Source organism: Haloarcula sp. JP-Z28 (assembly GCF_011440255.1).
Classification (GTDB): Archaea; Halobacteriota; Halobacteria; order Halobacteriales; family Haloarculaceae; genus Haloarcula; species Haloarcula marismortui.
In genome coordinates this window covers 1-55,386 of record NZ_JAAOHT010000012.1, presented here as the reverse complement: position 1 = coordinate 55,386, position 55,386 = coordinate 1, and the positions used below count along the sequence as shown (strand labels likewise).

Annotated in this window: 58 protein-coding genes, 1 tRNA gene and 2 pseudogenes (1 of these 61 only partly in view); 23 read left to right on the top strand and 38 right to left on the bottom strand. The window is 62.1% G+C overall.

What is annotated here, in order from left to right:
• Window positions 1–251: the 5' portion of a hypothetical protein gene (locus G9463_RS07340; RefSeq protein ID WP_004957510.1), read on the bottom strand. 1 nt of this gene lie to the left of the window's left edge; only the first 251 of its 252 coding nucleotides appear in the window; it begins with the start codon at window positions 249–251; the stop codon is cut by the window's left edge — 2 of its three bases fall inside, at window positions 1–2.
• Between the two features lie 93 nt (window positions 252–344).
• Between G9463_RS07340 and G9463_RS07335 the strand changes: the two genes are divergently transcribed.
• Complete coding sequence (locus G9463_RS07335) at window positions 345–581, top strand: hypothetical protein (protein WP_004957514.1); 237 nt, start codon at window positions 345–347, stop codon at window positions 579–581.
• Window positions 582–629: 48 nt separating this feature from the next.
• The gene (locus G9463_RS07330; RefSeq protein WP_007187665.1) at window positions 630–1,280 is read left to right on the top strand and encodes a hypothetical protein; all 651 of its coding nucleotides are present in this window, start codon (window positions 630–632) and stop codon (window positions 1,278–1,280) included.
• A 30-nt stretch (window positions 1,281–1,310) separates the two neighbouring features.
• Here the strand turns inward: G9463_RS07330 and G9463_RS07325 are convergent, their stop codons facing one another.
• The 5 genes from G9463_RS07325 to G9463_RS07305 all read right to left on the bottom strand — a co-directional run bounded on the left by G9463_RS07325 (window position 1,311) and on the right by G9463_RS07305 (window position 8,353).
• Window positions 1,311–2,414, bottom strand: coding sequence for a site-2 protease family protein (locus tag G9463_RS07325; RefSeq protein WP_004957520.1), 1,104 nt, complete (start codon window positions 2,412–2,414; stop codon window positions 1,311–1,313).
• Between the two features lie 79 nt (window positions 2,415–2,493).
• A complete protein-coding gene (locus G9463_RS07320; protein WP_165896356.1) occupies window positions 2,494–3,588 on the bottom strand; it encodes a segregation/condensation protein A in 1,095 nt (364 codons plus the stop codon).
• Window positions 3,581–7,168, bottom strand: a complete 3,588-nt coding sequence (smc, locus tag G9463_RS07315; protein ID WP_165896355.1) for a chromosome segregation protein SMC — start codon at window positions 7,166–7,168, stop codon at window positions 3,581–3,583. Before smc ends, G9463_RS07320 begins: the two co-directional genes overlap by 8 nt.
• A 21-nt stretch (window positions 7,169–7,189) precedes the next feature.
• On the bottom strand, window positions 7,190–7,492 hold the full coding sequence (locus G9463_RS07310) for a hypothetical protein (RefSeq protein ID WP_004957526.1): 303 nt from the start codon (window positions 7,490–7,492) through the stop codon (window positions 7,190–7,192).
• Window positions 7,493–7,603: 111 nt separating this feature from the next.
• Entirely contained in the window at window positions 7,604–8,353 is a 750-nt protein-coding gene (locus G9463_RS07305; protein ID WP_370457896.1) for a DICT sensory domain-containing protein, read from the bottom strand.
• A 129-nt stretch (window positions 8,354–8,482) separates the two neighbouring features.
• Between G9463_RS07305 and gatB the strand changes: the two genes are divergently transcribed.
• A complete protein-coding gene (gene gatB, locus G9463_RS07300) occupies window positions 8,483–10,000 on the top strand; it encodes an Asp-tRNA(Asn)/Glu-tRNA(Gln) amidotransferase subunit GatB (protein WP_165896353.1) in 1,518 nt (505 codons plus the stop codon).
• A gap of 52 nt (window positions 10,001–10,052) precedes the next feature.
• Here gatB and G9463_RS07295 read toward each other — a convergent pair whose 3' ends face one another.
• Together G9463_RS07295 and G9463_RS07290 are read right to left on the bottom strand one after the other, a co-directional pair.
• Window positions 10,053–10,349, bottom strand: coding sequence for a hypothetical protein (locus G9463_RS07295; RefSeq protein ID WP_004957532.1), 297 nt, complete (start codon window positions 10,347–10,349; stop codon window positions 10,053–10,055).
• Window positions 10,350–10,519: 170 nt separating this feature from the next.
• Complete coding sequence (locus G9463_RS07290) at window positions 10,520–11,065, bottom strand: hypothetical protein (protein ID WP_165896352.1); 546 nt, start codon at window positions 11,063–11,065, stop codon at window positions 10,520–10,522.
• 226 nt (window positions 11,066–11,291) lie between these two features.
• On the opposite strand from G9463_RS07290, the gene G9463_RS07285 reads away from it, so the two are divergent.
• On the top strand, window positions 11,292–15,386 hold the full coding sequence (locus G9463_RS07285; protein WP_165896351.1) for a DNA topoisomerase I: 4,095 nt from the start codon (window positions 11,292–11,294) through the stop codon (window positions 15,384–15,386).
• Window positions 15,387–15,398: 12 nt separating this feature from the next.
• Here the strand turns inward: G9463_RS07285 and G9463_RS07280 are convergent, their stop codons facing one another.
• The 3 genes from G9463_RS07280 to G9463_RS07270 are packed head-to-tail and all read right to left on the bottom strand — an operon-like array spanning window position 15,399 to window position 16,523.
• A complete protein-coding gene (locus G9463_RS07280; protein ID WP_121303464.1) occupies window positions 15,399–15,590 on the bottom strand; it encodes a hypothetical protein in 192 nt (63 codons plus the stop codon).
• Complete coding sequence (locus G9463_RS07275; RefSeq protein WP_127014406.1) at window positions 15,587–15,988, bottom strand: Rieske 2Fe-2S domain-containing protein; 402 nt, start codon at window positions 15,986–15,988, stop codon at window positions 15,587–15,589. Before G9463_RS07275 ends, G9463_RS07280 begins: the two co-directional genes overlap by 4 nt.
• A gap of 58 nt (window positions 15,989–16,046) precedes the next feature.
• Window positions 16,047–16,523, bottom strand: coding sequence for a hypothetical protein (locus G9463_RS07270; protein WP_004957546.1), 477 nt, complete (start codon window positions 16,521–16,523; stop codon window positions 16,047–16,049).
• A gap of 145 nt (window positions 16,524–16,668) precedes the next feature.
• Between G9463_RS07270 and G9463_RS07265 the strand changes: the two genes are divergently transcribed.
• Window positions 16,669–17,382 (top strand): phosphoglycerol geranylgeranyltransferase, encoded by a 714-nt coding sequence (locus G9463_RS07265; protein ID WP_007187676.1) that lies wholly within the window; start codon window positions 16,669–16,671, stop codon window positions 17,380–17,382.
• Here G9463_RS07265 and G9463_RS07260 read toward each other — a convergent pair whose 3' ends face one another.
• From G9463_RS07260 to G9463_RS07235, 6 genes are all read right to left on the bottom strand, one after another.
• The gene (locus G9463_RS07260; protein WP_165896350.1) at window positions 17,383–19,587 is read right to left on the bottom strand and encodes an amino acid permease; all 2,205 of its coding nucleotides are present in this window, start codon (window positions 19,585–19,587) and stop codon (window positions 17,383–17,385) included.
• A gap of 2 nt (window positions 19,588–19,589) precedes the next feature.
• On the bottom strand, window positions 19,590–20,024 hold the full coding sequence (locus tag G9463_RS07255; protein WP_232508572.1) for an NAD-binding protein: 435 nt from the start codon (window positions 20,022–20,024) through the stop codon (window positions 19,590–19,592).
• 157 nt (window positions 20,025–20,181) lie between these two features.
• Window positions 20,182–20,673 (bottom strand): Lrp/AsnC family transcriptional regulator, encoded by a 492-nt coding sequence (locus G9463_RS07250; RefSeq protein ID WP_004957559.1) that lies wholly within the window; start codon window positions 20,671–20,673, stop codon window positions 20,182–20,184.
• 149 nt (window positions 20,674–20,822) lie between these two features.
• Window positions 20,823–21,395, bottom strand: coding sequence for a hypothetical protein (locus G9463_RS07245; protein ID WP_127014404.1), 573 nt, complete (start codon window positions 21,393–21,395; stop codon window positions 20,823–20,825).
• Entirely contained in the window at window positions 21,392–22,141 is a 750-nt protein-coding gene (locus G9463_RS07240) for an ABC transporter ATP-binding protein (protein ID WP_165896349.1), read from the bottom strand. Before G9463_RS07240 ends, G9463_RS07245 begins: the two co-directional genes overlap by 4 nt.
• The gene (locus tag G9463_RS07235; protein WP_165896348.1) at window positions 22,138–23,037 is read right to left on the bottom strand and encodes an ABC transporter permease; all 900 of its coding nucleotides are present in this window, start codon (window positions 23,035–23,037) and stop codon (window positions 22,138–22,140) included. The genes G9463_RS07240 and G9463_RS07235 overlap by 4 nt, the downstream gene beginning before the upstream one ends.
• Window positions 23,038–23,229: 192 nt before the next feature.
• Between G9463_RS07235 and aspS the strand changes: the two genes are divergently transcribed.
• Window positions 23,230–24,534, top strand: coding sequence for an aspartate--tRNA(Asn) ligase (gene aspS / locus G9463_RS07230; RefSeq protein ID WP_165896347.1), 1,305 nt, complete (start codon window positions 23,230–23,232; stop codon window positions 24,532–24,534).
• Between the two features lie 328 nt (window positions 24,535–24,862).
• Here aspS and G9463_RS07225 read toward each other — a convergent pair whose 3' ends face one another.
• From G9463_RS07225 to G9463_RS07195, 7 genes are all read right to left on the bottom strand, one after another.
• Entirely contained in the window at window positions 24,863–25,045 is a 183-nt protein-coding gene (locus G9463_RS07225; RefSeq protein WP_004957574.1) for a hypothetical protein, read from the bottom strand.
• Window positions 25,046–25,177: 132 nt separating this feature from the next.
• Window positions 25,178–26,008, bottom strand: coding sequence for a halorhodopsin (gene hop, locus G9463_RS07220; protein WP_121303471.1), 831 nt, complete (start codon window positions 26,006–26,008; stop codon window positions 25,178–25,180).
• Between the two features lie 168 nt (window positions 26,009–26,176).
• On the bottom strand, window positions 26,177–26,938 hold the full coding sequence (locus G9463_RS07215) for an aldo/keto reductase (RefSeq protein ID WP_004957578.1): 762 nt from the start codon (window positions 26,936–26,938) through the stop codon (window positions 26,177–26,179).
• Between the two features lie 79 nt (window positions 26,939–27,017).
• Window positions 27,018–27,377, bottom strand: a complete 360-nt coding sequence (locus tag G9463_RS07210) for a helix-turn-helix transcriptional regulator (RefSeq protein ID WP_165896365.1) — start codon at window positions 27,375–27,377, stop codon at window positions 27,018–27,020.
• A 158-nt stretch (window positions 27,378–27,535) separates the two neighbouring features.
• Window positions 27,536–30,298, bottom strand: a complete 2,763-nt coding sequence (locus tag G9463_RS07205; RefSeq protein ID WP_165896346.1) for a PAS domain S-box protein — start codon at window positions 30,296–30,298, stop codon at window positions 27,536–27,538.
• 173 nt (window positions 30,299–30,471) lie between these two features.
• The gene (locus tag G9463_RS07200) at window positions 30,472–31,077 is read right to left on the bottom strand and encodes a hypothetical protein (protein WP_007187684.1); all 606 of its coding nucleotides are present in this window, start codon (window positions 31,075–31,077) and stop codon (window positions 30,472–30,474) included.
• A gap of 17 nt (window positions 31,078–31,094) precedes the next feature.
• Complete coding sequence (locus G9463_RS07195; protein WP_007187685.1) at window positions 31,095–31,736, bottom strand: hypothetical protein; 642 nt, start codon at window positions 31,734–31,736, stop codon at window positions 31,095–31,097.
• Window positions 31,737–31,811: 75 nt separating this feature from the next.
• Here G9463_RS07195 and G9463_RS07190 point away from each other — a divergent pair, with 75 nt between their 5' ends.
• A complete protein-coding gene (locus tag G9463_RS07190; protein WP_165896345.1) occupies window positions 31,812–32,414 on the top strand; it encodes a metal-dependent hydrolase in 603 nt (200 codons plus the stop codon).
• Between the two features lie 44 nt (window positions 32,415–32,458).
• Here G9463_RS07190 and G9463_RS07185 read toward each other — a convergent pair whose 3' ends face one another.
• The 3 genes from G9463_RS07185 to G9463_RS07175 all read right to left on the bottom strand — a co-directional run bounded on the left by G9463_RS07185 (window position 32,459) and on the right by G9463_RS07175 (window position 33,287).
• The gene (locus G9463_RS07185; protein ID WP_165896344.1) at window positions 32,459–32,710 is read right to left on the bottom strand and encodes a KEOPS complex subunit Pcc1; all 252 of its coding nucleotides are present in this window, start codon (window positions 32,708–32,710) and stop codon (window positions 32,459–32,461) included.
• 107 nt (window positions 32,711–32,817) lie between these two features.
• Window positions 32,818–32,952 (bottom strand): DNA-directed RNA polymerase subunit P, encoded by a 135-nt coding sequence (locus tag G9463_RS07180; RefSeq protein WP_004517024.1) that lies wholly within the window; start codon window positions 32,950–32,952, stop codon window positions 32,818–32,820.
• Window positions 32,953–32,978: 26 nt separating this feature from the next.
• Window positions 32,979–33,287, bottom strand: a complete 309-nt coding sequence (locus G9463_RS07175) for a 50S ribosomal protein L37ae (RefSeq protein WP_004591489.1) — start codon at window positions 33,285–33,287, stop codon at window positions 32,979–32,981.
• A gap of 75 nt (window positions 33,288–33,362) precedes the next feature.
• Between G9463_RS07175 and G9463_RS07170 the strand changes: the two genes are divergently transcribed.
• Window positions 33,363–34,007, top strand: coding sequence for a hypothetical protein (locus G9463_RS07170; RefSeq protein WP_165896343.1), 645 nt, complete (start codon window positions 33,363–33,365; stop codon window positions 34,005–34,007).
• Between the two features lie 15 nt (window positions 34,008–34,022).
• Here the strand turns inward: G9463_RS07170 and G9463_RS07165 are convergent, their stop codons facing one another.
• On the bottom strand, window positions 34,023–34,751 hold the full coding sequence (locus G9463_RS07165; RefSeq protein WP_011223779.1) for a DUF2103 domain-containing protein: 729 nt from the start codon (window positions 34,749–34,751) through the stop codon (window positions 34,023–34,025).
• 61 nt (window positions 34,752–34,812) lie between these two features.
• Complete coding sequence (locus G9463_RS07160) at window positions 34,813–35,649, bottom strand: pantoate kinase (RefSeq protein WP_165896342.1); 837 nt, start codon at window positions 35,647–35,649, stop codon at window positions 34,813–34,815.
• A gap of 158 nt (window positions 35,650–35,807) precedes the next feature.
• Between G9463_RS07160 and G9463_RS07155 the strand changes: the two genes are divergently transcribed.
• Together G9463_RS07155 and G9463_RS07150 are read left to right on the top strand one after the other, a co-directional pair.
• Window positions 35,808–36,110 carry a UPF0175 family protein gene (locus tag G9463_RS07155; protein ID WP_004957605.1) on the top strand — a complete coding sequence of 101 codons (303 nt, stop codon included), beginning with the start codon at window positions 35,808–35,810 and terminating at the stop codon, window positions 36,108–36,110.
• A complete protein-coding gene (locus G9463_RS07150; protein WP_007187690.1) occupies window positions 36,107–36,616 on the top strand; it encodes a hypothetical protein in 510 nt (169 codons plus the stop codon). The genes G9463_RS07155 and G9463_RS07150 overlap by 4 nt, the downstream gene beginning before the upstream one ends.
• Window positions 36,617–36,663: 47 nt before the next feature.
• On the opposite strand, the pseudogene G9463_RS07145 reads toward G9463_RS07150, so the two are convergent.
• Window positions 36,664–38,064: pseudogene (locus tag G9463_RS07145) on the bottom strand (RNA-guided endonuclease InsQ/TnpB family protein).
• Window positions 38,065–38,450: 386 nt separating this feature from the next.
• Here G9463_RS07145 and G9463_RS07140 point away from each other — a divergent pair.
• The gene (locus G9463_RS07140) at window positions 38,451–38,819 is read left to right on the top strand and encodes a hypothetical protein (protein WP_007187691.1); all 369 of its coding nucleotides are present in this window, start codon (window positions 38,451–38,453) and stop codon (window positions 38,817–38,819) included.
• Window positions 38,820–38,832: 13 nt separating this feature from the next.
• Here the strand turns inward: G9463_RS07140 and G9463_RS07135 are convergent, their stop codons facing one another.
• The gene (locus G9463_RS07135) at window positions 38,833–39,135 is read right to left on the bottom strand and encodes a hypothetical protein (protein WP_004957619.1); all 303 of its coding nucleotides are present in this window, start codon (window positions 39,133–39,135) and stop codon (window positions 38,833–38,835) included.
• A gap of 205 nt (window positions 39,136–39,340) precedes the next feature.
• On the opposite strand from G9463_RS07135, the gene G9463_RS07130 reads away from it, so the two are divergent.
• Window positions 39,341–39,730 carry a prefoldin subunit beta gene (locus tag G9463_RS07130; protein ID WP_004591484.1) on the top strand — a complete coding sequence of 130 codons (390 nt, stop codon included), beginning with the start codon at window positions 39,341–39,343 and terminating at the stop codon, window positions 39,728–39,730.
• Window positions 39,731–39,734: 4 nt separating this feature from the next.
• Window positions 39,735–39,971, top strand: a complete 237-nt coding sequence (locus G9463_RS07125) for a hypothetical protein (RefSeq protein ID WP_004957622.1) — start codon at window positions 39,735–39,737, stop codon at window positions 39,969–39,971.
• A gap of 53 nt (window positions 39,972–40,024) precedes the next feature.
• Here G9463_RS07125 and G9463_RS07120 read toward each other — a convergent pair whose 3' ends face one another.
• The gene (locus tag G9463_RS07120) at window positions 40,025–40,351 is read right to left on the bottom strand and encodes a hypothetical protein (RefSeq protein ID WP_049944509.1); all 327 of its coding nucleotides are present in this window, start codon (window positions 40,349–40,351) and stop codon (window positions 40,025–40,027) included.
• Between the two features lie 78 nt (window positions 40,352–40,429).
• Window positions 40,430–40,993 (bottom strand): hypothetical protein, encoded by a 564-nt coding sequence (locus G9463_RS07115; protein WP_165896341.1) that lies wholly within the window; start codon window positions 40,991–40,993, stop codon window positions 40,430–40,432.
• A 317-nt stretch (window positions 40,994–41,310) separates the two neighbouring features.
• Between G9463_RS07115 and G9463_RS07110 the strand changes: the two genes are divergently transcribed.
• The 5 genes from G9463_RS07110 (at window position 41,311) to G9463_RS07090 (ending at window position 46,829) form a co-directional block, all read left to right on the top strand.
• Window positions 41,311–41,772 (top strand): bifunctional nuclease family protein, encoded by a 462-nt coding sequence (locus G9463_RS07110; RefSeq protein ID WP_007187694.1) that lies wholly within the window; start codon window positions 41,311–41,313, stop codon window positions 41,770–41,772.
• A 43-nt stretch (window positions 41,773–41,815) separates the two neighbouring features.
• On the top strand, window positions 41,816–42,490 hold the full coding sequence (locus G9463_RS07105; RefSeq protein WP_007187695.1) for an HAD family hydrolase: 675 nt from the start codon (window positions 41,816–41,818) through the stop codon (window positions 42,488–42,490).
• Between the two features lie 90 nt (window positions 42,491–42,580).
• Window positions 42,581–45,034: a PAS domain S-box protein gene (locus G9463_RS07100; protein ID WP_165896340.1), complete on the top strand. Its 2,454-nt coding sequence runs from the start codon at window positions 42,581–42,583 to the stop codon at window positions 45,032–45,034.
• A gap of 99 nt (window positions 45,035–45,133) precedes the next feature.
• The gene (locus tag G9463_RS07095) at window positions 45,134–45,433 is read left to right on the top strand and encodes a HalOD1 output domain-containing protein (RefSeq protein WP_165896339.1); all 300 of its coding nucleotides are present in this window, start codon (window positions 45,134–45,136) and stop codon (window positions 45,431–45,433) included.
• A gap of 427 nt (window positions 45,434–45,860) precedes the next feature.
• Window positions 45,861–46,829 (top strand): hypothetical protein, encoded by a 969-nt coding sequence (locus G9463_RS07090; RefSeq protein WP_011223789.1) that lies wholly within the window; start codon window positions 45,861–45,863, stop codon window positions 46,827–46,829.
• A gap of 72 nt (window positions 46,830–46,901) precedes the next feature.
• Here the strand turns inward: G9463_RS07090 and G9463_RS07085 are convergent, their stop codons facing one another.
• Together G9463_RS07085 and G9463_RS07080 are read right to left on the bottom strand one after the other, a co-directional pair.
• On the bottom strand, window positions 46,902–48,410 hold the full coding sequence (locus G9463_RS07085) for a (R)-citramalate synthase (protein WP_165896364.1): 1,509 nt from the start codon (window positions 48,408–48,410) through the stop codon (window positions 46,902–46,904).
• A gap of 193 nt (window positions 48,411–48,603) precedes the next feature.
• A complete protein-coding gene (locus G9463_RS07080) occupies window positions 48,604–48,951 on the bottom strand; it encodes a DUF192 domain-containing protein (RefSeq protein WP_007187698.1) in 348 nt (115 codons plus the stop codon).
• A gap of 82 nt (window positions 48,952–49,033) precedes the next feature.
• Between G9463_RS07080 and G9463_RS07075 the strand changes: the two genes are divergently transcribed.
• From G9463_RS07075 to G9463_RS07060, 4 genes are all read left to right on the top strand, one after another.
• On the top strand, window positions 49,034–49,579 hold the full coding sequence (locus tag G9463_RS07075; RefSeq protein ID WP_004957648.1) for a hypothetical protein: 546 nt from the start codon (window positions 49,034–49,036) through the stop codon (window positions 49,577–49,579).
• Between the two features lie 67 nt (window positions 49,580–49,646).
• Window positions 49,647–50,744 carry an ATP-binding protein gene (locus G9463_RS07070; protein WP_049938910.1) on the top strand — a complete coding sequence of 366 codons (1,098 nt, stop codon included), beginning with the start codon at window positions 49,647–49,649 and terminating at the stop codon, window positions 50,742–50,744.
• Between the two features lie 69 nt (window positions 50,745–50,813).
• Entirely contained in the window at window positions 50,814–51,383 is a 570-nt protein-coding gene (locus G9463_RS07065; RefSeq protein WP_004957654.1) for a GMP synthase subunit A, read from the top strand.
• Between the two features lie 55 nt (window positions 51,384–51,438).
• Window positions 51,439–53,295: a DUF2070 family protein gene (locus tag G9463_RS07060; protein WP_165896338.1), complete on the top strand. Its 1,857-nt coding sequence runs from the start codon at window positions 51,439–51,441 to the stop codon at window positions 53,293–53,295.
• Window positions 53,296–53,365: 70 nt separating this feature from the next.
• On the opposite strand, the gene G9463_RS07055 is transcribed toward G9463_RS07060, so the two are convergent.
• Window positions 53,366–53,450, bottom strand: a tRNA-Ser gene (locus G9463_RS07055).
• Between the two features lie 85 nt (window positions 53,451–53,535).
• Between G9463_RS07055 and G9463_RS07050 the strand changes: the two genes are divergently transcribed.
• Window positions 53,536–54,483, top strand: coding sequence for a MoxR family ATPase (locus G9463_RS07050; RefSeq protein WP_004957659.1), 948 nt, complete (start codon window positions 53,536–53,538; stop codon window positions 54,481–54,483).
• Here G9463_RS07050 and G9463_RS07045 read toward each other — a convergent pair.
• Complete coding sequence (locus tag G9463_RS07045) at window positions 54,480–54,890, bottom strand: GtrA family protein (RefSeq protein WP_007187702.1); 411 nt, start codon at window positions 54,888–54,890, stop codon at window positions 54,480–54,482. The genes G9463_RS07050 and G9463_RS07045 overlap by 4 nt on opposite strands.
• A gap of 6 nt (window positions 54,891–54,896) precedes the next feature.
• Window positions 54,897–55,386, bottom strand: a pseudogene (locus G9463_RS07040) (sulfatase); the annotation flags it as partial.

The window sequence follows — 55,386 nt, the reverse complement described above, 5'->3', positions numbered from 1 at the left end:
TATTCTTCGAGGAGGTCGACCCACTCTCTGAGCGGCCCACGAACACCGTCGGCTGATATCGTCACGTCGCCGTCGAACCGCCACGTCGCCTGTTGGGAGTCCGAACCGAACCGCATCGGAATGGCAATCGACAGATCGTCGGCCGTCACATGGAGTGCCTCGTCGCGATCGACCGTCTCGTCGAGTAACCGTTCGACGGCCAGGCGGAGCTGTTCAGGGTCCGGGTCCGGGAGATCCGTGGATTGACTCATACCTGTTGCTTGGAGCCGGAGCTACCTCCGTGTTGTGTCGACCGAGGCGGTTTGCCCCGTCATTTAGGGGTGTGTAGTCCCCAGGCTGTGCCGATGGAGCTGGAAACGCCGTACGCCCTCGGAGGGACCTACTACGTCGAGACCGTGTCAGTCGGGAAACGGACGGACGACGAGACGGTGCGCGATTGCGTGGTCTGTGGCGGCCACGTGTACGCCGACGACTGGCATCTCGTCGTCGGAGTTCTGGATACAGGTAGCGGACGACAGCGCCACCACCACTGTAGCGACGACTGCCTGACCGAGTGGCTCAAACTCATGACGGCTGCCTGAGCGCCGGTGAGTCCGCGGAGTCTTGACGATGGAGCGCATCGGGAAAGTATGGACGAGCGCACGGGCGTGTTCAGGGTCTACCGGGTCGTCGATGCGGTCCCGCACATCAATCTGTTCGACACCGATGCAACGCGGCTCTACACCGTGTACCAGTCCGGCTACGGCGAACGACAGCCGGCAGTTGACGACCTCCGAACAGGTGATCTCGTCGAGGCCACACTCGGCGGCGATCCCGACGACTCGGAGGAAGCCTGGTCGCTGCTTTCGTTCGACCGTCGTGACCGCGTCGCGATGGATTTCGTCGTTGACGCCGAAGTCCCCGAAGTCGCGGCTGACCTCTGGGAGCCGGGGCTGGAACGCCCGGCGAGCGCCGTACTCGAAGAAGACGGCAAGCCGGTCGCGGAGTGTTTCGTGCAGCCGCGCGCGCCGCTGCCCGGCGGCACGTTCGTCCCGAGCGTGCTCACCGGGCTCGTGCCGATGGAATCACTGCTGACCGAACTCCCCGGTATCGGCGACCCGCCGACAGACGCTATTTTCATCGACCCTGACCCGCCCGATGCTGACTCGTACTCCCGGCCGTATGGCGTCGCTGTGTTGTTCACTGCTGGCGCTGATGACCTACTCACGGAGTTCCGGGAGCGATATGACCTCTCTGCCGACGCGGACAACAGACCCGAATACGACCCGTACGGGCTATGAGTCGTCTGCGGCGAGAACGAGCGGCGGGCGCTACATCGTGATGACGAGCGGCACCGGGACGAAACAGAGCATCCCCAGAACGAAGGTAAGCAGGCCGACAGCCCAGCGGCCCGGTCCCAGCGGCGTCTCGTCCAGCGGCGTTGCCGACCCGAGCCGGCCGAACACCAGCGCCAGAATCCCCCAGAACGCCCACAGCCCGGCCGCTCGGCCCCCCTCGAAGGCGACAAGGTAGCCAGCGAGTCCAAACAGGGCGACGGGGACGGCGAGCTGGACCAGGGACAGTCGGTCGCCAAACAGCGACCGGGCGACGTGTGAACCGTCGAGTTGGCCGACTGGCAGGAGGTTCAGGAAGGTCACGAACGCTCCCACCCAGCCGCCGATGACGACCGGGTTCGGGAGGAGCTGCGGGTTCGCGTACTCAAGCTGTTCACCCATGACTGCGGCGATACCCTGCAACAACAGCGGGTAACCAAGTTCGATGTTCGTGACGATGCCGCGAGTTACCTCCACTGGTGGGAGCGTCACACCGATGGCAGTCACGACGACTGTCGCAACGAGACCCGCCAGCGGGCCGGCGACGCCGATGTCGAACAGCGCCTTCCGGTCGGGGATGTGGTCGTTCATGCTGATGACCGCACCCAGCGTCCCGAGCACGTTCGGAAACGGCAGGAAGTACGGCAGGCTCGCCTCAACCTCGTGGTACCGGCTCATGACGTAGTGGCCGAACTCGTGAATTGCGAGGATACCCAGTGCGGCCGCGGCGAAGGGCCACGCCGCGAGCATGGCTGTCGGGTCTTCGAGCACGGACAGCCCGTACCAGCGGGTCCCGGCGTACAGCGTCGACAACAGCGTCAGGACGGCGAGCCCGACGTTCAACCACGGGATGCCGTCGACGCCGAGCGACCGCTCGTGGGCAATCAGCACCCATTCGCCCATCTCCCGCTTGAGCGCGACGCGGTACCCGCGCTGACGGAACGCCGGCGCGATGCGGTGGATGACCTGTTCGGACTCGGTCAGTGGCTCGCCGTAATACCGGACGCCGTCCTCGGCGGTCCTGTCGATCTCGTACACGTGGAACGTGTCTGCGAGCGCTTCCGGGTCAGGTAACTTCGGCGGCGAGGACTGAGTCGCCATTACCAACGTTTAGGGTTCGACCCGTTTGAACCTGTTTGCTGGCCCCACTGGACACAGTAGAGCCGCCCAACTGGCTCGCTCAGTCTGCGATGGCTTCGTCCGACCCGGTCGCGGCGCTGGGGTCCTGAATCCAGAGGTCCCCAAAGAGGTCATCCTGCTGGAGGCGGACCTGACCGCGGTGAGCTAAAAAGAGCAATCCGAGGAACGTCTCAACGCGAGACCCACCGGCCGTGTCGACCTCGCGGTACAGCACCTCTTCGCGGCCCTGGTCGTACTGCTCGCGGACGGTGTCGTGCACGTCGGCGATGATGTCATCGATGTTCTCGGCGTGGGCTGTTCCAGTCACATCGGCGGCCGACGGTTCCTCGTCCAGTCGCATGTCGTCGGCCCCGCGGTAGTCCAGTTCCTGCGTCCCGCGGTCGTACCCGCTCGGCGAGTCGCTGGTGTCGTACTCGCGGGACTCCTTCCACCACGATTCCCGTTCGGCGTCGCGGAGATCCCGGACGAGTTCATCGAGCGTCTGTGGCATCCCGCGGGCGCGGCGGCGTTCGAGCCGTCGGTCCATCTCCGACTCCAGCGCAGCGAAGGGGTCCGGGTCCTCGATGGGGGCGTCCTCGTGCATTGCCTGCTCCCACGGCTCGGCCGGCTCCTCTTCCGTCTCGCCCTCGCCGAGCATCGCGTCGCTTTTCATCCGAATCAAGACGCTCGCGTAGAACAGCGCCCGCCCCGACGTGCGCAGGTCCGCGTCGTCGATACGCTGGAGGAACTTGTCGGTGACCCGCACCACGTCGATATCCCACGGGTCGATTTCGCCGTCGTCCGCGAGCTGGACCAGCACTTCGACCGGTTCGACGTCTTCGTCCTCGTCCTCGTCCTCGTCGGTCGTCCGGTCGCTTTCGGGGCTGTCCTGTGCAGTTGTCTCGTCGTCTGGGTCGGGGGAGTCGCCCAGCAGCGCCGCCGCGTCGTCCGAGCCACCTGGCGGCTCGCGGTCCTCGTGCCCGGTGATGTTGAGTGGGATGTCATCGGCATCGTCTCGCGGGTCACTGCGCTCGCGGGTCACATTCGCTCCCCGCTCGCTACCCCGAGGCGCTTCCTCCGGGCGCGCCTCGCCCTCCCCGCTCGACTGTGCCGAGGAGTCTCCGTTGCGCTGCTCCGTCGGCTCCTCGCTAGTCATCAGCCGGAACCTCCTCATCACCGTCGCCCTCACCGCTGAGGTCGATCCCGGTCACGGCGCTCACGTTGTCGCCCTGCATCATCACGCCGATAGCGCGCTCGGACCGCTCCAGCATGGCTGAGCGGTGTGAGACGACGACGAACTGGGCGTCGCCGGCGAGTTCGTCCACCAGTTCACCGACGAGGTCGGCGTTAGCCGCGTCGAGGAAAGCGTCGACCTCGTCCAGCGCGTAGAACGGCGCGGGGTTGTGTCGCTGGATGGCGAAAATAAACGCCAGCGCTGTCAGGGACTTCTCGCCGCCCGACATCGCGTTCAGCCGCTGAATCGGCTTGTCGCCGGGCTGGGCCTTCATCGTCAGCCCGCCCTCGAAGGGGTCGTCCTCGTCTTCGAGGTGGAGATGGCCGGTGCCGTTCGAGAGCCGCTCAAAGATGTTCTGGAACTGGTCGTTGATCTCCGTGAACGACTCCATGAACGTCTCCTTCTTGCGGGCCTCATAGGTATCGATGCGGTCGCGGATGCCGTCGGCCTCTTCGACCAGCGTCGCTTTCTTGTCTTCGAGTTCCTGCAGGTCGTCGTTGACCCGGTCGTACTCCTCGATAGCCCGCATATTGACCGGCTCCAGTTTCTCCATCTCCGTTTCCAGCCGGTCAATCTCCTGTTCGACCGTCTCGTGGTCGGGCACGTCCTCGGGGTCGTAGTCGCCGACCTGCGCTTCGAGTTCATCGATTTCCCACTCCAGACGCTCCTGAGTTTCCTGCTCAGATTCGAGGTCGCGCTCAATTTCGGAGACCGCGGCCTGTTGCTCGTCGCGGGCTTCCTTGGCTTCCTGCAGGTCGGCTTTCAGGTCTTCGCGCTCGGACTTGAGTTCGGCCAGTTCCTCTTCGAGGTCGGCGACGGCCTGTTCCTTCTCGCCTTTCAGCTCCTGCTTCTCCGCGACCGTCGCTTCGAGGTCGTCGATGCGTTCCTCGTGGTCGGCCTTGCGGTTCTGGGCCGCCTCAATGTCGTCGTGGAGGTCCTCAATGGCCTCCTCGGCGTACTGCTTCTCTAACTGGTACTCGTTGAGTTCGGCGTCGAGTTCGCCCTGACGGTCTTCGAGCGCATCGATGTCGTCCTTGATCGACTCGCGCTGGTCGGTCAGGTCCGGTAGTTCCGAATCCTCGACCTCGGCTTCTAGCTCGTCGATATCGCGCTGGAGCGCGTCGATCTCTTCGGTCTTTGCTTCGATGTCGGCCTCCAGTTCGTCCATCTGGTCGGCCACGTCCTCGCGCTCGTCAGCGATTTCTTCGAGGTCCGCTTCCAGTTGCTCGATTCGCTCGCGGGTGTCTTCGAGCGCGGTCTGCTTGCGCTCGATGCTCGTCTCGATATCCCGGACCTGTTCGGTCGCATCGGACTCGCGGTCGCGGGCGTCGTCAAGGCGCTCCTCGACATCACGGAGGTCATCGCGCACGTCGGCGCGCTCGTCTTCGAGTTCGTTGATGCGCGTGGCGACCCGTTCGAGCTTGCCAGCGCCACCCGAGAAGGAGTAGCGCGTGCCCGAGGAGGAGCCGCCGGTCATTGCGCCGGACTTCTCGACGAGGTCGCCCTCAAGCGTGACCATCCGGTAGTCGCCCATCAGCTCGCGGGCGGTGTCCATACTGTCGACGACGACGGTGTCGCCCAGCACGTACGAGAAGATACCCGCGTACTCGCGGTCGAAATCCACGAGGTTGTACGCGAAGTCGATGACGCCGTCGGCGCTGGGCAGCGACCCCAGCGAGCGGTTCTGCATCTGCGTAATCGGGAGGAACGTCGCCCGCCCGGCGCTGCGGGATTTGAGGTACTCGATACAGCGCTGGCCGACGCTATCGTCATCGACGACCACGTGGGCGAGCCGCCCGCCAGCCGCCGTCTCACAGGCCGTGGCGTACTCGGGGTCGACGCCGCCGAGTTGGCCGACGGTGCCGTGGACGCCGTCTTGGCCGGCGTTGAGAATCGCCGTCACCGCCCGGCCGTACGAGGAGTCGCCGTCTTCGCCGGCCTTCGCCTCTAGCTGGGCGTACTCCTGCTGTTTCGCGCTGATCTCGTCTTCGAGGTCGTCCAGATCAGACTGGAGCTCCCGCTTCTCGGCCCGGAGGTCGTCGACGACTTCGCCGATAGTCGCCTTGTTCTGTTTCGCTTTCTCCAGTTCCGTCTGCAGGTCCTCGATGTCGGCTTCGAGGTCGGGGATCTCGGCTTCGGCTTCCTCAATAGCCGCTCGCTTCTCGTCCTCGGCGTTCGAGCGCCGGCGGGCCTCGTCGAGCAGACGGTCCTGCTCGCGCTGGAGGTCGTTCTTCTCGCTTTTGAGCGTCTCAAGCCGCGAGCGCTTCTCCTCCAGTTCGTCTTTGACCTCTTGGAACTCCTCGCCGACCTCGTCGATTCGTTGCTGGACCTCCGCGAGTTCGGATTCCTTCTCCGCGATGTCGGCCTTGACGTTGGATTTGGCGACTTTCGTCTCGCGGATGTCGCTTTCAAGATCGTCGATGGTCTCCTGCTTACGGTCGATCTGGACGAACGCCTGCCGGCGCTCGTTCTCGGCGGCCTCGACGGTCTCCTCGGCTGACTCGATCTTGTCCTCCAGCCGGGAGATGTCGCCTTTGATTTCCTCGATCTCGCGCTTGATGGCGAGCTGTTCGTCCTCGCCTTTGCGCTCGATCTCCTGATTGAGTTCGTGGAGTTCGTCTTCCAGCCGGATGACTGCGCCCTGACGCTCGTCGAGCTCCGTCTGGAGCTCCGTGAGTTCGGTTTCGAGCTCGTCGATGGTTTCCTCGACGGCCGCCAGTTCCTCGCGCTTGTCTTCCAGTTCCGCGGCCTTGCGGTAGCCCTCGTACTCCTCTTTCTCGTCGCGGAGGTCCTGATACTTGAGCGCCGTCTCGCGCTCGTCTTCGAGCTGGTCGAGGCGGTCCTGTTTCTCTTCGATGCGGAGTTCAGCCTCGTCGATGCGCTCTTGCACGACCTCCAGTTCGTCGAAGGCGTCGGCCTTCTTTGCGTCGAACTGGGCGACGCCGGCGATCTCGTCGATGATCTCCCGGCGGGAGCCGGCGGTCATGTTGATGATCTCGGTCACGTCGCCCTGCATGACGACGTTGTAGCCTTCAGGCGTGACGCCGGCCTGAGCGAGCAGGTCCTGAATGTCCGAAAGGTTGACCGAGCGACCGTTGATGTAGTAGTAGGAGTAGTAGTTGTCCTCGGTCTCCTTGACCCGGCGTTTGATGGCGATCTCGTCCACGTCACCCACATCTTCAGTGCCGGCGGCGTTGACGACCTGTGAACGGGACAGCGTCCGGTCGTCGTTGGCCAGAATTACCTCGACGCTGGCCTGCCGTTCGCCGTCGTACTCGGCATCTTCGTCGGCGTGGCCGGGGTTGTAGATGAGGTCGGTGAGTTTCTCGGCGCGGATACCCGAGGTGCGAGCGAGTCCAAGTGCAAACAGAATCGCGTCGATGATGTTGGACTTGCCCGAGCCGTTCGGGCCGCTGATAGTGGTAAAATCTTCGTAGAACGGGATTCGGGTCTTCCGTCCGAAGCTCTTGAAATTGTCGAGGACGAGCTCTTTAATATGCATGCGGTGATGTAGCCGACAGCCCTACGCGACGATGATGTCGGACTCCGAGTCCTCTTCGGTCTCGGTCTCCGACGCGGCCTCGGCCTCCTCCCTGTTATCAATCTCGTTGGTATCCTCAGTGTTAGGTGTGTCGGCCTCCGTCGAGGTGGCGGCCGATTCCTCCGAGTCGGGCTCGTCAGCGCTGAATCCGTTGTCCTCATCGACGCTGGCTTCGAGTTCCCGGATACGGACCTTACATTCGACGAGTTCGTCGGTCAGTCCCTCGACCGACGCTTCCAGTTCTCTGACGCGCGTTTCGAGTTCCTCGACTCGGTTGCCGCACATATCCGTAACCCAGCCATTGTGGACACTTATACCTACGTCAGACATTGGCAGTCCGAGTGATACATTATGCAGAGTTGACGGGAGACGCAGGGCACGGACAGTACGCCTGTGTCACGGTGAGTAGCGCTTCCGGAGGTACGCCGAAATTTCGTCGACGTGGTCGGCGCCGAACGACCAGTAGCCGCGCCACTGGCTCGGTCCGGTCCGTTCAGCGAGGAGGACTCCCTTCATATCGGCGGTACAGTCAGTGTTGACGACGAACCAAGACTCCCGGAGCTCGTCACGCGGTTCAGTATGGATAGTAGGGTCCTCGGATAGTTCGGGGACACGGTCCGGAAGGCCGTACAGGTGCAGGTCGGTATCGCTGTCGGCCAGTCGGTCATACACGCGTCGGGTCCCGCGCTCGTCGTCGATCCGGGAGAGGTACTGAAACCCCGCGTGGAGCGTGTTATCGTCGGATTGCCACCCAAGCGACTCGATGTACCGCGAGAGTTCGATGAGCAGCATCTTCCGCTTGCCCGTGACAGTAAAGGGGACCTCGTCGAGGTGCAACAGCGCCGCCGGCGTGTCGACCTCGTCCAGAGACCGCGTTCCCGTGACATACAGGTCGGAGTTGACGAGCAATACGCACGCGCCGACCGCACTGATCGACGAGACGGCCAGCTCCGTGCCGTCGGCGTCCCTGACGACGACGGCGTTTTCGGGGGATTCTGGCGACATCTCGCCAGCCTGAACCTCGACGGCCGGCGAGTCAACCATCCGCCTGAGCATCCGCACTAGCGGCTCGGGTTCATCGTCGTTAAACACCGTGAGCGTCCGCCGAGCTAACGGAACCGTATCGATGAACGCCGATATCGTCACACTGCCACACATTTGATTCTCCGTATTGAAAGTGGCGGGGCCGTTATCGAGAGTGAATACAGGTCTGGCTGGGGAGTTGCTGCGGATGGGGTCGTTAGCCTTTAGCCACGCGCCACCGAATCCCGGACAATGACTGCGCAAGCGTCCGAAGCCCGCGAACTCGCGGCCGTCATCGGGCTGGAGGTCCACGTCCAGCTTGAGACGGAGACGAAGATATTCTGTGGCTGTTCGACCGACGTGGCCGATGCCGAACCCAACACCCACACCTGCCCGGTGTGTCTGGGCCTTCCCGGCGCGCTCCCGGTGGTCAACGAGGGAGCGGTTGAGGCCGCCGTGAAGGTCGGCAAGGCTATCGATGCCGACATCCCGGCGGAGACCACCTTCCACCGGAAGAACTACTACTACCCCGACCTCCCGAAAAACTTCCAGATAACGCAGTACGACTCGCCGATCTGTCAGAACGGGGAACTCGAATTCTCCGTCGAGAGCGAGCGCCGCAGCGTCGACATCCGCCGGGCACACCTCGAAGAGGACCCCGGCTCGATCAAACACGTCCGTGAGGGCTCGGGCCCGCTGGAATCCCGCACCTGCTCCATTGAACGCGCGGATTACACGCTCATCGACTACAACCGCGCCGGAACGCCGCTGATGGAGATCGTCACGGAACCGGACTTCCGTGCGCCGGGCGAGGTCCGGTCGTTCCTCGAAAAACTCGAAGAAGTGCTTGAGTATCTGGGCGTGTTCGATGCGACGCGGGATGGCAGTCTCCGCATCGACGCGAACCTCTCAATGGTCGACGCCAGCGAAGTTGGCGAAGACGGCGACATCGACAAGTCCGTCCTCGAAGACGCCAACCGCACCGAGGTCAAGAACATCTCAAGCCACAAGGGCGCGGAACAGGCGCTCTCCTTCGAAGCGTCGCGCCAGCGAAAACTCATCCAGTCAGGGCGCGCCGTCGAACAGGAGACCCGTCACTTCAACGAAACGCACGGCAACACGGTGTCGATGCGCTCGAAGGAGGAGGAGAAGGACTACCGCTACTTCCGGGAGGCCGACCTGCCGCCGCTTCGAGTTAGCCACTGGAAAGACGAGGTGCCGATTCCGGAACTCCCCGACGCCCGCCGCGAGCGGTTCGTCGAGGAGTACGGGCTCAGCGAGGAAGCCGCCTCGAAGCTCACGAGCACGAAACAGGTCGCGGATTTCTTCGAGGACGTGGCCGAGCGCTTCGACGCCAACCTGGCCGCGACGTGGGTCGCCGACAACCTGCTTGGCGAACTGAACTACCGCGACATGGCCATCACCGACATTGACGACCGCTTCGATGAGGTGACCCAGCTCGTGGCACTCGTCGCCGAGGACGAAATCACGGCCAAAAACGCCCATGAGACTGTGCTCCGAGAGATGCTCGATACGGGCGACGACCCCGACACCGTCGTTGACCGCGAGGGACTGGGCAAGACCTCCGGCGACGAGGTCCAACAGGCTGTCGTGGAAGCTATCGACGAGAATCCCGACGCCGTTGAAGACTACCACAGCGGCGAGGGCGGCGCAATCAACTTCCTCGTCGGACAGGTCATGGAAAAAACCGGCGGGAGCGCTGACCCCGGTGACGTGAATGGGTTGCTGCGCGAGGAACTGGAGAGCTAAGATAGCGTCCTACTCGGCCTGATGGTGCAGTGGCGAGCCTGAATTGCTGCAGTCATCGCTGTGGCCAGTTGTCCGGCAGTTCATCGGCGTGGTTCTCAAGCAGTTCGAGCATCGGTTCTATTTCGTCGAATCGCTGGCCTCGTGATACCTCATCGGCCGCTCGGTCCCAGTTGATGTACGCTAAACTGGCCAGACGGGGTAAGTCATCGTGACGGAGTTCAGTTTCAGTACTCTGAGCGCCGACACTTCTTGGCAGAAAGTCGACAATCTGCCGTGGACTATCCTGCTTCAGCATGAACAGAATCATTCGACGACGGCGGGTAAACAATGCCTCAAACACCCGGTCCATCCCTGTGTCCCATATCACGTCCGGGATAGAAGTTTCCATCCAATAACAAGAGACACACTACTGATAATAAATGTCAGGGTACCGCCGTTCCCTTGCCGAGTCGGTCCTAAACTCTATAGGCGTGGTTACCGTATAAGGCTATCCTACTGTCCAGTACGCTGAGCTGCGCGCTACGATTCGCTCGACGTGCTTGACTCGACGCTGTCACGTCGCTCGCCCGGCATAATCGCAGGGTCTTTCCACAGCAGTGTGACGAGTATCGCAGCGGCGAGCGCTTCGAGGGTTTTGACCGCGGACTCGGTCGGCTCGGTGTTGAAATGGTCCAGTATCAGCAGGGCAGTGCTCCCGCCGTGGTGGCCGCCGCTCCCGGACGACGGCGCGGAGAACCCATCCACGAGGAAGGCACCGTGGCCGGTGGCGTGCCAGAACACCCACGCGGCAATGGATGCGACCATGAGGAGCGTCCCGGCGATATAGGCGTTCCGCAGGCCGATGACGCCCCGTGTAACGAGATACGGGCCGGCGAGCAACACCGCGGCGAAGGCGACGAACAGGAACGGGCGAGGGTCCGGCGGGAGCCCCCGGCCGAACAGTCCCTCTATTGCTTGCGCGTAGATGATGCTTCGCGGGAGTCCCCACCAGAGGTGAAACGCCGCCGTCGCAAAGACGAGTGCGGCGGCGGTTACGCGGAGGAGTTTGGTCGTCCGGCGATCCATACCGGCAGTCGGGGAGGCAGTGGCAAGAGTGCGTCGAAGTGATGAGTGGTGCCACAGCTGCCCACTTGCGTTGGACCGCTGCCGAATTGATAATGGGGCTACCTCCGCGCGAGCGCGAGCGGCCCCGCAAGCGCCCGCACACCCGCGCTGTCGCCTGATTTTCCCGAAAGCCTTTAGAACAACTGACTCCGTACCGACGGGTAATGACAGAGACAGGTGGTGTCCGATGAGGCTGATTATCACCGAGAAGGACAACGCCGCTCGCCGCATCGCGGAGATCCTCTCAGAAGGGGGCGCGTCCGCGAATCGGCGAAACGGCGTCAACGTCTATCGGTGGGGAAACACCCGCGTCGTTGGTCTCTCCGGGCACGTTGTCGGCGTCGACTTCCCCGAGGAGTACAACGACTGGCGCGACGTAGAGCCAGTCGAACTCATCGACGCCGACGTGACGAAAGAACCCACGCAAGAGAACATCGTCACCACGCTGAAGCAACTGGCACGCGAGGCCGACGAGGCCACCATTGCGACTGACTACGACCGCGAGGGGGAACTCATCGGCAAGGAGGCCTACGAGCTCATCCGTGAGGAAACCGACGCGCCCGTCGACCGCGTGCGCTTCTCTTCGATCACCGAGCGAGAGGTCCGCGACGCCTTCGCAAACCCCGACGACATCGACTTCGACCTGGCGGCTGCAGGCGAGGCGCGTCAGATTATCGACCTCGTGTGGGGCGCAGCACTCACTCGTTTTCTCTCGCTGTCGGCCCGGCAACTGGGCGACGACTTCATCTCTGTGGGCCGAGTCCAGTCGCCGACGCTGAAACTCATTGTCGACCGCGAGCGCGAGATTCAGGCTTTCGACCCAGAGGACTACTGGGAGATCTTCGCCGACCTCCAGAAGAACGGCTCGGGGTTCGAGGCCCAGTACTTCTACGATGACGACGGGAAAGAGGCAGAACGGGTCTGGGTCGAGGACGACGCCGACGACGCCTACGCCGACCTGACGAACGTCGACGCGGCGACGGTGACGAGCGTCCGCCGCCGGACCCGCACCGACAGCCCGCCGACGCCGTTCAACACCACCGCCTTCATCTCCGCTGCGAGTTCACTGGGCTACTCCGCCCAGCAGGCGATGTCAATCGCCGAGGAGCTGTACACCACCGGTTACATCACCTACCCCCGAACGGACAACACGGTCTACCCGGACGACCTCGAAGAAGATGCCCTGCTCGATGAGTTCGTCGGGGCCGGACACTTCGGCGAGGACGCCGAGAAGCTGCTGGAGCAAGACGACATCACCGCCACAGAGGGCGACGAGGAGACCACCGACCACCCACCCATCCACCCAACCGGCGAGATTCCGCCGAAGGCCGACCTCTCGGACGACGAGTGGGAAATCTACGAACTGGTCGTCCGGCGCTTCTTCGCGACGGTCGCCGAGGCCGCCACGTGGGAGCACCTCCGTGTCGTCGCCGACGCCGGCGGCCGCTCGCTGAAAGCCAACGGCAAGCGCCTCGTCGAGCCGGGCTACCACGAGGTGTACCCCTACTCCAGCGCCAGCGAGAACCACGTCCCTGACGTGGAGGAAGGCGAAGAACTGGCCATCTCCGAGGTGCGGATGGAGGCCAAGCAGACCCAGCCGCCGCGTCGCTACGGCCAGTCGCGGCTCATCCAGACGATGGAGGACAAAGGGCTTGGGACGAAATGCCTCACAGCGGACAGTGACGTACTTGTCAGGTCTGAAAACGGAGATATCGAGCGACAGACAGTCGACTCGCTCTTTAGCGACGGACAGGTCGTCCTCGCTGACGGAGACACAGATATTGCGGTCAGTAAGGAGACACCGACGGTCCTTTCGCTTGACGAAGCGACTGAACGTGTCTCCGAACAGGAATCAACGCTCGTCAGTGAGCGGCCGTTGAGAGACGATGAGAGCGTTCGAACAATCGAAACCAGTCGCGGAGCGGTTACAGTTACCGACGACCACCCGATGTACATCCGGCAGGACGGCGAAGTCACAGTCCGTCCAGCGTCGGATATCGAGGCGGGAACCGACCTCGTCGCGGCTCGTAGACCGCCGGACACGATGGTCGAACCATCCGACGAAACGGTGCTTTCGTGGGAAACGTTCGCTGCGGACTGCGACAAGCACTCGAAGCTCTACGGCGTCGATTGCGGAACAGAACTCGCGGCACAACGAGCGGCGCGTGACGAGAGCCAGACTGCGTTTGCCGAGCGATACGGTTCCTACGGCTCTGCGGTTGGCAAATACGAACGCGGTGAAAAGGATGTCCCCGTCTGGTTGCTTGGCGAGTTGGATATCAGGCCGGACAGAATTCACGGGCTGAATTACGAGACGAGCTTCGAGAATCCATTCCCCTTGGAGTGGTCACCGGAACTGGCGCAGGTCATTGGCTGCCTCTTGGGTGACGGCTCGATACACCGCAACGACGATGAGAACGTCGTTGACGTGCGGTATCACAACACAGATGAGGCATTGATAGAGCGATTCGCTCGGGATATTGAACGACTATTCGATATCGAGCCGACCGTCACCGACCGTCCGGGACGAGAGTCACATCACAAGCGAAAGTGTCAGGTCGATGTTCAATCAGCGGTCGGGCGTGTCCTCGTGTGCGTGTTGGAGGCCGTAACTGAGAACGGAACGCCGGTGCTTCCGGACGCAGTTCGGCCAGCGTTCGTTGGTGCACTGTTCGACGATGAGGGTCACATTTCCCGAGAAGGGAAGGCCTTTATTTCAAACACGGACCACACGCTTCTGACAGGCGTTGGAGAAATGCTCGCGGAGATGGGTATTGAAACGAAACTGGCCCCCGACCAGCACAAACTCCACATTCGGGGGCGGCGGAACCTCGAGCAGTTCCTCGATAGAATACCCATTGCGTCTGACGAGAAGTTCTATCGAGGACTCGACGCGCTCGACGCGTACGACGTAACTACGAGGAAAGCGGAGCTACTGGAAGCGATTCGGCAGGAGCCGAAGACGAGTGCCGCGCTCGCCCAGACTCTCGGCGTCACCCGGGGCAGCGTAAACAAGTATCTCCGCGAACTGCGCGAGAGCGGTCACATCGAAAAACAAATTGAGGGGAGCAATCGAAGTCTAGACGAGAACAGAACTGTTCAGTATGTTGCAGCCGATTTCGAAGGGTCCGTATACGCGACACTCCGCGGCGAACCGTCGTCGGTCACCGTTGAAGATGTCGAGCGCCGCGAGTACGACGGTCCGGTGTACGACCTCACTGTCAGCGAGAACGCGCCAAACTTCGCCGTCAATGGCGGTGCAGTAGTTCACAACTCAACCCGTCACAACTCCATCGAGAAACTGTACGACCGCGGCTACATCGAGGGCGACCCGCCCCGGCCGACGACGCTGGCGATGGCCGTCGTCGAAGCCGCCGAGGAGTTCGCCGACCACGTCGTCAGCGACGAGATGACCGCCCAGCTAGAGGCTGACATGACCGCCATCGCCAACGGCGAGGCCACGCTCGACGACGTGGCCGATGAGTCCCGCGAGATGCTCAAGCGGGTGTTCGATGAGCTTCGCGATTCCCGCGAGGAAATCGGCGAGCACCTCCAGGAATCGCTGAAAGCCGACAAGACGCTCGGTCCCTGTCCGAAATGCGGCGAGGACATGCTGGTCCGGCGCTCGCGCCAGGGGTCGTACTTCGTCGGCTGTGACGGCTTCCCCGAGTGCCGTAACACGCTCCCGCTCCCGTCGACGGGCGAGCCGCAGGTGCTCGAAGACCACTGCGAGGAACACGACATGCACCACGTCAAGATGCTCGCCGGCCGGGACACGTTTGTCCACGGCTGTCCCCGCTGTGAGGCCGAGAAGGCCGACGAGAGCGAGGACGAGGTCATCGGGCCATGCCCGGAGTGTGGCTCGGAACACGACGGCGACCTCGCAATCAAACACCTCCGCTCGGGCTCCCGGCTGGTCGGCTGTACGCGCTACCCCGACTGTGACTACTCGCTGCCGCTGCCACGCAACGGCGACATCTCGGTGACCGAGGCGTTCTGCGAGGAACACGACCTGCCGGAGCTGGTCATCGACGCCGACAGTGACGACCCCTGGGAGCTTGGCTGTCCCATCTGTAACTACGAGGAGTATCAGGCCCGCACCGCCATCGAAGATCTGGAAGACCTGAACGGTATCGGCTCGGCGACCGCCGAAAAGCTCGGCGACGCCGGCGTCGACTCGCTGGCGGCGCTGCGGGAGGCCGACCCCGACATCGTCGCGACCGAGGTACAGGGCGTCAGCGCCACACAGGTCCGGGACTGGCAGGACGAACTGGAAGCCTGAGAGGGCCGCCGGTCAGTCAGCGACGAACGTCACGCCGTCACAGACCGGACACTCGACGGCGTCCGCGTTATCGGCTGTGACTGTGTCGACAGCACCGTAGACGACTGCGTGCGTTAGCGGCTCGGGTATCTGGCGCTCACAGAGCGGGCACTCAACGACGCCGGCTCGCAGTCGGTCTCGTTCGATGCTGTGGCCAGGAGTCATAACTGAAGGTGGGACGTGGAACTCGGGCCGTCGTCGTCATCAATACCGCCCTCGTGGGCGAACGTATAGTCGTCGTCCGTGAGGAACACGTCACCGTGGGTTTCCGAGACTTCGATACCTGGGAGCGTCGTCCCTGCGGCGTCGCCGTTGTCGCAGCCGCCGTCACAGGCGTCGAACAGTGAGCCGTGTCGGGGACAGATGAGCTGGTCGTCCCGCATCGGGACGCCCCGCCCGGTGTCGAACCGCTGTGCCTCGTGCGTACATCGGTTCACCCACGCCTCGACGCCGTCCTCGCAGGGAACGAGAACGACTTCTTCGAGGTCGCCGTAGGGGTCTTCGGCGGTGAACAGCCACGACCCGTCCTCGTGGACCGTCTCGACTGTCGTTAATCGCTGCACGACTGGCGCGTTAGGTTGCCGCCAGTATCAGCGTTACCGTGGGAGTAGAGCTATGAGTTCACTCGCCGGTCTCCGCGGCGATGAGACGCACCAGCGCAGTGACGAATACCTCGAACAGTCGCCAGACCAGCACACAGCTGACGACGAGCACGGCAAGGACGATGGCGACCAGCCAGAGGAGAAGGCCGTACTGCAACGCAGTGAGCAGTCCCGCCACCAGTCCGGCGACGAACCCGCCGACGAAGAGGCCGCCGGAAGCCTGAAGACAGCGGCGTTGCCAGCGGTCAAACGCCAGCGCGTCATCAGCCCCCAACAGCGATGGTAAGGCGAGACCGAGCCCGGCACCGCCCAGCGCGAGGATGAAGAAGACGCTGCCGAACAGATACGAGAGTCCGCGGACGAAGCCGTCGTCGGACGCCGACGCTGTCGGCATCGTCGAAAACGAGTACAGCACTGCCACCGTCACGACAGCACCCGTAAGAACGAGCACACCCCGGATGGCAGTGACGACGTACCGGCGTTTGTCCGCGGTCATTGTCTGACGATTGTAACATAGCCATCATAAATCTTCGGAGACGTATATATCCGGAGCCAATACCGGCCGGGCAGGACTGTCAGCGCGACCCACTGTGATGGGTGTATCCGAAGCGGTTATACGGCCACGCGCAAGTCTGGCTGGTATGAGCGACTGGGCGGACTGGGACCACATCGTGAAGATAGACCCCGACAAGACGCTGGTCGATGGAGAGACGTTCGAAGACGTCGCGGCGACGGGGACTGACGCCATCGAAGTCGGCGGGACCACCGGGATGACAGAGGAGAAGATGAAGCGGGTCGTCGACGCCTGCGGGAAACACGACATTCCCGTGTATATCGAGCCGTCCAACCCCGCGTCTGTCGTCCACAGCGACCGTCACGACGGCTATCTCGTGCCGGTCGTGATGAACGCTGGCGACGTAACCTGGATCACCGGCGCGCACAAGGAGTGGATACGTATCGACGACGAGATTGACTGGTCACGAACCTTCACCGAGGCCTACATCGTCATGAACCCGGAGGCGTCGGTGGCATCCTACACGCAGGCCAACTGCGACCTCGACGCGGACGACGTGGCCGCCTACGCCGAAGCCGCAGAACACTTGCTGGGACAGGAAATCGTCTACGTGGAGTACTCCGGGATGCTCGGCGACCCCGATATCGTCGCCGCCGCCGCGGACATCCTTGACAACGCGACGCTGTTCTATGGCGGTGGCATCCACGACTACGAATCCGCCCGCACGATGGCACAGCACGCGGATACCATCGTCGTCGGTGACCTCGTCCACGATGAAGGCGTCGATGCGGTGCGAGAGACGGTGAAGGGCGCGAAAGACGCGACGGCGACAGTCCGGTAGCTAGAACGCCAGCCGTTCGAGCAGCCGACCGACGACGCCGCCGGGGTGGCGTTTCGTGTCTACTTCCATCGACGCGTGGTTGCTATCTTGAATTGCCGACTGCGTGGTCCCGTTGTCGTTTGACGTACGGGCTGAAAGCCCACCGTTGCTTGCGTGGATCAGGAGCGTTCTGTCGTTGTCAGCCGCGTCCATCGCCGCTGAAAGGTCGTCTCGGTCGACGAAGGTCCGCTCTGTCGGCACGTCACAGAGATCCAGCAGGTCGTCGTGGTACGCTTCGAGTTGCTGGCGTTCCTCGGCGGACTGGCGCTCGTCGAGCGGGTAGAGGAACTGGAGGTCCGTCCCGGTTGCCGTCGCGACAGCGTTGCCGACGCGGACTTTCAGCGGGTCGTACGGGCCGCGGGTCGTGATCAGCGTGATCGTCTCCAGCGCGTCAAGCGGCTGTGCGTCGACGGCGATAGTGTCACAGTCGGCCTGTTTCCGGATGCGGTCGATACTGTCACCCAGTAGCGAGTCTTCGAACGACGCACCGCGTTCCACCAGCAGCACATCGACGCCACGCTCGTCGACAGCGTTGGCGACAGCCCGTTCGGGGTGGTGGCTGACAAGTTCGCCGTACTCGACCGGGACATCGAGGGCGGCCGCCAGCGTATCGGTCCGACACTCGAATTCGAGGTCGTCGTGAGACTGCACGCCGGAGGCGTAATCGAGGGGCTGCTGGTCGGGCACTTCGTCGAACTGGACGACAGAGAGACTGCTCCCGGTGGGCGAAAGCGCGGCCCCGACTTCCAGTAGTGTCGCTTCGCTCTGTCGCGAGGAGTCTTCGGGGAGCGCGACAAGCACGGAGGTCTCCGCCGTCTCATCGAGCGTCTCCTCGGTCCGGTCGAGCGCGCGGTCGCCGATACTCCGGCGGACGGATTCCTTGATCGCGCCCTCTCTGGTGACTCGCGGTCGGACGTAGCCCAGATACCAGACGACACTGGCGATGACAATGCCGACGGCCCCGACAATCGCAATAAGGCCCATCTGCGTTAGCAGGGCGAAACCGGTCAGGGTGCCGAATATCGGCGTCCACGGGTACAGCGGAACCTCGAAGGAGGGGTCGTAGTCGGGAGCGTCGCTCTCACGGAAGCCGATGAGCGCGACGTTGATGAGCGCGAACACAAGGATCTTGAACGCGCTCGCGAGCTTGGCGATTTCCAGAATCGGAACGAAGAGGATGAGGAGCAACATGACGCCGCCGGTCAGCGTGATGGCAGTCACCGGCGTGCCGAAGCGGTCGCTGACCGTACTGAGCAGGTCGGGCGCGAGCCCGTCACGACTCATGGCGAACGGGTAGCGCGACGAGGAGAGGATACCGGCGTTGGCCGTGCTGACCAGCGCCAGAATCGCCGCCAGAACGACGGCCGCGACGCCAGCGGTACCGAGCGTTGCCTCGGCTGCATCAGCGATGGGCGTCGTGCTCCCGGCGAGCTGGTCGAGCGGAATGACGCCGACGACGACGGCGACGACGAGTACGTACAGCAGCGTGGTGAAGGCGAGCGAGCCCAGCATCCCGAGCGGAATGACGCGGTCCGGGTCCTCGACCTCCTCGGCGATAGAGGCGATTTTCGTCACGCCAGCGAAGGAGACAAACACGAGGCCGGTCGCGGCGAAGATGCCTTCGACGCCGTACTCCCACATCCCGCCGTACGTCGCGGTGTTGACTGCCGGCCCGCCGCCGGCGACGAACCAGCCGATCGCCACGAGCATGACTGCGACGATGCCGATCTGGAGTCGTCCGGTCTGTTCCGCGCCGAGGATGTTGACGAGGATGAGGACGGCGGCGAGCGTGATTGCAACCGGGCGGATCGGCAGGTCGAAGAGAAGAACGAGGTACGGCACGCCACCGACGAGTGCGAGCGCGCCCTTAAACGAGAGCGAGAACCATGTGCCGAGGCCGGAGACGGTGCCAAGCAGCGGCCCCATTGACCGCTCGATATAGACGTATGTGCCGCCGGCCTCCGGCATGGCTGTCGCCATTTCGGCCTTGCTGAGTGCGGCAGGAAGCACAAGCACGCCCGCGAGCAGGTAGGCGGCAATGATGCCGGCTCCGGCGTCTTTCACCGCCAGCGCCGGCAAAATGAAGATGCCACTGCCGACCATCGCGCCGATAGATATCGCTACTACTGACAGCAGTCCGAGGTCGCGTTCCAGGTCCTTGGCCATTGTTACGCGGTTTCAGGCGTCTGAAGTGTCGTTGCAACAGCGCGTTCCAGTTCGGTCGCCAAGACCTGCGAGCTACAGACCACTTCGGAAGCGACCGACTCGAACGCTGGTCGATGCTGCGGGTCGTTGAGCACGACGACCACGGTTTCGACATCGAACTGCGTCCGAAGCAGTTGTGTCACAAGGAACGCCCCGTGGTCCGCCTGCATCGATATCAGGGCGATATCGGTCGTCTGGGCCCCAGCGTCCCGGAGAACAGCGCGCTCCCGCCCGTCACCGACTACCACGCGGGTGTCGTCGGGCGTTTGCCCGGCAACGCCGTCGTGGTCGGTGACGAGACAGACATTGGTGCTTCGGTCTAACGTCGTTACTACCTCAGACCCGACGTGCCGGTCGCTGATGACCAGTACCGACGGAGGGTCGATGTCGTCGTCCACTCGCTCGCGGAGTGCGGTAAGAGATATCATTGGGTTCGTAGCGGCCGGAGCGACCCGGCCGACACGCACCCATTGGTTCCGATAGCCGATAAATATCTAGGATGAAATTCCGATTCCGGACTATTATGATTATATAATCAATATTCGGAAGATTATATTAGCTAGTGTCTGCATCGGCATCGTCGTGCCCGAACTGGTGGAACGGCCGGGTGTACTCGTTCCGAATGAGGTCCTCGTCGACGACTTCCAGTCCGATATCGTTGAGGTCCCTTCCGATGCGGCTCAGGTCGTTTCCATCAGTTCCGACAACCTCGACGTGGACGTTGTCGGCCCCAGTCATGACTTCCCTGATGGCGACGACACCGGACACGTCGAGTGCCCGCTGTGCGACCTCCTCACGCTCGTGGATTGGAGCCGTACAGACAATGAGCGTATGGAGTTGATACCCCGCGGCCTCGTAATCGACATCGACATCGTAGCCGGCGATGACGCCAGCGTCTTCGAGCTTCGTGATGCGATTCCGAACAGTTCGTGCGGAGACGTCAAGCGATTCGGCTATCTCACTCGCTGACGTGTGTCTCGCATCCTGCTGGAGCGCGTAGATGATGTTCCGGTCCAAGTCGTCGATAGGGTACTCCGCGTCGGCCATGTCGATTGTTTCGGCGGCTACCAGTACAAAGGTTCAGGATATTGGACCGGACGCTGTGGTCTCGTCCGGCTGTTTTCGACACTCATCTGTGCCTCGCCAGCAGCGCGGAGGGAGTCGCTACGTGGGTTCGAGGCAGACGCCGCTGTGTCTCAGGGAAGCACCGACTGTTCGGTGAGTGTCACGGTTACCGATGGGTGGTATGCGACCCAGTCGGCATCCTCGCCTGTGCGGTAGGAGAGGGGAACTTCGTCAAAGTAGCCCTGCAGCGTGTACGTGCCGGCCCCTGAAACCCGCCGCCCAATGAGTTCGTACTGCCGCTCAATCGATTCAGCAGCCGCTAGCGTTCCAGTGAGTGGGGCGCCGTCTTTACTCGCCCCGCTTGGCCGTACCTCGACGGTATCTGCCTCCGTATACTCGTCAGCCAGCAGTAGAATGTCAGCAGACACCGACTCTCCCGCTAGAGCCAGTCCTAACACCCCGAGTGGCCAGACGCCGGTGTTCTTGATGATAACGTCCTGTGTCCCAGTGTTTCGGAGCGCTATGTTCAGCTGCCCGGGACTCTCGATTGTTATTTCTCGGTCGACCGGTGTCACATCGAGTCCCAGCGGGTGCGAATCATCCTCGGTTTCCACGCTGGAGATAGTGTACTCAGGATCGCCCAGGCAGCCGGCGAGTCCGGACAGCGCCGCTGTCGACACGGTCAGATACCGGCGGCGGTTCATGCGTCCACCTCCGTAGCATGGGCGGAGCCATCGGTCAGTGTCATGAAGATGTCCTCAACTGTCGCGTCTGAGGACAGGTCACAGGTGTCTCGGAGCGCCGGCAGGGTTCCTTCCACAATGAGGTCCCCCTCGTAGAGAATCCCGACGCGGTCACAGACCAGATCGACCTGACCGAGGACGTGACTGGAGAAGAATACTGTTGCACCACGTTCAGACTCGGTTTCGACGACATCCCGCACCAGCGCGACACCGTGGGGGTCAAGCCCGGTGAACGGCTCATCAAGAATCAACAGATCCGGCTGCCCGACAAGACTCATCGCGAGTGCCAACCGCTGTTCCATCCCCTGTGAGAACTCGCCAGCGGGTCTTTCAATAGCATCCACCAGTCCGACGCGCTCAAGCAGTGCTCGCGGGTCGTCGTCCGCACGCTTCGTATCAATCACCAGTTCGAGATGCCGCCGCGCGGATAGCGACTCGTAGGTCTCGAAACGGTCGGGACAGATACCAACGCGCTGATGACAGGCGACGACATCGTTCCACGGGTCGTGGCCGAGAACGCGCGCTGTCCCCGACGTTGGTTTGATGTAGTCCATCAGCAGATTGATCGTGGTCGACTTGCCAGCGCCGTTCGGGCCGAGGAAACCGTACACCTCGCCCTGTGCAACAGTCATGTTCAGTGCATCAAGCGCAACAGTCTCGCCGTACTGTTTCGAAAGCCCATCGGTCTCGATTGCCGGTGGCGTCACGCGAGGTCACCTCGGTTGAATCGATACCGGGCCAGTGCCAGCGGGACAACTCCCCAGAGAAGCAATACGACGAGAGCGATCGATTCGTGGAGATAGGCCGGGACTGGCTGTCCACTGAACGCTGCGTCGACGACGTACTCGTTGACCGAGTGCCCGGGATACAGTACCGTGGCGACTGACGTGTACTGGCCACCGGAGTTCGCCAGTCCGAGTATCCAGTTCGTGACAGTTCGGTACGCTCGACCCGGCGAAAACCGAAGGATAGCGAACAACAGGCCGTCAGCCGGCGGGCTGAGCGGATTCACTGCGTTCCCGGTCACAGCCGAGTAGAGACGGACACCGACGATTTTCCACCCCAGTGTCAGCAGCAGAAAGAACCCGCCAAAGAGCACGGCGGTTACACGGACTGTGCTGGTCGTCACTGCCGATGCCGCTGTTGCGATCGACACGAACACAGCGATGTACAGCACCGTCACCAGAAACACGCCGATGAAACGTAACGGGGAGAACAGACCAAACTTCACACCACCAATAACCCCAAGAACAACTGCTGAAAGGGCAAATGGCAGCACAGCGCCGACGCTCCGACCGACGACTTTGCCAATGAGGATATCAGTCCGTGTGAGGGGCAATCCAAGCAGGAATTTCAGACTGCCCGATGTGCGCTCCTGAATAATCGACCGATACGTCAGTAACAGCACACAGAGCGGAAGGAGGATAGACCCGGCTACCTGCACGAACCCGACTGTAACGTCCGGGCCAAGCAGATCCCAACTGATGTAGGTGGGACCGTATCCCCAGACGACGAGCAGGGGTGCAAGTATCCAGGTTCCTTTCGATTTGAGCAACGCAACTGCCTCTTTCCGTGCAAGGGGAAACCATCGGGGGAGGGCCATGTGGTCGGGTTTGAAAGTGTAGTATATAAAACACACTGTCAACTGCTGCTATGTTTAAACGAAAACGAGCTATCGCTCCGGTTGGGCCTGAAAGGCACTGGCGTCCCTGCTTAAGACCAACCGTGTTCTGAGAGTGCCCTACCCTCGCCTCGAAAGACTGTTCTTAAGTTGCGGCCACAAGAACGAACAGCCATGGAAAACCGAACCTACACGGCAGACGCAACGCCGGGTGACACGGTCACCGTCGCCGGCTGGGTCCACGAGATCCGAGACCTCGGTGGTATTGCCTTCCTTATCCTTCGAGACACCACCGGAAAGATACAGGTCAAATTCGAGAAAGACGAGATGGACGACGACCTCGTGGAGACGGGGCTGAACGTCCAGCGTGAATCGGTCATTTCGGTGACCGGTGCTGTCGAAGAGGAGCCACGCGCGCCGACCGGTGTCGAGGTCACACCGGAGTCCGTCGACGTGATTTCGGAAGCCGACCCCGAACTGCCGCTCGACCCGTCAGGGAAGGTCGACGCCGAACTGCCGACCCGCCTCGACAACCGCACGCTCGACCTCCGCAAGGACGAAGTGAAGGCCATCTTCGAGATCCGCGCTGAGGTCCTCCGGTCGGTCCGCGAGGCGTTCCGAGAGCTCAACTGCACGGAGATCAACACGCCGAAGATCGTCGCCACGGGGACCGAGGGCGGTACCGAGCTGTTCCCGATCACGTACTTCGGCCAGGAAGCGTTCATGAACCAGAGCCCGCAGCTGTTCAAGCAGCTGATGGTCGGCTCCGGCCTCGAACGCGTCTTCGAAATCGGCCCGATCTTCCGCGCCGAGGAGCACAACACGCCACGGCATCTCAACGAGGCGACCTCCATCGACTTCGAGTCGGCCTTCTACGACCACACCGAGGCGATGGACGCCTGCGAGCACGTCGTCCAGTCCGCCTACGAGGGCGTCGCCGAGAACTGTCAGGACGAACTGGAAGCGCTCGGGCTCGAAGACGAGTTCGCGGCCCCCGAGGGCGACTTCCCACGGCTCACCTACGAAGAGGCGCTCGACAAAATCAACGCCACCGGCGAACTCGACGAGCCGCTGGTGTGGGGCGACGACCTCTCGACGGAGGCCGAGCACGTCCTCGGGCAGGAAGTCGGCGAGCACTACTTCATCACGGACTGGCCCAGCGAGATCAAGCCGTTCTACATCAAGGACCACGACGACGATGAAGAGGTCTCGACCGGCTTCGACATGATGCACCCGTCGATGGAACTGGTCTCAGGCGGCCAGCGTGAGCACCGCTTCGACCACCTCGTCGAAGGATTCGAACAGCAAGGGCTGGACCCGGAAGCCTTCGAGTACTACACCAAGATGTTCAAGTACGGCATGCCGCCACACGCCGGCTGGGGCCTCGGCGGCGAGCGCCTCATCATGACGATGCTCGGGCTGGAGAACATCCGGGAAGCGGTGTTGTTCCCGCGAGACCGGCAGCGTCTGAGCCCGTAGGAAGCGAGGTTTTGACCGCAGGGAAGAACCTCGGTAACGCGAGCAGAGCGGGACCGAAGGTCCCGCAGGCAGTCGGGCGGTACCACCGCCCGACGACGGGGAGAAACGACCCGCGAGCGGCGAAGACCTGAGAGCCAGCGGGACGAGCGTAGTGAGTCCCGCAGGACCGACAGCAACTCTCGCCGTAGAAATCGAGGGTCTGACCCCGAGGAAGACCCTCGCCCTGTCTCGCAGTGATTCAACTTTGCCAAGCGTAGGGTGTTAAACGTGGACAGCCGCAGGGCTGCACACCGAGTTAGCACGAGGGCGGGGGCCGACCTGCCCCTGACTATGCGTTTGCCGCCGCCTGCTTCAGAATCTGAGGAGCGACCACAACTTCGAGGACAGCGATACCGAGTGCAACATACCGTATCGTTCCTTCAAGGAGGAGGAACGCGACAGCCGCGACGACCGTGGCGCTGACCAATGGGATACCGTAGCGAATGGCTGGATTTTCGAATGGGGAGGGCATACAGACTAGTCACTTGGGCAGCATAACTTATCTTTTCTGCATCTGCTACTGTACGGGCAGGGATAGAGAACGGCCAGAATACGGCCAAGGATACGCGAGCAGGAGGATACTGCCCACGTCTCGATGCGCTACTCAGTCGTCTGCGGGCGCAGCGCCGCCGGAGCCAATGCCCATCCCGGACCCTGAGACGGTGCCTTCGTTGGCGGCGACCCAGCGCAGGAGTAGGAAGGCGAAGACGTACTTTGCGAGGATGTCCAGCCCGGAGTAGCCCCACGAGGTGACGCCGACGCTCAGGAGGGCAACGCCCTCGGAGCCCAGCGCCCACAGAATCGGGTAGCCGAGCCAGAGCACCACAGTGAGAATCTTGAGCGTCCCGAATATCTCGCTAGTTCCGGCGGCCTCTGCGTCGGCCGGCCACTGGACGAGCAGGACGTACAGCACTGCGACGAAGAACGCACAGCTGATGCCGTAGAACACCCAGCGCAGCAGGTGCGAAGAGGTGATGAGCGCGGCGGCGAGGCCGGTCACACACATCCCGATGTCCATCGTGATTGCGGTGAACAGCGACGCAATGTCAGTGTCAGCCAGCAGGCCCAGCGCCAGGAGAATCATCGGTGTCGAGAACGTCCACGTCAGGTAGCGGCCCCACGGTGATAGGACCTCCTGTCCGGCGAGGGCGTGGCCCGGCGGCATCTGCAGAAACCCGACTGTCAGCCCGGAGGCTAGACCGGCATAGCTAGAAATCGAGACCAGCGGCACCAGCATCGTCGCGACCCAGATGAGTTTCGCGCGGGGCGACTCGAGGTCTCGACCCATCGCGACGAACAGGAGGATGACGACGCCCGCCAGCGCGATGTTCACCCAGATCGATGAATTCAGGAGGAAATTCGACTGTATCTCCTGTAACACGTCTGACTGTGTCGCCTGAAGCACTGTCGTTGCAGTGGTACTGGCAGCTGTCATGTACACTAATTACGAAGAGAACACTTAAAGACGCGTACCCAAACGGTATCGGTATCCGCTGTTAGATTCGGGTTTCGGAAGGACAAGACCAGTCCCGGACACGAGGCGGAATTACTGTGTTAAACTGTCTCATACTATGCCTATCCACTCGCGTCAGCGGCGGGCGGCTCACTCCGGGAACAGCTCTTCTTCACGCTCGATGGCTTCGATGCGCGCAATTTCGGCGTCGGTCAGTTCTAGGTCGGCAGCGGCGAGGTTGGCTTCGAGGTGGGACTGTGAGGACGCCTTTGGAATCGTGACGACGTTCTCGTAGCTGGTCACCCAGGCGATGCTGACGGCGGCCGGCGTCGTCTCGTGCTGGGCAGCGATGTTGAGGATGGTCGGTTCCTCGAACACGCGACCGCCGGCCAGTGGTGCGTACGCGACCAGTGGGTAGTCGTGTTTCTGTGCGTCAGTGAGCAGTGATTCGCGCCAGAACAGCGGATGGAACTCGACCTGATGTGCAGCAATCTTATCGAGGAACTCGCGCGCGTCAACCAACTGGTCCGGGTCGAAGTTCGAGAGCCCAACGTGCGCTGTCAGTCCCGCCTCGCGCACAGCCTCGACAGCGGGCAGGGTCGTTTCGGGGTCGTAGTCGCCACGTGGACGGTGGACGTACAGCAGGTCGACGGCGTCGAGGCCGAGCCGGTCGAGGCTCGCTTCCGTCGCTGGGCGGACAGCAGTTGCTTCAAGCGCGTCGATCCAGAGCTTCGTCGCGACAGTCAGATCGGCCCGGTCGGTGTCGGCGGCGGCGATGCCCGCGCCCACAGTGCTCTCGTTGTCGTAGATTTGAGCGGTATCAAGGTGGCGGTAGCCACAGTCAATGGCTGTCCGAACAACGGCTTCGTCCTCGATACCCATCGTACCGAGTCCGACCGGTGGAAGGTCCATGCATTCCAGTTGAACGCTGTGGTAAAAAATAGCCCGTCTCCACTAGTCCGTATCCCCCCAGATACGGCCTCTTGTCCCGTTAGAAGTCGGTCCGCTGTGTGACTGCCTGAGCGTGATCAGCCCACTTTTCGACGGTGGGCGACCCCCAGTACTTCACTGCGCCGCTTCGCTCGTCGTAGTCGATGAGTCCAATCCGGTGAAGCACTGGCAAGTGCTCCTCTTCGAGCTGTGTTCGAATAGTTGAGGGCGACGTGTCTGTTGCATCGACCGTGCTCGTGCCCTCCTGCTCCGATATTGCCGATGCTAGCACCGCAACGTTAGCGGTCGTCTGGTCACCGCTCGCGAAGTAGTGACAGACGGCACGGCGCCGCCAGTCAGCCAAGACCTCAAACACATCATCTACATCCGCTGTAGACAGCGACCTGTCCGACGGCGTCATCCCACTCCACTGGTCACTTCGTGGCCCAGCATTCCTTTGGTTGCTCATTTGTGCGCACTAAATTAACTACTGCCAGAATCATCAACCACACGCCTAGATTACTAGGTAATGACCAAGAAGCGTATGTGAATTACTTACCAGTATAATTGTACTCACTACTAGCTATCAAAAATAGCGTCAATGAGGTTCCGTTCTGCTCGCCGGAGATGCTGGAGGAGTGTCGATGAAGCGATATCGAGCGTGGCCGCAAGTTGCTCAGCGTTCGTGTCTCGTGGCCAGGCGTAGTACCCGGCCAGAAATGCCGTGCGAAGGACTTCTTGCTGGCGATCAGTCAAGTGGTCACGCGGGTCCGATTCAGCGTCGAGTATGTCGTTTGGCTGTTTACACTCTTGTTTTGCCGTCAGCGCAAAATCAGGTGTACAGACAGCGAGTGCCTCCTGTATCGTGCGAGAATCAGCGCCCAGTGGTGCCTCGACAGTTATCGAAAGCGTCCCACCCTCTGCGACCAGCGTTCGGCGGCGGGCGCCGACATCAAGCAGGAGCGACTGGATGGTTTCCGTCACCTGCAGTTCGAGAATACCACCGTCGTCATCTGTGCGAACAACCCGCGAGTCGAGAATGTCCTCGTGAGAGCGAAGTTGCTCTGAGACTGCATCAGCCGGCCCCCCATCGACAGAAAGGTACAGGAGGTGGGTCGGGTCGATATCGACGGACCCGACAGCCTCGATTCGGCACCCGTATGCGTTCGCTACCGAGATGAGGGGCGTATCAGCGTTTCGCGATTCGAATGTCAGTTCGAGGATCCTGTCGTGGGAGAGCAGCCGCCGGTTCTGAACAGCCATAAACGCGAAGCCGAGCATCTCGCCGAGGACGGCGAAACTCTCTGCGACACGTGCCGTGAATCCATCCTGCTGGTCGGTACACACGCACAAGACTCCGTGGACGATGTCGCCATGAACGATTGGAATCGCCGCAATAGAGCGGGTTCCCCGGTCACCCTCGGTATCTTCCCACGACGTGGATTCGGTCCCGCTTTCGACGGTCGTCGTCTGAATCGTTCCCGTCCGAAGCGCCGTTTCACCCGGACCAGGGTCGGTCTGATCGGCACTGGTAATGCTATCGAGACACTCCTCGTCGTCGCCGGCGACCGCCTGTGGAGTGAGATTGCCGTTGCCTCCAGATCGCTCACCGATCCAGGCCAGATCCCACAGCTCAGACTCGACAATCCGGTCACACACTGTCTCGGCGAGTTCGTCCTGAGTCGTTGTCGTTCCCAGCGCACGGATGAGATCCTGAACCAGAACGTTAACTCGGTCAAGCGTTACCAGCTCGTCACGCTGTCGTTCGATTGCGTGCTGACGTTTCCGCTCTTGGGTGATATCTTGGTGAATTCCGACAGCCCGGATCGCCTCGCCGTCGTCGTTCCACTCAAACACCTTGCCGAGGTCACGAATCCATCGCCAGTCCCCGTCTTTCGTCCGCATTCTGAATTCACACTGGTACAGCTCGGTTTCGCCAGTCTTCAGCTTCCCGAGCGCCTGTTCCGCTCGGTCGAGGTCGTCTGGATGGACGAGATCGGCCCACGACTCGTAGTGTGGCTCCAGTTCATCCTTGCTGTAGCCGAGCATTCCGGTCCAGCGCTCATCGAAGGTGACGTCGTTCGTTTTCGGGTTCCAGTCCCAGACGCCGAGTTCGGCACCCTTGAGCGCAAAGTTAAATCGCTCCATCATCTCCTGATACTCTCGCTCACGGCGCTTTCGCTCCGTAACGTCTCGGGCGACGCCGATGACTCCGTTGTAGTTGCCGGCTTCGTCGTGAGTCAACGTGTGGTTGAACGAGAGTTCTCGCTCGGTGCCATCCTTTCGTCGAAATGCCAGGTCGACGGTCGTGCTCTCCTGCTCAGGTGCTTCGAGTAACTCTTCGACGGCCGCCTGTCCCTTCGGGAATTCACCGGGTGCGAGGACTTCCAAAATGTGTGTCCCGCACAGTTTGCCCGGCTCGTACCCGAGAGTCGCCGCGAACGAATCGTTACAGAAGTCGATGACACCACGTTCATCGATCGTGTAGAGCCCGTCCTGTGCCCGTTCGACGAGGAGATCAAGGAGCGCCGTGCGAGCGTCACGCCGAGCGGTCTCGGTGATGTCTCGTAGCAGAACGAGCGTGAGCCCACCCGTGGCGTCCGGCAGTTCGTACCCGTGCCGGAGGAGATACTGGTCGTGGTCCGTGCCGGAGACCCCGAGGGCAACCGGCTCGGTCGGGGAATCCCGGAGCCGCTGTAGCTGCCGACGGCCGCTGGGCGTGTCGGGCAGTGCCCTATCCATGGCGTCGTAGAAGTCCTCGACCCGGCAGGTCTCGTCGAGGCCGGAGACAAATGCCGACACCGCTTCGCTTGACCACTGTACTGTCCCATCATCCGCCAGCAGAACAGCGATTTCGTTCGCTTCAGCACGCGATTCAATTCCGGACACTGCATCCCGCAGCGCGGACTCGGTCCGGTCGACTGGGGCTGAGACGACGCTAACGATCTTCTCCGCCAGCAGCAGCGGCTGTCCGTCCGCCTGTTTCGTGACGACCGTCTCCGCGTCGTCGAAGACAGGCGCAACGCTGTCCGGCGCAGTGGTGTCGGTGTAGAGGACGACCGGGTAGCGGTCGTTCGACACCAGTGCAGCCGGGATATCACCCAGCCCAGTCGGGTCGAGGACGAGACAGGAGACATCCGTCGATGCGGCGGCTTCGAGCGCGGCATCTGTCGTTGCCACGCTCGTCACCGTTATTTCGGTGTGGTGGTCCGTCAGCCTCTCATGTATCTGCTTTCGTGCCGTCGCGTCGGAATCGAGATACACGACTTCAATTTCTCGGCTGGCAGCACCGGTCTGTCTCGCTCCCGCAAACGCGATGTCGTCGAGGTCGTTTCTAATCATCACCCTGGTATGCTGTTCAATCACGTTACTGCGGCGTAATAACTGTTCTGCGGCGACAGTGGTTGCCAGACAACGAACGCACACGTTCAACGACCACAGTGGCGAAACGTTGCGGATGGCACACGGCTTCTCTCGGAGCCTCCTGGCCATCGAATCCGGTGACACACCCGGCGTCAGTCGACAACGAACAGCCGCTCCCGAAGGGTCTCGGCAACATCAGTGAGGTGGGCCTGTCCGAACGCCGCGACCAGAAGCGCCCCGAGCGAATTGAACATCGTATCCCGGACCGTGTCATCAAGGCCGTGTTGCGCCAGCGGCATCGTGACACCCGTTTCGGTGGCAACGATATCGAGTGCGAACTCGAACAGTTCCCAGATCACGCCAAAGGAGAGCACCACGACGAAGATGTACACGAAAAAGACGCGTCTGGGGATGTGAATCGCGTCGTTGTGGAGGTCGATGGTCCGGGCTGTCGTATATCCGAACGCGGCAATGAGTGAGGCTGACATCGCGTGGGTGAGGTGGTCCCACCAACCGATCTGCCCGTAGAGCCCGGCTGAACCGAGCGTATGGAGGAACACCGCGGTCGTGATCCAGAGGGCGAGCCACGGGTCAAGCGCGAGATTGTAGTTTCGCCGCATCACCGCGGGGAGGAACGTGACGAGCAGACCGATACCGCCGTTCGTGATCGGCTTTGGCTGACCGGCGACGATGCCGTAGCCGACCAGTCCAAGCAAGACGAGTTGCATCGCGCGGGTGGTCCGTCGCTGGTTCCGCATCGACGGTCGGGGCAGCCTCATCGCTGCACCATCCGTCGGATACCACGCCAGAGACGGCGGTCCCGCCGTCTGAAGTAGCCATCGAACAGCACACCCGCGGCGAGTCCGGCAAGGGTGACGTACAGCCACTCGGTCATCAGCGCCTCGTTGGTCGTGAGATACGACGTCCCGAGAAACCGGTCGGCGTTCCACCGGAAGACCGTCCAGACCGCCACCGCGGCAAGCGTCGTCAGGACGACGAACCCGATGGCGAACCAGTGCGTGAGCGCGAGATCGGTAAACATGTGAAGCTCAACGATGACGAGCAGGGCCAGTGCAGCAAGTGAGAGGTAGCTGGCGAAGGTTCCGACAGTGCCGCCGACGAGCCCGCGGGCTAAGATTGGGAGCAACGCGAGAACGAGTAACTCCCAGGGGAGCATCACGCGCCACTCGCGGAACGCCACCGGCGGGACGAGGACGACGAAGCCGACGACACTGACGAACAGTATCCACCGGTAATCAGCTTCCAAGACGCTTTCGACGAACACGGCCGTGAGAATCGCAACGAGCGCCCACGCGATGACCGCGTTGGTTCGCCCGTCACGAAAGAGCTTCTTGAACGTGTCCTCGAGGCCGATAGTCCCGGGACGACTGTCGGACCGGCCGGACCCATCGCTCATTGCAGTGAACTGTGGTACGACAGCGAATAAACCCAGCGACGTGTTTATACCGGCTACAGCCCCTTCTACAGGTATATGATGCTGCCGACGCACGCGATAGCGGGGCTCGCCATTGCGACACCGCTGCTCGTCCTTGCGCCAGACCACACCGCTGTAGCGCTCGCTGGCGGCCTCGTCGGTGGCGTTCTTCCCGACCTCGACCTGTACTCGGGCCATCGACGCACGCTGCATTACCCCAGCGGGTACACACTCGCGGTTGTCCCGGCTGCTGGGTTCGCCGCCATCCTCCAGACACCGCTGCTCATTGCGCTCACCTTCGTTCTGATGGGCGCTGCACTCCACTGCCGGATGGACCGGTACGGCGGCGGCCTCGAACTCCGTCCGTGGGAGGCCACATCCGAACGTGCCGTGTACGACCACGTTCGTGGGCGGTGGCGGCCGCCGAAGCGATGGATACAGTACGACGGTGCGCCCGCCGACGTGGGACTGATGGTACTTGCAGGTGCACCACTATTCGTCGTGCTTGACGGGCCGTTCCGGTGGGTCGTCGCCGCAGCCCTCCTCACTGGCGCGACCTACGGGCTCCTGCGTCGTCGACTGGCAGCCCTGGCCCCGGTCGTGTTCGGGAACGTTCCCGACTCGATTGCAGCCCACGTTCCGGACCGCTACCGGCAGTAACGCTTGGCTGCCGCGACGCTTTCGCTATTTCACTGCTGCTCTCGTCACTTCCGTCCCACCAGAGCGTTCTCAGCAACGCCGCGAAGCGTCAGCCACGTGTTGATACCCGCCCGCAGTGCAACGAGGTCAGACGCCGCAACAGTGAGTTCGACCCGCTGTCCGTCCCGACTGAGCCGCGCCGTCGTCCGGTCGCCCTCGATATCGTTGATTTCGGGACGGATGCTCTGCTCAATGGCGCGAGCCCGGTCGGCGCTGCTGTACTCGGCTGTCAGGCGGGTCTGATTTGGTGCAGTCATACTGTTCGGGATGGGGCGTCCTCGTATCGGTCACAGGGCTGCCCCAGAAAAGCCGTTCGCAACGTGGCGCAGCCGGCCGTCGACTATCAACCGCGTCACCGACAGTCTCAGTTGACGTTGATCTCTTTGACGTCGGGCGACCGCTCCTTCAGCAGGACGCGGTGTCCGCAGTACGGGCAGCGGACGCCGCCGTACTCGTCCAGCGTCACGTCGCGCTTACAGCGTGAACACTTGTAGCTCATAGCTGAGAGATAGGGATGAAAGTCCTTTACTCCTCGTCTTCGGACAGTGCGGCCCGAATGGAGCGTCGAACAGTCTTGCCGCCAGGCGTTTCCGGCTTGTAGCTGCCGCCGGTGAACTTGTAGTCACAGTAGCTGCACTGCCAGATGCCCGTGCCCTGACGGTCAACGCGGTCTTCGCCGCAGTTCGGACAGGCGTGGTCCTCGTTCATCTCCGATTCGATCTCCGCAACGCGGCGTCGGGACACGCGACCGTAGCGAGCGCCGAAACGGCCCGAGCTGCCGGTCTTTCCGCTCTTGCTAGCCATAGTGGTCTGTTGTCCGCCGAGCGGCCACATAAGGCCTTCGAGATTCGGTTCCCGGCGAACCCGCGGCGACATAACTCAAGGGGGAGGCGGGCAAACCGTCGCTTGATGGCAGCGTTCGACGGAGTTCGCAATCGCCTCCAGCGGGTCGCGCCGGCCACGAGCGGGCAGCTTACCGCCTCGGAGTTCTTGCTATCGGGCGCGGCGGCGGGTCTGTTTGGCTGGGGTGGCACGCAGGCGATTACGTGGTCGAGCCGCGCTAACGGCGCGCTGTTCGCCACGGCGCTGTGGGCTGTCTTAATCAGTGGCTTCGTCGGCCTGACAGTCCTCCACGCACCGGATTCGGTCCGCTTCTCGGACGCGATGTTCGCCTGGGGAACGGTCAATACTACTGCGACAGCGGTGACTATCGGTGGCCTCCTCGGTGTCATACCCGCACAAGCGGCGTTCTGGCACGCGTGGGTCGGCGCAACGGCGATCGGCTACTGCTGGACCGGTGGGGTCCTCGAAGGGGGTGGGCAGCCCGTGCGCGGACGTGGCTATCTGGGTTCGGGCGTCGTCGGCCTCTGTCTGCTGGCCGTCGGGGCGGTAGCGTTTCCGCTTGTCTCCCCAGTCGGTTATCTGGCGCTCGCCGCACTCCATGCGCTCCCGATGGCCCTCGACGTTCGAACGTCGTTACCGGCCGTTCACCGGACCGGTGTCGTCGGAGTCGCGGTGGCCGCCGTGCTTGTTGCCGGCCTTCTCATAGCGTGACTGCAGTACGCAAAGTCACTCCTGTAGCTCGGCTTCCCTGAGTGCCTCGTTCAGATCTGCCCGGACGTGTTCGCCGAGTTCGCGGTCGCCGGCCGTCGTGACGACGCGGTTCTCCTGCACGCTGGAGCCGTCGCGGATGAGCACCCGGACGTTACCGTTGGCGTCGGCGCGGGTGGCCTTCGCCCGGACGCCCGTCGGCGAGCTCGCGCCGCCGGCGTCGATGGGACCGGGGATGACCTTCTTGACGTGAGGGTGGCCGGCGACGGTCTGGATGACTCGCTGGCCCGACCGGCCGCCGATGAGCGTCGAGTGGCTCCCGCCCAGTTTCTCCGCCGGCGCGGCGTCGACAACTTCGAGTGCGGGCTCGCCCTGACGGTCGATGACCCGCTGGACGGGGTCGTCGCCCTCGACGCGGAAGAACTCGTAGTGCAGTTGGGGGCGAACGGCGGCGATAACGTCGCGGTCGCCGGTGACGTACACTTCCTCGGGCCGTTTTCGTCGTACCTCGTCCGCGACGAGGCCGGCGAAGTTCCGCAGTTCGACGACGACCGTTTCGTCGCTCCCTTCGCCTTCCGGCGTCGTCGTCACCGTCCGCTGGCCGACGACCGACCCGTCCAGCAGCGAGGTCACCGTCGCCCGCTCGCGGTCGAGTTCGAGGACGACGGCGTCCGTATTGGCAGTGTGACAGACCAGGCAGTAGTCACCCGGCCGGTCAAGCGGCGTGGCACACTGCCGACAGTCCATAGCTGTGGCTATGGGTCCGCGCGGATAAGGGAGACGGTTCACATCTTACGCAATAATAAACTCAGCGCTCGTCTTCGATGGTCGCGCCGGGCGGGTAGATGGCACAGATAGCAGCGTCGTAGCCGGCGTCGGAGAGGCCAGTCCCGAGCGCGAACACCGTCTCGCCGAGCATCGCCATCGCGGCGTCCCCGCCGGCTTCGGCCACGTCGTCGATGACGCCTTTCACCTCCGGCGTCAGGAGGTCAGCCTCGCGGGAGAACTGCCGGGAGGCCTTCATAAACGTCGAGAGCTTCGGCTCTTTGACGACGGTCGAGAGTGCACGTTCGCCGGCGGCAGTCAGCGTTTCCGTGTCGCCGCCGACCACGTCCGCTGTCGACAGCTCGCCGAGCGTGACGTACTCGATGCGGCTGCGGGCCGGGATGGCGTCGAGGTAGTTGAACTGCGGCCCGCCGGGTTCGAGGCGGAGCGGCACGCCGCCGCGAGCCTGCGCGACGACATCGCCAAGGCCCGAACCGGACTGGACTTCCGCGCCGTGGGCGATGGTCACGAGTTCGTTGTACGAGAGCCCGTGGCCGAAGACGGCGTTGGCCGCCAGCGCAGTGCCAAGCGCTAGTCCGCCGGAGACGCCGAAGCCGGACCCGAGCGGGAGCGGCGTTTCGGCGGTGACGGTCGCCGTGGTTCGCAGGGCGTCGAGTACCCGCTCGACGGCCTCCACCTCAATCGGCTCGCCGTTCAGCGTTACCTTGGTCTCAGCCCCGCGGCTGACGGTAACAGAAACGCCGTCAGACAGGGCCAGTCCGCCCCCGCGAGAACCGGTCTCAATCGGGTCATCGCCCCGGTCGACGGTAAAAAAGCCCGTGATGTGGCCGGGAACGAACGCGTGTGCTTCGTCGCTCATTGCCTCCCCGTGGGACCCGGTGGCGTTAAGGATTGGTGGTCGCCCGCTCCGGCCACGCTGGCTGGCGGACGTTCGCTCCACGCAGGGTTTCAGAAAACCGACAGGCGGTTCTCCGACCCGTAGTTTGATGTGTGTTTACGGCGGATGACTGTGCAAACATGCCGACGATAAGCGCGCGGCTCCCGAGCGAAGAGAAAGCGGAACTGGACGACGTCGCCGAGTTGCTCTCCGAGGACCGGTCGACAACGATTCGAAAGGCGCTCCGGGAGGGACTGGAGACGCTCCGACTTCGCGTCGCCGTCGAGCAGTACCAGTCTGGCGACGTGTCGGCGGCCGAAGCCGCACAGCTCGCGGACCTCTCCATCGCCGAGTGGCTCGACGTGGCCCGCGAGCGAAACCTGACGACACAGCTCGAACTCTCTGATCTGGAGCTCGATGCTGACACAGCCGCGGAGCTATGACCCGCATCTACGTCGGGCCGACGGCGCTGTACTCGCTGGGTCAGGTGGGGGAGCTGTCGCTGCTGGACGCGTTCGACGGCGATATCGTCATCCCGGAACCAGTCCTCGACGAGGTGCAGGTCGAACCGACCGCGACGAACCTGACCGAGTACCGCGAGAACGGCATCGACACTGGCGTCGACGAAGACCACATCGACCAGGCCAAGTCCCTGCTGGGCGATGCCGACCTTGGCGCTGCTGTGACGGTACTCGCTGGCGTGTTAGCCCACCGCGACAGCGACGACCGCTCAGCCGTGGCTGTCGTCTCCGAGGACCGCACCGTCCGTCGGATGGCGCAGGGGCTGGGGGCAGAAGTGACGAGCAGTTTCGGTGTCGTGGTCCGGGCCGCCATCGAGGACAAATACCTCAAGCCGACACAGGCAAAGCGGATCGTCAGGCGCATCGACCAGCATGGGATGCACCTGACAGGGGAGTTGCGCGAGCGGGCGGTTGGCGAGGTCGCGTGACATCCTCCGCGCCGTGAACGGCGCGGTTTCCTCTGTAGGAGTCTCGGCTATGCCGATTCCCCGGAAGCAATATTCCCGTCACGGTGGACGGTACTTGGGTCTGTGCGCTGTTCTTTGGGACTTTCATGAGAGCGTGGTAGCTCCGACCACTCGTGGTCGTCCCACTCGAACCGCACGGGCCGTGCCATCGGCCTAACTGCCTGCTCTATCTGCCGCTTCAGGAACGTCTCTGACGCCGTAAGGTCGGCGTGGCCCTCGAACCCGCACTGACAGGTGAGTGTGTCTTGGTGCCGTGTCGTTCGGCCCGTCGAACCACACTGCGGGCACTCTTGGCTGGTCCACGCCTCCGACCGGACTTCCACCGAGATACCGTATTCTTCGGCGGTACACGCCAGTCGTTCGGTGAACTGCTTGAACGCCCAGAAGTTGTGAGTCTTGGCGTTGGTTCCGACCGACCAGTGCGTTTCGAGTACGTCGGTCAGGCCACCGATATACACGGTATCGACACCTTCGGCGTACAGTCGTTCGAGCAGGTCACGACACAGTGCTTCTTGTGCGTGGTCGCGGCGACGAGTGCGTTTCCGGTACAGCCGCCGGATGCGCTCACTACTGTACCTGCCTTCTTCGAGTTTCGACTGTAACCGGGCGATTTCTCGTGTCGTTTCACGGAATCGCTGGAATAACTCACGGCCCTCGTACAGATATTGCTCGCCAGTTGTCGTGGTACAGGCAACGAGATTGTTCGCACCAATATCCAGAGCGGCCTTCTCGTCGGCCAGTGGAGTGTCCCGTGCATCATCAGAAACAGTCACGGGTTGCGAAGCCCTGAACGTGTTGTCAGTCTCGTCGTACCACAGTTCCAACCGGCTCTGGTCCTCGTAATCAGGCCAGTTCGGGTCGCCAACGATTTCGAGCCGAAGACGACTTTTCGGGCTGTTGTGCCTGTCACGGAGTTCTTTTCCGACGACCATTTCAAGCCGAGAACGGTCACCCCACTCGATGGTGTAGGCGTCCTTTCGGACAACGCCTTTGAGAACACGTCCGTCGTCTTCGTTGTCGAGGCGAATCTACGATTCGCCGACCATTGGAAATCTCTGATTTCCAAGACCACGGAAGCCCGGCGGTTCCGGGTGTTCCGTAACCGACGTGTTTGACTCGTCGTGATACGCCTTCTTGCTCTCGAAGAACCCGCGCCACGCTTCGCTGTTTGCTCGCCGGACAGTTTGAGCGGTGGATGCGCCGAGAACGGCTTTGTATTTGCCCTCAAGTCGGCCTGTATCGGCGTCCCACACGTCTTCGCCCTCGAAGCCGTCTTCGTCGTTGTAGCGCATGAGGCGTCCGTAATTTATCTCGTTCCAGAGAGCGGCACACGCGTCCAACAGGTCCCGTAGCACCTGCTTACCATCGTCTGAAAGCGGTCGCACGGCGAACGTGTTGGCACGCTTCATCCAAAGTATAATCAGTCTCAATGTCTAATAAGTCCACCGATGAGGCCAAACATCGACATTGACTGGGCAATCCACGGACGTATCAAAGACTACGCAGAGGCAAACGATTTGACTCTCTCGGAAGCCTATACAGAGGTGTTAGGAGCCGGACTCGACACGCTGGAGACTCAATAACAGCAGTAACACGGCAGTTTCTCACCAGAGCTTACGCGATTCACTCCCGCCCTGCTCAGTCCTCGGTTCCGACTGAGCGTCGGAACGCTCGTCTTTCGCAGGAAGGGCGGGATTCTCTCGCTGAATCAAGATAGCGCCGATTGAGAAGGCGCCGGAGTAACCCCATCTGTGCTGGGATAAGGAACTAATAAACATCGTCCGTACTCTCTGCCGTGTCAGAACAACCCGCGCCTCAGTTTCTCGTCGCCTCGGCTGCCGTCTGCGTTCTGGGCTGTCTCGTCGGAGCACTGCTCCCGATTGTCGTCGGGTCATCAGCCGCGTTTACCGGCAGCGTGACTTCAAGCGGGCTTCTCGGACTCGTCTTCACCGTGCGAAACCTCCAACTGCTCCGCGTGACCGGCGAGCCGAGTTTACCGCCGGCCGTCCTGACAACGATTTTCGGCGGCTGGTTCATGCTCGCCCCGTTGTTGTACACTGATGTCGGCTTTCTCGCGACCGCAGGAACACAGCTCGCCGGAACAGTCATCTCGACGTTCGGACTGTACGTCACGGTCGCCGGGCTGGCCGACGGGCCAGCGTAGACAGCCGCGGCAGCTATTCACCGACCGCAGCGGAGAGCTCTGTGGAAACAACGTCGACAGCGCTCTCAACGTCTGGATGTCTCCCTGTTCCGACATCCTTGCAGCCCTGTTTTCTGTCGATTCGGACCGCGCTATCGTCGAAGAGCTCAGGGCGAACAACAAGTTTGGCTGCAGCACAGACGCCGTCGTCGTCCGGAATCCGATACTCGACGATGCCGCCGTTGGCGTCGCTTCGCTGCCACGGTGCCGGCGGGTCCGGTAGCGCAGCGACCAACTCCTCCGGGTCAGCGGCTGTCTCCGGTGACGGGTGGGACATACTGTAGTAAGGGCTGTGAGACGCAAACGTGTTACGCCGAATGTCCCGTCATTCTACTATCGGTGCGTGGAGCTGACTCTCCCCGTCAATTTGGACGGTATACGCCGATTTCGGACATTCTGGGCCCTGAACGGGCCGGGGTGCCAGCACCCGCGTTCGGAGCTAGATGCATGGGTTTAACACTCCGGCTCCCAACTCTGGAGGTATGCAGGGTAATCTTCCGCCTGAAGCACAGGAGAAGCTCGAGGAACTGCAGGACCTTCAGCAGACAGCACAGCAGGTCGCCGCACAGAAACAGCAGGCCGAGACGGAGCTCCAGGAGTCCCAGACGGCGCTCGACGAGCTTGACGACATCGACGAGGACTCGACCATGTACCGCGAGGTCGGCGAACTCCTCGTGAAGACCGAGTTCGACGAGGCACAGGACGACCTCGAAGAGAAGGTCAACAGCCTCGAAGTCCGCGTTGAGACGCTCGAAAAGCAGGAAGAGCGCGTTCAGGAGCAGTTCGAAGAGCTCCAGAGCGAGCTCCAGCAGATGCTCGGCGGCGCAGGCGGCGCGGGTCCGGCCGGCGGCCCCGGCGCTGGCGGCGCATAAGGCGATGCCGACAGACGATGAGGTCGTCGAGACAGCCTCAGCCGCCGCCGAAGACGTTGTCTTCTCTCGGTACGACGTCGGCGCGGTCGAGGACCTCGACGTGACTGTCACCTTCGAAGACGGCGTACTGGACGTCGACGTGTACGTCAACGCGCCCGACAGTCGTCAGGACGAGGCACAGGTCGCGGACGACGCTGCCCTTGCCGCACGGGCCGCCGTCGACGACCTGTTCGAAGAATAGGCACCCGCAACCAAGCGGGCAGTCATTCGGTGTTCTACCGACACCGCGAACGGTCAGTCGTGGCTATCGGCGGCTGGGTCCCCGGTCCGGTCGCTTGCAAACCCGGTTCGGAACGCGATCCAGCCAAGCACTGAGACGAACAGTATCGGCGGGAGAATCATGAACCCCCACAGCGGGTCCAGTCCCCAGCCAAGTAGCAGGGCCAGATCAAACAGCCCGATAGCGAGAAACGGCGAGACGAACAGGAGAGCCCGCTTCCGGTTCATCTCACCCGACGATTCCGACGCCGACGAGTCCTCGTCACCCGCAAGCAGGTCTGCCGTCGTGCGGTCACGGGTTCCGTCGCCAGCGTGGACGCTGGACTCGGCGGTGTCATCCATACCCATCACTCAGAGTTCAGCAAGCAAAAAAACCGCGCTTGATTACTCGGCAGGTGAAGAGCCGTCAGGTCAGGGGGATTACTCGTCGCTGTCGTCGTCAGTGGCCTGTTCCTCATCCGAATCCGTCTCGTCAGTGGACTGCTCATCGTCTCCAGCCGCGTCCTCAGTCGACTCCGCAGCAGCGTCGTCCGCGCCACCGCTCTCAGACGGCGATTCGGTTTCGTTCTCGGCCGCGTCGCTCTCGTCACCGGGGGTCAGGTCGCTGATCTGTGCGCCCAGATCACCCGTGAGTTCGCCGGCCTGCTTCTGTCCGATGAGCGTGTGAATCTCGCTGACGAAATCAGGGACCTGTTCGGGGAGGTCCGACGGCGGGCCACGCTGGTCGCCTGCCTGGCCGGCGTCAGCAGGTGGGCCGCGACGGTCAGACGCCGAGGCGGCGCCGTCCGACGTGTTCTCGTCAGCGCTCGCTGTTTCGTTCGCTGCCTGTTCAGTGTCGTTCGCTGCTTGCTCAGCAGCGTTGTCTGCCTGTGCGTTGTCCGCGTGGTCATCAGCCTGTGCGCCTGCTGCGCCGGGAAGTGCCGCCGCCGAGCCCGTGATGACGAGCACGGCAAGCAGGCCGCCGGCAATCGTAGTGAGTTTCATTGTGGTCGTTGCCTCCGCTTGGCTCTCTGGTCGGATGGCATATGAAGGGGGCAAGCCGAAAAGGCGAATTAAGTCGAATTTGCCCGATTTGAGTGTTCTATCGTCTGTTTTAATTCGATTTACTCCCGCTTCAAAGCCCACTCACCACGTCATCGCGCCGAGATCGGACCGCTGGGTGAAATGGTTGGCGTGCGCGTCGCGGGGCCGGCCCGGCCGACGAAGACATAGTTGGAGTCGGTCAGATGATAGCGCACGGGACAGGCCCCTGAAACCGCCGCCGGGGTAGCTTTTCATACCAGCGAGCCCAACACTGGTTCATGGAACACGATGCCACGGTCGAAGGGGTCGGCGTCGGTGTCAGCGAGGAAGGGAGCGGCACGCCGGTCGTTCTACTCCGTGCACGTGAGGAGATCGTCCCAATCTTTGTCAGCACGGACCAGGCCCAGTCGATGCAACTGGCTATCGACGGCGAACCCTTCGAGCGCCCGCTCACTCACGACCTGTTGGTCGAGATGGTGACGGAGTTCGGGGGAGCTATCGACCGGGTCCGTATCGACGACCTCGCCGACGGGACCTTCTACGGGAAGATCGACGCGGAACAGTACACCGACGACCGGCGCAAGGACATGGTGTTTGACGCTCGCCCCTCGGATGCCATCGCGATTGCCCTCCGGGTAGACTGTCCGGTCGTCGTGACAGACGATGTTATCGACGAGGCCGGGCGATCGCCGGAACAGTTCGACCAGAGCGGGAGTGGCAGTGAGGATCTCGGGCTGTGAGGACGCGAAACCTTTCTGCGTCTGTCCGCCCTGAAAGTACGTGATGGGGTACGAATCGGTCATCTTCGACAACGACGGCGTGTTGCTGACGCTGACGGACATGGATGCACACTACGTCGGCGCGCGCCAGGCATTCGAGGAACTGGGCGTGGTCTCGCCGTCGACAGCCCACGTCGAGGCGATGAGCATCGGTGTGACAGTGCCCGAGCTCACCGACATCTGTACGCAGTACGATATCGACCCCGAGCGGTTCTTCCGGGCTCGTGACGAGGCCCTGACCGCGGTCCAGCGGGCGCTTATCCGGGCCGGAGAGAAACAGCCATACGCCGATGTATCTGTGCTCGACCGGCTAGACTGCCCGCTGGGTGTGGTTTCCTCGAATCAGCGCGACACCGTCGCTTTCGCCTTTGAGCACTTCGATATCGGCCACTACTTCGACACCGTCTGGGCACGCGAGCCGACAGTCGAGAGCCTCCGCCGGAAGAAACCGCGGCCGTACTACATCGAGCGGGCGATGGACGACCTCAACGTCAGTAATGCCCTGTTCGTCGGCGACAACGAATCCGACATCGAGGCAGCACATCGGGCCGGGATCGACTCGGCGTTTATTCGTCGCCCACATCGGGTCGACACGCAACTCGACGTGACACCGGACCACGATGTGTCTGGCCTCGAAGACGTGGTTCACCTCGCCAGTCGACGCAGCGGGAGCGACTGAGACGTATCCGGACCTAACGGACACGCACTCTTCGTGTTCTGGTACGTATACTGAAAGCAACCTTTCCCATGGCAAGTGCCGTGAAACGGTATGGAGAAGCCGGTCGGTGGAACGGAGGAGAACGAACAAGCGGCACGCGACACACCGGCACAGCAGTCCCCTCCTGTGCTGTTGGAGACGCTCGCCGCGCGAATGCCCGAGCCAGTAGTCGTTTCTGCCGCTGACGGGGAGATACGGACCGGGAACGACCACCTCTGTGACCTCCTCGACTCAGACCCATCGGACGTGTTTGGAAGCCAGATAGGGACGTTCTTCCCAGGTCTGGATGACGTTGACCTTAGAGCCCACTGTAGTCAGTCACCGGGAACACCGCTAACGTCGTCGTGCTCTGCTGGTGGCACGGAGCGGTGGGTCGAAATCGCCTTCGAGCCCCAGCAGTGGGACGGCGAAGAATTGTATCTGGGAATCGTCCACGATATCACCGAGCGCCACGAGCGGACGGAGATGCTCGAACAGTACGAACGGATCGTCGAGACCATTGAGGACGGCATCTACACACTTGACGAGGCGTTCACGATGCAGACGGTCAACAGTGCCGTCGAGTCGATGACCGGCTATGATAAGGACACGCTGGTCGGGTCGAACGCGACGCTGCTGGCAGATGAATCCGTCATCGAGGAGGCCGCAGAGATGTCGCGACAGTTCATCGAGGGCGAGCGCGATGTGGGCACGCTGACGACGGACCTCAGAACCGCTGACGGGGACACGCTGCCGATCGAAACCAAATTCACGACGTACGACCGCAAGGACGGGAGCTACCGGCAGGTCGGCGTCGTTCGAGATATCTCTGACCGGAAGCGGTTCGAGGAGACACTCGCGGCACTGCACGAGTCAACCAGAAAACTGCTACATACGGAAACCAAGACGGCCGTGGCCGAGCAGATACTCGACACGGCCGTCGACGTGCTGGAGCTCCCCGACGTGGCGATATACCTGTTCGACCGAAGCGACAACACCCTTCGCAGCGTCGGCGATACTGAGGCAGACAGAGCCGCGTCGATCGGCCCGGGCGAGAGTACAGCGTGGGATGTGTTCGTGCAGGACAGCGCTGTCGAAGTTCCCCCCGGCGAGAGCATCGACCTCGGGGCGGGGCCGGTCACGGCGGACGCGAAGCGGCTCTGCCTCCCGCTCGAAGACCACGGCGTGTTCTACATCGAACTGGGCCAGCAACACAGCGACGCCAGAACACGCGAGATGGTAGATCTGCTCGCCGCCAGCGCAGAGGCCGCGCTCGCACGTGTGGACCGCGAGACGACGCTCCGTGAACGCGAGGCCGAGCGCCGCGAACAGAACCGGGAGCTGCGACGGCTCAAGCAAGTCAATGCCATCATCCGCCGGATTGATCAGGTGCTCGTCGAAGCGGAGACCACCGAGGAGATAGAGCAGGCGGTGTGTGACCAGTTGGCCGAGTCACAGTGGTTCTCCTTCGCCTGGCTCGGCCGACAGGATGCAACGGAACTCGTCCCCAGAGCGTGGGCGGGCGACACCGCCAGCTATCTGGACGCCATCTCGCTGTCGCTGGAGCGCGAGGGCGGGCCACCGGCCGTCCAGACTGCACAGTCCGAAGCGATGACTATCGTCCCATCAGTGGCGGATAACCTTCGAGGAGACCACTGGCGGACGGAGGCACTTTCCCGAGAATTCCAGTCAGCACTCAGCATTCCGCTCGAATACGACGATTTCGTCTACGGTGTCTTGACGGTGTACGCCCAGCAGGAAGACGGGTTCGACGAGATGCTTCAGGAGGTGTTTGCCGAACTCGGCGAGACCATCGCGAATGCGATACAGGAGGTTGAGTCCCGACAGCGGCGGGCCGGCGACGGGACCGTCGAGCTCGAACTATCGCTGTCGGCCCCACAGTCTTTCTTGACCCACCTCTCAGACCAGGTCGGTGCCCCGGTCATCTGTGAAGGGGCCGTACAGCGCAGCGACGGTGCGACCCGTCTCTTCCTCGCTATCTCGGACTGTGACCCCGCTGTCGTTGAGGAGCAGATAGTCTCGATGGCTCGTGTCGACACTGCGCGGTCGATCTCGACCGACCAGTTGGACGGGTTTTACGAGGTCGTCGTGACTGGTCAGACCGTTGCAGAGACGATACTGGAGCAGGGCGGGCGGTTGAAATCGATCCGAACGTCAACGGATGGACTCACTGTGACAGTTGTCGTCTCGGGTGAGACTGATGTCCGGCAGTTCGTCGAGCAGCTCGGCGAGCGCTACGCGAACGTCACACTGATCGCGCGCCGTGACGGCGCACAGTCCGACGGTCAACGAGACGAGACGGTCCGGTCGGCACTGGAGGAGCAACTCACCGACAGACAGTTCGAAGTCCTTCAGACGGCGTATCTGAGTGGCTTTTTCGACTGGCCCCGGGAGACGACTGGTCAGGAAATCGCGGCCAGTTTAGACGTGTCACAGCCGACGGTCAATCGGCACCTCCGCGTCAGCGAGCGAAAGTTGCTCGAACTCGTGTTCGGCGATAGCTGATAGCGGCGCTATACTACTAGTGACCAGTCCGGCGGGCGGTATCTGTATAGCCACAATCACCTTTTGAACCACTGATCAAGAGACAAACAGCGACGAATCATGTCCCAGGCAAAACTGGTCTACAGACCGACACCCAATGAACCGCTGAGCGAAACCATCGTCCACGCCGTAGCCGACACCCTGGGTATCGACCCTGTCGACCTCGATGACCGAATCAGTGACTGTATCGACCCTGATGCGCTGGACCGGCTGTTCCGTCCCGAGACGGACGGCACCCCGAGTCCTGACGGGCTGGTCGTGTTCAGTATGGCTGGCTGTCGTATCGAAGTCGAAGGGAACCGTTCGGTGCTGGTGACACCGTCCCGCGGCGGCTCGGTGGCAACTGAATTCGAGGCATAACTCGCGCGACTGTTCTGCTGGCGCTGTGTGACCTTATTTAGAGGGATATTGCCGCCAGCAAACATATTATTGTCACCTTATTTTTACATATCACCCACAGATAGCTGCTATATTTCAGTAAGTAGATATTTCTTTTGTGGTAGCAATTGAAAAACTGGTACGTAACTCGGAGTAAAGCTGACCAACTACTTTGTTAATAATATACTACTAGCAGCATACACGTCAGTACCACTATAAGCGCAACTTTGCCTCTCAAATGTATGGACCGTGGACACCAACTGATCGGAACCGACTCGCAGTCGGGCAAGAGCGCCAAGGCAGTGACCGTTCAATCTGAAGAAGTAGAAGCACCCAAACACCAGTTAATTGGACATTATTCTACCGCCTGTGTCGATATTCAGGGTGCAACTATCGGGAGGCAGTCACAATGAGTGTTGAGTCACCGGCGGTTGATGCACAGGACCTTCTTGAAGAGGTTCGGACAACCAGTCTCCCGGACCAGGTTGCAGAACTGGCAGACGAGTACGAACGGATCTGTGGCGAGCGTGATCGGTTCCTCTGGCAGTGGATCTACTCGCTGTTCCCTGAGTTTACGCTCTCCTCTGTCCACCCGGATCACGCCGACCACGTCCGGACACAGAAGACGATACTCACGATGTACGTCACGATTCTGGACGACATCGTCGAGAACGACGGGGACCGAGACACCTTCGAAGAGGCCCGACGCCTCGTTCAGGACCCGTCAGCCGTGGACCCGAGTCGTGCAGCGGTAAGCGAGGAATATTTCTCCTTTATCGAGCGTGTATGGCGGGAGTTTGAGGGGGGCCTGACTGACGCACCGCGTGTTGAGGAGTTCTACGACGTGTTCACCTACGATATGCGACAGACGCTAAACGCGATGGATTACAGCGCCGTCGTCAACGAGAACCCACGGATTGCGAACCTCAGCGGGGCCGAAACCTATGGGGCACATAACATGGTAATGTTCCCCTACGCGGCCGTTGACCTGATGTACTCGCCGGAATTCGATCTCGCGGACTACGGCACGGTCCGGGACCTCATCTGGGACCTGCAGGAGATGGCCCGAATCGGCAACTGGCTCACGACCTGGGAGCGAGAGGTCAAGGAAGGAGACTACACTGCGGGAATCGTCGTGTTGGCCCTTCAAGAAGGGTTCGTTACACCTGAAGAACTCGAAAACCCTGACCGGAAAGCCGAACTCATCGACAAAATCAAAACCGAGCAGCTCGAGGCACGGTTCCGGGACCGGTGGGCCGACATCTATCAGTCCGTGCGTGACCGCGAGTTCGATACGGATAGTGTCGACCTTGACGCGCTGGTGCAGGGCATGGAAACAGTGTTCCAGTACCACGAAGCCAGCCGCGGACACAAGTAACAAAACGACGTTCCGTGGTCCGCGGACAGGTGCGAACTGATTCTACGTATTTAAAACAGAACTGTCGTACCGTCAGTCGTCGGCGACGAGCGGTTCCTCGTCGTCGGCGACAAGGCGGTCCATCGCATCGACCATTGCGCGCACAGACGCCCGCGTGATGTCTGAGTCGCTGGCGGAGACAACGACGTGGTCATCGCCGCGTGACATCTCGATTTCGACCGTAACGAGCGCGTCCGTCCCGCCGGTGATGGCGTCCACGTGGTAGTCTTCGAGTGTCGCATCGGCGGTGTGGGACAGTGCTACCTCGGCAGCGTTCATCGCTGCATCGACCGGTCCGGAGCCGACCGCTGCCTCCTTGCGTTCCTCGCCGTCGACCGAGAGTCGGACGCTCGCTGTCGGCGTGTCGGAGCCGGAAACGGCGGTCAGGCCGAGTAGTTCGACCCGGCGGTCGCGCGCGTCGCCGGTCACCTCGTCGGCGATGGTCAGCAGGTCGGCGTCGGTGACGCGCTTGCCGCGGTCGCCGATCTCCTTGACGCGACTGACGATCTCCGAGAGCTGGTCATCGGTGACCTCGACATCATGCTCGTCGAGTGCCGCCTCGACACCGGCTCGGCCCGCGTGTTTACCGAGCGCGAGTCGGCGTTCGCGGCCCACCTTCTCCGGCGGGTACGGCTCATACATCGAGTCGTCTTTGAGCGTCCCGTCGGTGTGGATGCCGGACTCGTGCGTGAAGGCGTTCTCCCCGACAACCGCCTTGTTGGGAGCCAGCGGAATGCCGGTCCGGTTGGCGATGAGCTGAGCGAGGTCGTACACCTCGGTGAGGGCCATCGATTCGACGCCGTAGCCATGGTCGAGCGCAATGGCGACCTCTTCAAGGGCGACATTGCCGGCGCGCTCGCCAATGCCGTTTATCGTCCCGTGGACGAGGTCCGCACCCGCTGCGATGGAGACCAGAGCGTTCGTCACTGCGAGCCCCAGATCATCGTGGGTGTGTGTGCTCACCGGACCCAGGTCCGAGAGCCGGGAGACGCATTCGAGCGCGCGGTCCGGCGTCGCGTGGCCGACGGTGTCGGCCCAGCAGATGCGGTCTGCGCCGGCCTCGACGGCGGCTCCGAGTAATTCTTCGAGGTAGTCCAGATCGGCTCGGGAGCCGTCCTCGCCGATGACCTCGACCCAGAGCCCGTGGTCGACGGCGTACTCCACCAGTTCGACGGTGTTGTCGACGTTTTCGCTCTTGGAGGTCCCGACCTTCTGCTCTACGTGCTTGTCACTGGCCGGGACGACGAGGTTGATGCCGTCGACACCACAGTCAAGCGCGAGGTCGATATCGTTCTGGATACCACGACAGAAGCTGGTGACAGTGCTGTCGAGGTCAAGCCCCGCGACGCGGGAAATCGTCTCGCGCTCGCCGGGGCCGGTACAGGCGCTCCCGGCTTCGATGACGTCGATACGCGCCGCATCGAGCGAGCGGGCGATATCAGCCTTGTCGTCCGGCGTCAGCGACACGCCAGGGGCTTGCTCGCCATCACGCAGCGTCGTGTCGAAAAACTGTACCTCACCGACATCTGAGAGCGCACGCATCGCTGGGTGCCCCTCGAACAATGTGTTCTGACTCACAGAAGATGCTCCATCACGCGCCACGAATTTCGCGGCCAGCCGCCTCGCGGCGACTTCCTCTATCCTCCGTCGGGTGTTCCGACATAGTGGTGTCTACTCTAACCTTCACGGTCTAAAAGGTGACGGAACTGACTACCACGCCACACGCCTGTCGCGTTCAGGATTCCAGACGGACCGTGTCACCTTCGGAAACGTCCGACGCCGCGCCACCGGGTAGTTCGATGACAGTGTCTGCGGTCGCGTAGCCAATTGAGCGCCAGGGTTGCAGGGTGTCGACAGCCTGGACCTCCTCGTCAACGAGCCAGAGCACATCAAGCGGAAACCGGACGAACAGCATGTGGATGAACTGTCGGCTCGCGTGGTCGAAGGGAAAGACGAGCGCGTAGTCGTCGGGAATTGATGACCGGAACATCAGCCCCCGTCCCTGTTCGAGTATCGACTCGGCGTACTCCACCTCCGTTGCGAGGGGGTGTGCCGCGCCGTCGGGGTCGTGAACGAGCCGCATACCACCGCCGAAGTCGTAGGCAGGCAAAAAGTCTTCTGTCGGAACGGTGGATTTGAGGGGGCACGGACACTCATTACCTCGCATGGAAAAGGCTCCCGGGGGGACATCCGTCGGCGTTGACGACCCGTACGACCACGTAAAGCGGTGTGACTTCGTCACCAGCGAGGGGAAGTGTCGCTGGGCGCGCGAACACGGCCGTCACGACCCCGAATTCGCCAATGCCCGGAGTGCTGATGACTTTCGCTGTCCGGCAGCAATTGCGCCAGATGACGCGGACACGGAGCCGGAATGGGACTGGGCCGACTGCCCGCATTTCCGCTCCCGAAACCACGACCGGGAGTGTGTTCGTTGCGGACTTGAAGAGCGACGGATGGCCCACTCTGCGGACCGACCGCTGCTGGAGGAACACCATCTCTCGTACCGCGACGGCGGCGACGAGCTATCTCACGAAATAACGGTATTTCTCTGCCGGTGGTGTCACGCGAAGATTCATCAGTCGTGGGCGCGAATCAACGATGACGCGAACCCGGACCCCGAAGCCATCGCACAGCGTGAACAGCGCCGTTCTAAGGAGCAATCCGAACTGGGCTTCGAATCGGCGGCCGACCGCTATGACGACTCGGAGTGATTCTAAATATCTTATTTGATAATTACTGCCGCACAGATAAGTAGTCACGTAGTAACCAGTTACTAAAGTGACCTCTCCAGCGCTCACGAAACAGTCGCTGGGGACGGGATATGTCGTCGCAACGGGCGTCGTGATTTCCGGCGCATTACTCGCCCACGGCATGTCTATCGTCCGGCCGTCCCCGGTAGACGTGGTCATCCTCGGCGTGGGGCTGACACCGGCGCTAGCCCTGGTAGCAGCGAACTACTGGCTACCGGTGAGTGGACTGTCTGGCGACCAGATATGGACTGCCGCGGAGTGGTGCGGGCTGGGTGTCGCGCTGTTTACCGTTATCAAAATCGTCGTATTGCTCGCCCCGGTACCGCAGTCCTCGATGATCCCGTCGATACTTGCAAGCGGGGTCGCAGTCGGCGGGTTCGGCGGGATTTTGTTCGGGTGGCTGCTGGAACTCCGGCGGTCTCGACGCCGCCTCGCCCAGAGCAACGAAGTGTTGTTTCGAGTCCTCAGGCATGACCTGCGGAACGACCTCAATGTTGCACTCGGACACCTCGGTGAATTGCAGCGGGAGACGGCAGAGCGCGGCAGGCCCGAGTCACGCGCACATGTCGAGCAGTTGAGCGGAACTATCGATGGCATCATCGCTACCACAGAGAAGGCGAGACAGATAGAGTTCGCGTTCGATGCGGACCGCCGTGCGCAGGAGCCGATTGACCTCGTGCCATGCGTCAGAGAACAGGCAAAAAAGATCACGCAGTCGACTCCGGAGGCAACTGTTGAACTCGACCTCCCTGAACAGTCGCGGGTGTACGCCGACTGGATGCTCGACACCGTGCTCCGGAACGTTATCGAGAACGCAGTCGTCCACTGCGAAGAGACCCCGACACTGTATATCTCAGTCGAAGAACACGGTCGAACCGTATTCGTCCACATCGGGGATAACTGTCCGTCGATTCCACAGCACGAACGGGATGTCCTCAATAGCGGCGTGGAGACGCAACTGTGCCACTCAAAAGGAGTCGGACTGTGGCTGACGACGTGGATCGTCGAGAGTTACGGCGGGGCAGTGCACCTCACAACCTCGGACGACGGCAACACCGTGACGCTGGAACTGTGTGGCCCGACAGTTCTCGACGAGATCCGCCAAACACTTCGAGAGTGGCCCTGAAGCCAGTCGCAAAGGGAACCGTCGACCGCATCAGGAGATATATACGCCTTCGCAGCCTTCGCGTCAGTAATGACCCGAATCGACGTTATCGACAATCACGGACAGTTCACACATCTGGAGCAGCGCGCGCTCCGTGACATGGGTGTCGATGTCTCGCTCAGGGACAACACGACTCCGCCAGAGGAGATCGACGCCGACGGCATTGTTCTCTCCGGCGGCCCCGACATGGACGATATCGGAAACTGCCCCGAGTATCTCGATCTCGACGTGCCCGTGCTCGGGATCTGTCTGGGGATGCAACTCATCGCTGACGAACTCGGCGGTCGGGTCGGCGGCGGCGAGTACGGCGGCTACGCGGACGTGACGGTGGACATCCTCGATGATGACGACCCGCTGCTCGGCTCGCTGTATCCCGAAACGCGTGTGTGGGCCAGCCACGCTGACGAAGTGAAGGAAGTCCCGCCCGGATTCGAGCGGACCGCGACCTCCGATGTCTGTGGCGTCGAGGCGATGAGCAACACAGACGAAGCGATATACGGCGTCCAGTGGCATCCAGAGGTCGCTCACACCGAAGAGGGCGAGGAAGTGTTCGAGAACTTCCTGTCGGTCTGTGACCAGCAGTCTGTCGCTCGCCAGTAATCGCTGCAGCGTGATGTAACTGGTTTTATATTCACGCGTAGGATGTGATACATAAATGACGGCGACACAGGGAAATCTCGCTAGTCTTTCGCGGTTTATTTTCAGGGCTCCGACCTGGTATACGAGCCTGGCCTTTGCACTGGTCATCGCGGCGATGACTGGTATCGTTGCGTTCGATTCGCGGTTCATCCTCGACGACGCCTGGCAGGGCGTGTTTCTCATCGGCCTGCCGACCTCAATCGCCAGTGCCGTGACGCCGTGGGTCGACCGGCAGCTGGGCGGACAATTAACCCCGAACCGGGCCACCCTGCTTGCGGTCATCTGTGAGCTCATCACGATTGCAATGCTGACCATCGCCGGCGTTATCGCCGTCTTTACTGTCCGCCTCGGCCAGAACTTCGTCTTCGACGTATTGCTGGTCGCGCTGGCATCGATATTCGCCTTCCGGCTGCTGATACTGATGGCCGTCTCGCGGCACTCGCTGCTGAAAGCGACGATTCCGGCGAGCGTCCAGACAGTCACTGCCGCCGTGTTGCTGGCGATATACAGCGGCGCAACCGCGTTCATCCTCGAAGACCCGATGCTCCGGGAGTACCTCTCCCGCCCGGAAGAGGTCCCCCCGCAGGTACAGGGGTTCATCCCGGAGGATTTCATCATTCTCGCGGTTATCTGTGTCATCTATGCGCTGGCAGTCTGGCTATTCCTCGTCGTTATCGACCAACCGTGGCGCTCCTCGCTGGGTGTTTCCGCACTCGATTTCCTCCGGGGCTTCATTGGCCACATTGCCGAGGGCACGCGCGAACTGGAGGAGTTCTTCGAGGAGATCGGCGAAGAAGCCGTCGTCCCAGTCACCTTGCTGTCGGTCCGCCGGCCGGACGGCGAGGAGAAAGCCCGGTTCGTCCTGCCGATGATTCACCCTGGTCCGATGGGTGAAATCGGTGGTGGCAACCTCCCCAGGCGCGTCGCCGAGTCGGCTGACGGCCTTGCTTTCCCGCCACACGCGACCGCCGGCCACGACTTCAACCTCGTCACCGAACGGGAAGTCGACAAGATCCTGTCGACGGCCGAGACTGCGTACCAGAACATCGAATACGACAGCCAAGCGACGGCAGGACACCGGGTCACCGAGGGAGAGGCCACGCTGACGGGACAGGCGTTTGGCTCCGACGCGCTCGTCGTGAACACGTACGCGCCGGGCTGTGCCGACGACGTGGAGTACGCCGTGGGACTCTCTGCGATGTCGGAAGCGCGGGCCGACGGGCTCGACGACGTGCTTCTAGTCGACGCACACAACTGCAACGACGGGCTCGAAGGCGACGACCTCGGCCACGTCGTTCCCGGCAGTCAGCGGTCCTTCGATATGCTTCACGGCGCTGGACAGCTTGGAAGCCTGCTCACGGACGCCGAAACTGGCCAACTCCGCTGTGGCGTCGCCTGGGATGAAACCCCCTGGGAGCCCGAGGAGGGTATCGGCCCGCTCGGAATCCGGGTCTGTGTCTTCGAGGTCAACGACCAGCGGGCGGCGTACGTACTCATCGACGGCAACAACATGGAGCCGGGCCTCCGCCAGCGCATCATCGACGCCGCTGAAGGCGTGGATACGATGGAGGTGATGACCAGCGACACCCACATCGTCAACACAGTCGAAGCCGAGAATCAGGTCGGACAGGTTATCTCTGAGAAGGAGATCGTTGCGCTCATTGGGGACCTCGTCGACAGGGCCATCGCCGATCTTGAACCCGTCGAGGCCGGGATGGCGAGCGAACAGGCGACGGTAACGGTGTTCGGAAACGACCGGACCGAGACGCTGGCCTCGACTGCCAACGCGATGGTGTCGATGGGCGGTGCGCTGGCCGCAGCGTTTATTCTCATCGTCATGACGGTCAGCGTGCTGATTTTCCTGCTGACCTGACGGGCGGTCGACCGGATATGCTCCGTCAGAGATACAGCGCTGTCGCTCAGCGAACTGTTCCGTCAGAAAGCGCCGAGGAGGAGATTTGAACTCCTGAGTCCGTGAGGACAGTTGCTCTCGAAGCAACCGCCTTGGCCAGGCTAGGCTACCTCGGCTCATCAATCAGTACCGCCGTTTGCTCTTTAGGGGTTTCGATTTCGGACTCGACACCCCTTTATCGGACCCGTAACATGACAGGCTATGGACGCTACCGAGGCAAGCGAGGTGTCGAGTCAGATCCTCGATGAGATCGGGAGTGCCGTCATCGCTGACCGCGGCTTCTTCGAGACGGTGCTGCTGGGGGTCGTCGCGAAGGGCCACGTCCTGCTTGAGGACGTTCCCGGCACAGGGAAGACGCTGACCGCCCGCAGCGTCGCGACCGCGCTGGGACTGTCCTTCTCCCGCATCCAGTTCACGCCGGACCTCCTGCCGGCCGATATCACGGGGACACACATCTTCAACGAGGAGTCCCGGAGCTTCGAATTCACCGAAGGACCGGTGTTCGCCAACGTCCTGTTGGCCGACGAGATCAACCGCGCACCGCCAAAGACCCAGTCCGCGCTGCTCGAAGCGATGGAAGAAGGACAGGTCACCGTCGACGGGGACACGTACGAGCTGCCGGAACCGTTCTTTGTCATCGCCACGCAGAACCCCGTCGATATGGAGGGGACCTTCGAACTCCCCGAAGCACAGGTCGACCGGTTTCTGGCCAAGACATCACTCGGCTATCCTGACGGCGAGGGCGAGGTCGAACTCCTCCGGCGGCGTGCCGGTCGAACGACACAGAGTCCGACCGTGGAACCGGTGCTTGACGCGGAGTCAGTCAAAGAACTCCGGAGCGTTCCGGAGACAGTTACGGTCGACGACGACCTGCTGCAGTACATGGCTGACCTCGTCCGGGCGACCAGAGATGACTACCGCGTAGATGTGGGGGTCTCACCGCGCGGGACCCAGCGATTGTTCGAGGCAACGCGGGCGATGGCAACAATCGCCGGCCGGGAGTACGTTGCACCGGACGACATCAAGCGGGTCGCACAGCCGGTGCTGGCCCATAGGCTCGTGTTAACGCCCGATGCCCGCGTCGAGCAAGTCGACAAGGGAACCGTCATCCAGAGCGTGCTCGACGAGGTCCCCGTCCCGACCGTCTAACCCCACGTCCAGTGGGCATCAAGCGCGTAGCGATACACACCTGTGATGACGATGGCCCCGGCATTCCCGACCAACGGCACGACGCCGCCCCAGGTGACAAAGGCGTAGAGAAGGCCTAATTGAAGTGGGATAGCTGTCCCGCGGACGAGGTTCGTCTTCCCTAGCCCGAGTACGTACTCCCGCAGGCTCGAATGCTGCGACCGGTGGAACGTCCAGGCGTTGTTCAGAGCGTACTGTAGCAGGATCGTACATTCGATGGCGATAGCGGCTGCGAAAATGTAATTCAGGCCACCGATATCAGTAAACAGCCATAGGAGCGCCTGCTGGACCGATGCAGCAAACACACCGACGAGGAAAAACCGGACGAGTTGCTGTCGCCGGGCCGGTGTGACGACAGCGGACGCCATACAGCCTTACTGATAACCGAGTGCCTTTAATCGTGCTGTTATCTCGTCGGATGCCTCGGTGTTTCCAGCCCCCGTCCCGTCGCTGTCGAGTGTGGCGAGGTGGTCGGCGACGGCATCCGACAGGCGGTCGAGGACGGTTGCAGGCGGGTCGGCATCCGTCGAGCCCGAACACAGATCGACCTGTTCCTCGGGGTCGTTCGTCCGGTCGTACAGTTCCTGGTGGCCCGATTCTGTGAATTCGATGTACGTGTAGCGCTCGTCGCGTGCGCTGAGGAGGAGTTCCCCATCCGCACGGTTCCGCGGAATCGGCTGACTGGTCACGCTCTCGCCCCGGACCGCTGCGGAGACGATGGGACCGCGGTCCTCGATGGCCTCGCCGTGGACCGCTGGAGCGACAGACGCCCCGTCCCACTCCGCCGCCGGCGTAAGCGACAGCAGGTCGCACACTGTCGGCGCAATTGTGTCGAGGCCGACCGGCGTCTCGACCGACTGGTGC

Coding starts and splice junctions, on each gene's coding strand:
- G9463_RS07335 (WP_004957514.1), top strand. CDS start 345: ATGGAGCTGGAAACGCCGTACGCCCTCGGAGGGACCTACTACGTCGAG.
- G9463_RS07330 (WP_007187665.1), top strand. CDS start 630: ATGGACGAGCGCACGGGCGTGTTCAGGGTCTACCGGGTCGTCGATGCG.
- G9463_RS07325 (WP_004957520.1), bottom strand. CDS start 2,414: ATGGCGACTCAGTCCTCGCCGCCGAAGTTACCTGACCCGGAAGCGCTC.
- G9463_RS07320 (WP_165896356.1), bottom strand. CDS start 3,588: ATGACTAGCGAGGAGCCGACGGAGCAGCGCAACGGAGACTCCTCGGCA.
- smc (WP_165896355.1), bottom strand. CDS start 7,168: ATGCATATTAAAGAGCTCGTCCTCGACAATTTCAAGAGCTTCGGACGG.
- G9463_RS07310 (WP_004957526.1), bottom strand. CDS start 7,492: ATGTGCGGCAACCGAGTCGAGGAACTCGAAACGCGCGTCAGAGAACTG.
- gatB (WP_165896353.1), top strand. CDS start 8,483: ATGACTGCGCAAGCGTCCGAAGCCCGCGAACTCGCGGCCGTCATCGGG.
- G9463_RS07295 (WP_004957532.1), bottom strand. CDS start 10,349: ATGGACCGGGTGTTTGAGGCATTGTTTACCCGCCGTCGTCGAATGATT.
- G9463_RS07290 (WP_165896352.1), bottom strand. CDS start 11,065: ATGGATCGCCGGACGACCAAACTCCTCCGCGTAACCGCCGCCGCACTC.
- G9463_RS07285 (WP_165896351.1), top strand. CDS start 11,292: ATGAGGCTGATTATCACCGAGAAGGACAACGCCGCTCGCCGCATCGCG.
- G9463_RS07280 (WP_121303464.1), bottom strand. CDS start 15,590: ATGACTCCTGGCCACAGCATCGAACGAGACCGACTGCGAGCCGGCGTC.
- G9463_RS07270 (WP_004957546.1), bottom strand. CDS start 16,523: ATGACCGCGGACAAACGCCGGTACGTCGTCACTGCCATCCGGGGTGTG.
- G9463_RS07265 (WP_007187676.1), top strand. CDS start 16,669: ATGAGCGACTGGGCGGACTGGGACCACATCGTGAAGATAGACCCCGAC.
- G9463_RS07260 (WP_165896350.1), bottom strand. CDS start 19,587: ATGGCCAAGGACCTGGAACGCGACCTCGGACTGCTGTCAGTAGTAGCG.
- G9463_RS07250 (WP_004957559.1), bottom strand. CDS start 20,673: ATGGCCGACGCGGAGTACCCTATCGACGACTTGGACCGGAACATCATC.
- G9463_RS07245 (WP_127014404.1), bottom strand. CDS start 21,395: ATGAACCGCCGCCGGTATCTGACCGTGTCGACAGCGGCGCTGTCCGGA.
- G9463_RS07235 (WP_165896348.1), bottom strand. CDS start 23,037: ATGGCCCTCCCCCGATGGTTTCCCCTTGCACGGAAAGAGGCAGTTGCG.
- aspS (WP_165896347.1), top strand. CDS start 23,230: ATGGAAAACCGAACCTACACGGCAGACGCAACGCCGGGTGACACGGTC.
- G9463_RS07225 (WP_004957574.1), bottom strand. CDS start 25,045: ATGCCCTCCCCATTCGAAAATCCAGCCATTCGCTACGGTATCCCATTG.
- hop (WP_121303471.1), bottom strand. CDS start 26,008: ATGACAGCTGCCAGTACCACTGCAACGACAGTGCTTCAGGCGACACAG.
- G9463_RS07215 (WP_004957578.1), bottom strand. CDS start 26,938: ATGGACCTTCCACCGGTCGGACTCGGTACGATGGGTATCGAGGACGAA.
- G9463_RS07210 (WP_165896365.1), bottom strand. CDS start 27,377: ATGACGCCGTCGGACAGGTCGCTGTCTACAGCGGATGTAGATGATGTG.
- G9463_RS07205 (WP_165896346.1), bottom strand. CDS start 30,298: ATGATTAGAAACGACCTCGACGACATCGCGTTTGCGGGAGCGAGACAG.
- G9463_RS07200 (WP_007187684.1), bottom strand. CDS start 31,077: ATGCGGAACCAGCGACGGACCACCCGCGCGATGCAACTCGTCTTGCTT.
- G9463_RS07195 (WP_007187685.1), bottom strand. CDS start 31,736: ATGAGCGATGGGTCCGGCCGGTCCGACAGTCGTCCCGGGACTATCGGC.
- G9463_RS07190 (WP_165896345.1), top strand. CDS start 31,812: ATGATGCTGCCGACGCACGCGATAGCGGGGCTCGCCATTGCGACACCG.
- G9463_RS07185 (WP_165896344.1), bottom strand. CDS start 32,710: ATGACTGCACCAAATCAGACCCGCCTGACAGCCGAGTACAGCAGCGCC.
- G9463_RS07180 (WP_004517024.1), bottom strand. CDS start 32,952: ATGAGCTACAAGTGTTCACGCTGTAAGCGCGACGTGACGCTGGACGAG.
- G9463_RS07175 (WP_004591489.1), bottom strand. CDS start 33,287: ATGTGGCCGCTCGGCGGACAACAGACCACTATGGCTAGCAAGAGCGGA.
- G9463_RS07170 (WP_165896343.1), top strand. CDS start 33,363: ATGGCAGCGTTCGACGGAGTTCGCAATCGCCTCCAGCGGGTCGCGCCG.
- G9463_RS07165 (WP_011223779.1), bottom strand. CDS start 34,751: ATGGACTGTCGGCAGTGTGCCACGCCGCTTGACCGGCCGGGTGACTAC.
- G9463_RS07160 (WP_165896342.1), bottom strand. CDS start 35,649: ATGAGCGACGAAGCACACGCGTTCGTTCCCGGCCACATCACGGGCTTT.
- G9463_RS07155 (WP_004957605.1), top strand. CDS start 35,808: ATGCCGACGATAAGCGCGCGGCTCCCGAGCGAAGAGAAAGCGGAACTG.
- G9463_RS07150 (WP_007187690.1), top strand. CDS start 36,107: ATGACCCGCATCTACGTCGGGCCGACGGCGCTGTACTCGCTGGGTCAG.
- G9463_RS07135 (WP_004957619.1), bottom strand. CDS start 39,135: ATGTCCCACCCGTCACCGGAGACAGCCGCTGACCCGGAGGAGTTGGTC.
- G9463_RS07130 (WP_004591484.1), top strand. CDS start 39,341: ATGCAGGGTAATCTTCCGCCTGAAGCACAGGAGAAGCTCGAGGAACTG.
- G9463_RS07125 (WP_004957622.1), top strand. CDS start 39,735: ATGCCGACAGACGATGAGGTCGTCGAGACAGCCTCAGCCGCCGCCGAA.
- G9463_RS07120 (WP_049944509.1), bottom strand. CDS start 40,351: ATGGATGACACCGCCGAGTCCAGCGTCCACGCTGGCGACGGAACCCGT.
- G9463_RS07115 (WP_165896341.1), bottom strand. CDS start 40,993: ATGAAACTCACTACGATTGCCGGCGGCCTGCTTGCCGTGCTCGTCATC.
- G9463_RS07110 (WP_007187694.1), top strand. CDS start 41,311: ATGGAACACGATGCCACGGTCGAAGGGGTCGGCGTCGGTGTCAGCGAG.
- G9463_RS07105 (WP_007187695.1), top strand. CDS start 41,816: ATGGGGTACGAATCGGTCATCTTCGACAACGACGGCGTGTTGCTGACG.
- G9463_RS07100 (WP_165896340.1), top strand. CDS start 42,581: ATGGAGAAGCCGGTCGGTGGAACGGAGGAGAACGAACAAGCGGCACGC.
- G9463_RS07095 (WP_165896339.1), top strand. CDS start 45,134: ATGTCCCAGGCAAAACTGGTCTACAGACCGACACCCAATGAACCGCTG.
- G9463_RS07090 (WP_011223789.1), top strand. CDS start 45,861: ATGAGTGTTGAGTCACCGGCGGTTGATGCACAGGACCTTCTTGAAGAG.
- G9463_RS07085 (WP_165896364.1), bottom strand. CDS start 48,410: ATGCGTGCGCTCTCAGATGTCGGTGAGGTACAGTTTTTCGACACGACG.
- G9463_RS07080 (WP_007187698.1), bottom strand. CDS start 48,951: ATGCGGCTCGTTCACGACCCCGACGGCGCGGCACACCCCCTCGCAACG.
- G9463_RS07075 (WP_004957648.1), top strand. CDS start 49,034: ATGGAAAAGGCTCCCGGGGGGACATCCGTCGGCGTTGACGACCCGTAC.
- G9463_RS07065 (WP_004957654.1), top strand. CDS start 50,814: ATGACCCGAATCGACGTTATCGACAATCACGGACAGTTCACACATCTG.
- G9463_RS07060 (WP_165896338.1), top strand. CDS start 51,439: ATGACGGCGACACAGGGAAATCTCGCTAGTCTTTCGCGGTTTATTTTC.
- G9463_RS07050 (WP_004957659.1), top strand. CDS start 53,536: ATGGACGCTACCGAGGCAAGCGAGGTGTCGAGTCAGATCCTCGATGAG.
- G9463_RS07045 (WP_007187702.1), bottom strand. CDS start 54,890: ATGGCGTCCGCTGTCGTCACACCGGCCCGGCGACAGCAACTCGTCCGG.